Origin of the sequence: Cyclobacterium roseum (genome assembly GCF_010119225.1) — a bacterium.
GTDB lineage: Bacteria > Bacteroidota > Bacteroidia > Cytophagales > Cyclobacteriaceae > Cyclobacterium > Cyclobacterium roseum.
In genome coordinates, this window is sequence record NZ_WNKF01000012.1 from 115343 (window position 1) to 172231 (window position 56889).

The following is a 56889-nucleotide window of genomic DNA, read 5'->3' on the forward strand; positions in this document are numbered from 1 at the left end:
TTGTCATGTCTTTTGGTATGGGTTCTTTGATGAAGGGCGGAGGAAAGCTACTTAAAGGGGCTATGAACAAGGCCAAGGCAATGGGAAAGTGGATAAAAGAAAAAGGTATAGCATGGAACAAAAAATTAAGGGCAAAAAACACCAAATGGTCAAATAAAAAGGCCGATGTGTTGTGTAAATTTGGATTTGAACCGGTGGACCTCATTGCGGGAATCGTATTTTTCACGGCAGAAGATTTTGAAATTGCGGGGCCCTTTGCCCTGAAATGGGAGAGAAGCTATTACTCTGATTCCACTGTGGTGGGTGCTTGCGGACATGGGATGCATACCAGCTATGACATAGGCTTGGAAGCGCATCCGAATGAGGGTTACGTGATGGTGACCTTACCCGATGGAAGACCGGCCATTTTTGAATGGCTGGCTGAGGAAAAGCAGTCCTTTTATAATGTCATGGAAAAGATGACCCTGACCCGAACCATCGATGGATTCGAGCTGAAGGATCATGATAAGAACATTACTTTTATTTTTGAGCAATCCGGTAAAGCCAATTTCAGACCTCTCCGAATTACTAACCTGCAGGGCTTTTCCATTCAATACCGTTACGATAACCAAGGCAAATGGACAGGCCTGACAGATACTGTCGGTAGGGAAATTCACTTTGAGTTTTCGGATCAGGGATTTATTTCCCATATATATGCCACCTATAAAGGGTTGCGGAGGGAGTTGGTAGAGTATGCCTATAATGAGGCTGGGGATATGGTTCAGGTGAAGGATGCCTTGGGCAAGTCCACGGACATTCGGTACGAGAATCACCTGATGGTGGAAAAGAAGGACCGCAACGGGGATATTTTTTACTGGGAATACGAGGGGGAAGGCAGGGAAGCCAGGTGCGTGCATACCTGGGGAGATAAGGGCCTTATGGAAGGTTGGATCAACTATGGGGACGGCTGCAATGAAGTGACCAATTCCTTAGGCGAAACCAGCCTTTATTATTTCGATGAAAACAACCTGTGTACCAAAATGGTCGACCCCCTGGGCAATGTCAAGGAGTTTATCTATACGGAAGACATGAAACTGTACAGGGAGGTGGATGAGGAAGGCCTGATTACGGGGTTTACCTATGATGATCAGGGCAACCTTACTTCCCTCCGGAAACCAGATGGGGCCACTCAGCATTATCTATATGATAAAGAGCAAAAGCCTCAGGCCGTGATCAGCGAGAGCGGAAAACAAACCTTGTATACCTATACGGCGGATCAGTTGATCAAAACCATGTCCTATCCGGACGGAAGGTTGGCAGAACTGAGCTACAATGAAAACAAGCAGCTGTCTCTTTTGCAAACCAGTGATGGAGAAGTATTAAAGTTTTATTATGATGGCGACCACAACCTGATAAAAATGGTGCTACCGGGTGGTAGCGAACAGCAATGGCAATACGATCCCTGGGGAAGGTGTGTCGCCGAAATCAATCCCGAGGGACAAAGCAAAACCTATGAATTTGACCCCCTTGACCGGGTCATTCAGATCAAAGAACCGGATGGCAACAAGGTAGCCCTGTCTTACGATGCCTATGATGAATTGGTGCAGGTACGGGACAAGCAAAGAAAGGTAGATTTTGTCTACAATGCGCTGGGCAGCATGGTCAGAAGGGTGGAGGCCGGCAGTGCCATATCTTTTCATTACGATGGCCAGAATAGGTTGACCGGACTGAGAAACGAGCACAGTGAGTGGTACCGGTTTGTGCTGGATCCTATGGGAAGGGTGGCAGAGGAAATAGGCTTTGACGGACTCCAAAGATCCTACCTTAGGGACAGGGCCGGCAAGGTGCTCCGCATCAACAGTCCCGGAGACCGCTGGACAGATTACGAATACGACCTGAATGGACAGGTAATCCGCAGCGAGTATTCGGATGGAAGTTGGGAGGCCTATGGCTATGACCGGGAAGGCCTGTTGATAGAAGCCGTCAACGGAAACAGCCAGGTAGTCTTTGTTCGGGACAAGTCCGGGCGTGTGATTCAGGAGATCCAGGATGGACACCTCGTGGAAAGCGGGTACAACGAAAAGGGATATAGAACAACGGTTAGCAGCAGTTTGGGTGCCGATATCCGGACCGAATGGGATGCTGCAGGCAGCGTAAAGCAAATGAATGCCCGCCATGCTGAAAGCGGGGAGGATTGGGAAGCCCTACTGACCCATAACCACCTCGGCCAGGAGCGGACACGGAAGATAGGGGCGCTGGAAAATGAATTTACCTATGACAAGGCTGGCCGGGTGGCAGGACAACGAACCTCTGGCAGGGGCAGCACCCACTTTCACAAAAGGTACCATTGGGGGATCAATGACAAGCTTCGGCGCATCCATGATTTGATGGACCACAGCTGGCAGGCCTTTGAATACGATGCGGTGGGCAACCTTGTCCAAAGCCTGACAGGTCTTGGCACAGAGGACAATTATTTCCGGGATGAAATTGGAAATATCTTCCAAAAGGCGGACAGAAGCGATAGAAAATATGACAAGGGGGGTAAGCTGGTTGCCAAGGGAGCTACCCGGTACAATTACGATGAAGAAGGAAATTTAATTAAAAAATCCACCCCCGAAGGAGATTGGTCATTCCAGTGGAACGGAAACGGTTCGCTTAGGGAAGTACTCCGTCCGGATGGAAGAACTGTGGGTTTTGAATTCGATGCCCTGGGCAGAAGAACCGCAAAAATCTTTCAGGGCAAGCTTACCCGATGGGTTTGGGATGGGAATGTGCCCTTGCATGAATGGCAGTATTCGCTAAAGGAGCGGCCAAAATCCGTACTGGATGCTGATGGCCTGTTGACCAAAGACCGGGAAGAACCGATCGAAAACCTGATCACCTGGGTATTTGATGAGGGCAGTTTTAAGCCTGCTGCAAAATTGGCGGGAGGGGAAGCATTTTCCATCATAAATGATTATCTTGGTACACCCAAGCAGGCCTTTGACCGGGAAGGTCAAATGGTCTGGGACTGTAAGCACAAGGCTTACGGGGAGGTAGCTTCTTGTTATGGCGAGGTAGGTTTTATCCCATTCCGTTTTCAGGGCCAGTACCAGGATATGGAGACGGGCTTGTACTATAACCGCTTCAGGTATTATGCGCCTGAGGAGGGAATGTATGTGAGCCAGGATCCGATCGGGTTGGGAGGGGGGAATCCGACTATATATGGGTATGTTTTTGATCCAAATATCCAAATGGATATTTGGGGTCTGATGTGTGAAAGTGCCGCTAAGAAGGGATATACCACAATTTATAGAGCTGTTTCACAGGCAGAAATAGATGACATTGCGAAATTTGGTCTTAGAACGAAGGCAGGAGGGTATGAAACAGGGAAATTATTTGCTCCAACACTTAAGGAAGCAACTCAATTTGGTAAGTACAATTATGGGTTAGATAAAATACCTTTCACTATAATTAAAGTAGAAGTTCCTAACAGTGTTATGGATGATGCCACCAAATTTGTTGCTGATGGTATGAACGCTATTGCAATTCCTGCAAATCATCTAAATTTGTTAAAAGCTAAACCTTTAAACTATTGCCCGTGGTAAAGATAAAAGCACATATAAAATTGTATGAAAATGGTCGAAAGACACCGTTTACCAGTGGATATAGACCTTTATTTAATTTTGTTAAAGAAATGAAAACATCAGGTAGAATTGATTTGATAGATAGAGAACAGTTTTGCCCAGGGGAAGAAGGTGAAGTTGAAATATTATTTCTAAACAAAGTTTACTTAGGTAATGATTTTGATATTGGAAAAACATTTCTCTTTGGGGAAGGTACATTTACCCTTGGAGAAGGTACAGTAGAAGAAATATTGTAGGCAGAAGACATATATAGTTGGTTTTTTGTCATATTTTGTGCTATGTATGGCAATAACTAATGGGGCGAAAGCTTTTTTCTCCCAAAATGAATCCAAATATAAGCGTGACCAAAGTTAAGAGGAATTTGAAGGAAGTTTGCGGAAAATTATAATCCCCATCCTTTGTAAAGATTTGACTACACTTTTTTAATACTTACTTGAGAAGTACTCCAGGAATATTCAGGATGCCAATATTTTTTATCTAAATCCTAAGGCTTCAATCAATTAGGCTTACAAGTGTCGTAATGTCAAAAATGATCTGGAAAAGTCCTCATAAGATTTCTTCCTGCTGTAAGAGAAATGAAGTTTAATCACCTGGTATCTATAAATGTGGCTTAACGGCCATTACTGGCAATGCTATTAAGTTAAGAAAAAAATGGCCTCAGGAGCTAAAATAAACCGGTTTTTCTTATGAAAACCGGCCTACTTTAAGTAAATTATCTTGTCTTAAACATATAGCTATGAAGGTACAAAATACCAACCAAAACACGACGGATATATCTTGGGATTGTCCGAAAAAAAATCTTTGAAAAATTACAATCGACTGAAAATCAGACCGGTGACTGTTCGGATCCTGCTCATTTTTCCAGGTCTTCCCTGCTCTACTTCCAAACTGTAGTACTTTCGGTGCTCCAACTGTTCAAAGAATCCGCCGATTCTGATACCGAGGATGTCCTTTCCAAGTTGAGGAAACAAGAAGTTACCGGAAGTGCTTTCTATCAGGCAGGCTATAAAATTGAATTTCAATTTTTCTCTGATTTCTGTGCTATCAGCTCAGATGATAATGATAGGTTTTCCACTGCCAGATGGAAGGGGTACAGGGTCTTTGGCGGCGATGGAAGTACGCTAAACCTGCCAGCATCCAAGCAGATCAGAGGGTATTTTGGAGTTCAAACCAATAGTTTAAAGACCTCTCTGGCAAGGATACTTCTTGTCTATGACGTACTTACTGGCCTTACGCTACAGGCAAGACTCGGAAGAATGAGTACCGGCGAATCCGGCTTACTCGGTGACTGCCTGTTTGAAATTCCACCCAGGCCGTATGACCTGCTGGTGCTGGACAGGATCTATCAGGAGTTTCATGCCCATATCCTGGCCATGAACCTGGTGGCACTTGCCGGTTTAGCTGCTACTGAGCAGATCGAAAAGAAAAGTAGAAACAGCAAAAAGAAACGGAAATTGATGTGCAAATTCAACTGGAAAAAATCTTTTCTACAACTCAGAAAAAGGATTGTGGAGTTGTTCAGCAGAGAAAGTGTGGAAAAAATACTGGAAACCCTGGTCAACAAGATAGCCCAAAAGCTGGTAGCAGTAAAGAAGGGAAGGAAATTTTCTAGAAAGGGTCTGGGAAAATCGGCAAGGACTAACCAATACTATAAATAGCAAAAAGCGGAAGGAAAGAGAAGAAAATACAACATATCGCACCAAAAATTGACACCTGCTTCAGGAGTAAGGAATAGTATGCCCTAAACCTGATAAAATACTTGAAACCGGTATGGGAAAATCAAAATTATTTCATTTTGAAACTAAAATAACAAACCAAAAAGCATAACTTAATAGTATTGTGGGTTCCCGTCAGCCAGGCTGTAAACATCATAAATTACCCCGTGCATCCGCTTGAAGTTAACTTTCTGCTTTCCTGATTTGTTAGCTTTCAGATTTGGTAAATGGACTTTTAGGCTTTTAGATCCGCTCAAAAAGTGGCTTTAAATTTTGCTATCCCTGTTGAAGGTTGTTCTGACCAGCCACATACATTTCGTCCACGCTTGGTTTATTCACCATGCTTATTGTAGCAAACCTAAAGCCCTTGTTCCCCAGGGAATGTGTAGAATTGAGGAATAGCACAATATGTTGTTTCCATACTCGGGTGATAGGTAACATTCGCCAGCGGTACGGATATAGAGTTAAAGAAGTCAATGGAAATCCATCGTATACGTAGAGAAGTAAGCTTAGCTGAAATCCCCTACATCCGTGCTTGATAAATTAAAAGAACCTGACTAGAATTAATGATTTGATATTCAACAATTTGTCATCGAAAAAAGTTGATTTTTATGTACAATTTAGTATTTTTATACTGTTAATATATTAAAACATAAATTCCAGGCCATGATATGTTTTTTTATTAGATCGTTTACATTTTCCATTTTTACCTTGGGTGTGGTGTTGTCATTGGGTGCACAGACCCAGGAATTTAGCTATTTAAACAAGTTTAGGTATCCTATTTTGGATACGACAAAACACCATCCAAAATATTATCAACAATCTTTTGACAATCAAGACAGCCTGGTGGCAGGGATATATACCCTGGACCACACTATTGTTAGTAAAAAAATTGTTTTTTTTGACGAGGAAAAGAAAGAAACGCTGCGTAAAGTATTTTTTTATGATTCATTGGGTAACGTAGAAACCTATAGAGAAATAGATTCTGTTTTGGATTATGAATTTACAATTGGTTTTTATCCCAATGGTATTGTGAGATCAAGGAAGGTATCCCGGTCAGGGGAAGAAGTAAAAGCCGAATTTTTTGATGAGATGGGAAATCCTACAGATCCCCCCAAAGGAGTTATGCCTATCCCCTACGGCGGGAAAGTAGGTTGGAATAATTATTTGGATAAGAACCTGGAATTCCCTCTAAATGCCTTGTACAGGCGAAAGGGCGGAACGGTCTACATTTATTTTCATTTGGATAAAGAGGGGAACATCATAAATCCCGAAATTATGAATCCAGAACAGGTCTATCCCTCCCTTGCCGAAGAAGCCCTACGGGTAGTAAGGGATTACCCCCACAAATGGACACCCGCCCAGGAGGACGGTGAAAACATTCCAATTGCTATGCGCGTACCTATAAGATTTGGCAGGCCAAAATAGTAAAAATGGATTGCCTTAACTCACGATTAAAATTAACAATAAGAATTAATATTATGGGTAGTAATGAGAATTTCATTAATAAACATTTTTCAGCAATAATCACTGGTATTATATCAGTTGCTGCAGTTTTTATTTCCTACTTTGAATATCACCATTCTGTTAATAGAACAAAGAATGAAGAAGATATGCGGAAGCATGAAAATAAAATCAACAATGAATTTCAGAGTCAGGGGCTCTCTTTAAGACGTACAGCGCGAGAACAAGCTGAAAAACTTAATCTTCTTGATTTTATAATGTCTAAGCGAGATCAAATCGAAAAATTTAATTCCGATCAAAAACAGGGATTAATTGATTATATGCTTTTTGCTTTTGATAACGAACAAGTAGAACGAATGGTTATATTACTAAGTGTTGAAGAAGGATTTTTTAGCACCCAGCAGGCTGATGAGACGACAAAAACAGTAAAAAAATTGAACGAGCAAAGCTTGAAGGAATTGATTAAACCAATTAGTTCAAATATTAATTCCTCAGAAAAAATCTATCGATCATACAAAGATGGATACGAATATCAATATGCAACCGATCTATATAAATTGAATGCAAAAAATATTGAAATATTAAACAATAAAAAAGACTTAATACCACTTGATCTTAGGGAAGAATCCGAACTTCTTAAAACTCATTACAGTGCTTGGAATAAAGAATATTTGGAGAAAAAAAGGTCATATTCTCAGGAACCGAAACCTGATGAAAGGTTTCAAATTATTCATTCTGAATCTACATTTCCAATAGTTGCTGCTGAGCGGTTTAAATCAAAAAATAACGAAAACTAGAGTTAATCGGATAGACGGTCCTGCCAGATTCCTTTGCAGTGTTACTAAGGTAAGGGAACGGGTAGTCATTTTATCCAGGGAGGATATTAAATTGGCTAGCAGTTATTTTCTCCTGTTTTGTGCGGTATGCTTTTAGGTGATTTTTATTTAATTGATTATCAAAATGTTAATAGGTTTTGATTCGCAATTTTGGGTGACCCGGCTTATTTTAGGGTATGTTTGTGCGCAAGAAAAAAAATAAGAGTGGCTCGGTCAGTGTTCAGATTATTCAAAAAATCGGCCGAAATAACCAATTAGTCAAAACCATCGGCAGTGGTATAGACCCGGATCAAATCAGATTATTGGAAAGCCAGGCTCATTTAGAGATCTCCAAGATAAAAGGTCAAAAGGCTCTTTTTGAAAGCAAAAGAGACCGGGACATGCTCGAGGCATTATCCTCACTCGCCAACAGCGAGGTAGAACTTTACGGACCCGAAAAATACCTTGGTGGCATCTACTGTTCGATAGGTTATGATAAAGTAGGTGACAGTGAGTTTTTCAAGGAACTGGTCATCAGCAGACTGGTCTATCCCGGGAGTAAACTCAAGACCGTTGATTACTTACGCAGGTATAAGAGCCTTGACATCAGCGTTTATGCTGTTTATCGTTACATGGATAAGCTTCAAAATCATTACAAAGATCAGGTTGAACAGCTTACATTTAAGCATTTCAAGAAAGTACTCGGCGGAAAGATTGGAATGGTTTTTTACGACATGACCACGCTGTATTTTGAGACTCCCGACGAAGATGATTTACGGAAAATCGGTTACTCTAAGGATGGCAAGCATCAGCATCCGCAGATCAAATTAGGAGTACTTGTCGGTAAGAGTGGCTTTCCGATAGGCTATGACATTTTTGAAGGCAGCATCTATGAAGGGCACACCTTGATACCGATGCTGGAAAAAGTTGCTAAAAAATTCAATATCGAACGTCCTGTTGTGATAGCAGATGCCGGATTACTGTCCAATAAGAACATTGCCGCTCTCATTAAATCGGGATATGAATTCATATTGGGAGGCCGTATAAAAAATGAATCCGATGATATCAAAAAGCAAATAAGCGAACTGCAAGTCGATGAATCCTCCTCCTCCGAGATACGCAAGGATACCCACCGATTGATTGTGAGTTATTCGTCCAAAAGGGCAGCAAAAGACAGGTTCAATCGGGAAAGAGGACTGACGAGGCTGGAAGAAAAAGTAAAGCGTGGCAAGCTGGACAAAAAAGCCATAAATAACCGTGGCTATAACAAGTACCTTAAACTGGAAAAAGAGGTTAAGGTCAGCATTGATTATGACAAATATGCCCAGGATGCGAAATGGGATGGCCTTAAAGGTTACTTGTCAAATACCAAACTAAAACGCGTCCAAATTATTGACGCATACAATAACCTGTGGCATATCGAGAAGGCATTTCGGATATCGAAGACTGATCTAAAAATAAGACCCATATATCACAGGATACCAAAGCGAATAAAAGCACACCTATGCATCTGTTTTGTAGCTTATGCCATTTACAAAGAGTTGGAAAGAATATTGGAAAAGAAAAAGGCAGAAATATCGGCTACCAGAGCCGTAGACCTTACCAAAAACATGTATCAAATAAAAACAACACTTCCAGATTCCAAACAACCAATCAAAATACCCTTAAAAATGACAGAAGAACAGGTATACCTCACTAAACTATTAGAATAACGTTTTGGGTGACCCATCGCTCAAAACAGGTGATAATTTCCAGGATAACGGTGGCAAACAAGCTGTAGAGCAGGTATACGAATACCAATCCTATAAAAATATCGAGGGCTACATTTCCGGTCATATAAGTGTTTGTTTACCGGAGCAAGTTAAAAAATGGGTATTCCTTATACCATACTGATTTTTAGTTATTTATTCTACCATGGCCATTAGCTCTGCCGTATTTTTTGCGCCGGATTTCTCCATCATGTTCTGCCGGTGCTTGTTTACCGTATGAAAGCTGATGTGCAACCTGTCAGCAATGCATTTACTGCTATAACCTTTTTTCAGCAAGACAGAAATCTCCCGTTCCCTTTTGCTGAAGTGGGGTTGATGGGATTGGCAGGCTTTCGGACAGATATCCTGGGAATAGGAACCCAGCAATACGGTTGCGTGGATCGATTTTTTGACTTGTAGGGAAGAAATGTCACTATAAATGCTGAGCAAATAACTGCATTGATAGCGTTCGGGTAAGTAAAAGGTGTTTTGTTGCAGAATTTCTTTTTCCCGACCATTTGGCAGCTTTACAGGAAAGCAAAGGTTATAGTTACACAACTGATTTTCGCTTTTGTATCGATTTTTAATATGTTCCCAAATGGATTCGATGGTGGATGTTACTTCGTCCTGGTAAATGGACGGTATCATCGGCACAAACCAGGATGGCCCCGGGTATAGCAAGTGTCGCGGATGGATACCAAAAAGAGCTTCTGCATTTTCGCTGACCCATCCCCATTGGTTTTTTAATAGGTCCGTGACCATCCAGACACAGGGTGAAGCCTGAATGAATGAGGATAACTCAATAGAGATTTTATTCCAGTCGGGATCATTTTTGGCTTGCGTAAAGTGGAGATCGGAGAACAATCCCTTCGTAAAACTTTCTGAGTAGGTTTTACAACGTTTCATAGGCATGCATGTTGGTAAAAAGTGATCTAAAACTGACTCCCGATAAAGAATTTAAGCGTTTTTATAACAAAACAAATGAAATACAAATACGAAAATGTGTCATTAAGTTAAAAAGACTTTTTTAATAATCCATGGAAGGCGTGCAAATATTTGCGTTTTATAGTAGTTCACCATCCCATGGAAGTGATTGTGAACGTGAATGGTAATTTCAGCAAAGGTTTGCCAGTAATAGTTAATATAAGTTAGTTATCAGAATCCGAAGGAATCCTTACCCGGATCAAAAATGATTTTATTATACAGTTTATTTTAGGTGATTTTTTTAGCAAATCACTACCGGCAGATCAAAAAGCGAACCGCATCCATTTAGGAATCAGTCCATTTCTACTGTTAAATATCCAGGTAGTTGGGCCTGGCCCAAATCAGGCAACCGTTTTTTCCTCCTCCCCCTGTTAAAAGGCTATTTCGAGGCTGCTAATTAGATATAATAGCTGCCGTTTCTTTTACAGTTTTTTTCATTCAATCATTTTAGAGAATTAAGCCGTCCTTTTTTGATTCGGTAGGTCAATGCATTTTCCAGGTAACAATTATTCGGAGATTGGATATAACTGCAGAATAGAAACCATTTTATCAATTATCTTATCACTTAAATTTTATTCCCATGAAAATGAATGAAATCATCGATCAAAAATTACGGAATTTTATGACTTTTGCTCTTGTAATAAGCTTATGTTGGTCATGTGACCTGTTTGAAGGTCCTAAAGGCGAACCCGGAGAAGTAGGTCCGAGAGGTGCACAAGGTGAAATGGGGCCGGTTGGTCCCCGGGGGGAGAGAGGGGAGCCGGGACAGCGAGGCGAACCCGGAGAAATTGGTCCGGTTGGACCACGGGGAGCTCAAGGCCCCAGGGGTGAAAGAGGGGCTCCTGGAAATGCCAATGTAAGGGAATATACCTTTGATGGCCATGATTTCACTGAAAGTGAGAGTTACGAAATGCTTATTCCAATGTCTCAAAGTGATTTTAGGAATAGAATTTTCTATACTTATATGCGGAGGGGTGCTGACTGGTACGTTTTGCCGAATTATGGATTACTGGGAAGAACTTATTACAGAACCTTTCACCGGTATGTCGAAAACAGGAATTCGGCCAGGATAAGTATATCTCGGGTAGTAGAAACTGGTGTAGGAGAAACCTACAGTGAAATAAAGGTAATAGCAATCGAAACCACCCCAGCAGTTCGATTCCAACTCCCTGTATTACCTACCGTTGATATAAGGGACTATAATCAAGTCGTTCGAGGAGTAGGGTTAGCAGAATGATTGAAATTGACTCTTATAAATTTATGTAAAAAGCCGTTATGATTAACGGCTTTTTTGGTTAAAATTTCAACATTTGGACAAGGCTAAATTGCTGTCTACAGGAGCGAACTTTCCTTTCAACATGATGTATCTAGGCGGTTAATCATACGGTAGCGATAGCTAAACTTGGAACCCATTTGTTATAATCAAAATAACCTTTGAGCTAATGAAGATAAGATTGCTATCATCAACTGATCTTTCTCTTTGAACTTGCAATTACTAGCGGGTAACAACAGAACGCTTTTCCCGATCTACCAGTAGAAAATTATTTATCATCCAAACCCTAACGACATCCATCATGAAATCGACCTTGACGGAGGAGATACAAAGAAAGATGATTATATACCGTCCGAAATTCTTCGAAAACGTACTCGGGACAGGCCATGTGACCTTCAAAAATCAAATCAGTATTCATAAAAGAAGGCTGTTCAGCGATATTCAAATGATATTGACTTTTGTAGGTTCCATTGGTTTGTTAGCGGCTTGCCCAGGTCCTGAGCAGAAGGAAAAAGCGGCTGTTTCTTACGAGAACCTTCATTTACCAAACGAGGATTTCTCTTTTGATGAGCTTGACTGAAAAATCTCTATGAAGCCGATCCATAAACCTAACCCCATATTTTTTTAGCTGGGATCGGTAACAAACTAGGAGTAAACCGGATATGCAGTCAAAGAAAAGGAATTTTTAACATTAACCATCAAAACCATGAAAAATGCCGCCTCATACCTCCGTAATCAAATAGCAATGGCCCTTATTATCATCTTCAGTTCCCTGCAATGGGGCTGTATAGAAGAATTGGAACCAAGGGAGCCGAGAAGCACCCAACCCGCGAAACGACCATCAGTAACTTCACCAGAACCGGGAACCAGGAAACCGAATCCAAATCACCTTCCGAATCGCATACCTACCGAAAGACGGTTGGAGGAATAATGTGGGGCCCGGAAAATAGAAATGCAAAACGGCAAGATTTTTTGAACTTTTTTAAGCAGTCCTTGAAGGCTAGAACCTTCAAGGCTTTTTTAATAAAAAAACAACCATTGTGTGGACGTTTTCATACATACCTTATTCCCTTGTAGAGGAGTCACGAAAATTCAATTCATCTTTTTAGTCGTTTTTTTATCTAGATCCCATTCAAATAGCTAGTTGGTTTGAACCCGGGTCACGATAGCAATGCAACTCTTTTTGATGGCTTATTCATTTTTAGTCCTTTGAAGTTCATTTATAATTTTCCTAAAAACCGATAATTTCTTTCCAATTCGGGTAACAGTAAGGCCAGTAGGTGGATATAGGTTCAAAATTGCTGTAATGAAAAACCAATTCTACAAACTTCCCCTGTCTCTTGCCGGAATCATGCAGAAAAAAGATCACCGGACCTGTACCCTGGAGCAATCCATTGCCCAGCACCTGCACCTGATCATTACCACCGCGTTCGGTGAGCTGCCCGTGGATGAAAATTATGGCTGCTGCATCTGGGAATTTGATTTTGACAATATTACCAGCAGCCATAAAATCAAGGAATATATCAGGGAATCCCTTTCCGAGGCCATCGTCCGCTATGAAAGACGCCTGGATAATGTTCGGGTAGAGCTGGAAATCGGACAGGAGGAGCAGGCCAGTCCAAAAAGTGGATTTCGGGTGAAGAAAAAGATTACCATAACCATTACGGGATGGCTCCACGCCACGAATGAGAAATTCATTTACGAAGACAGCATTTTTACGGGGCCTTTGTCTTACCAATTGATTTGATCCGCCATGTTGGAATCCAGAGAACATATCAAAACCAGAATGCTGAAGCATGCCGCCAGAATGTGGGGATACACTGAAACCCAGGTAGAGAGTAATTTTGACCCCCTGGTGGGCCTCTTATTGGAGGCCTGTGCGACAGAATTGGAGAAGGTGTCTTCGGATATCCAGGCCTCCCGATCAAGGATCATGGAGCGCCTGGTAAGCCTACTGTCTCCTGAGACCCTTACCGGTGCACTTCCTGCTCATGCGGTGGCCAATGCCATACCTTTAGAAAACATTGCCCTTGCAGACCCGGACATGCAATTTTATACCCGGATCAAACTAAGCAGTCGGGGTGAAAACCAGGATTCCCAGGGGAAAGACATTTACTTTTCCCCTACAGCCCACTACCAACTCAACAAAGCTACGGTCCGGTTAATGGTCATTGGGAATCAATTGTACAAAACCGCCGGCAATCACAAAGAGGTAATGGCTACCGCAGCCCAGGTACAGTCCAGTGACACGGTTTGGTTAGGTATCGACCAACCCGAGGTAAGCCTTCACCGAACCGCTTTTTATTTTGACTTCCGGAATGAAGCCGATAAAAAGTTGTTTTACCATCAGTTGCCGAACGCCAAATGGTATTTTAACGACCTTCCTTTAGCACATTCCCCTGGAATGGAGCATGCAGAAAAGGCCGGAGAAAAGCGAGGATTGATAGAATCAGACCCGGCCGAAGGGGTGCTGTTAAAGCAAGTAATGGCGGAAACCAACCGATTTTACCAGCCCTATTTTATAACCCTTTTGGACTCGGAAGGCGAAACTGTTTGCAAGGAAAATTTTCCTTCCGAAGACGTTTTAGAAAACTTTCGGGGAAAGGAAGTGGATGAATGGAAAAGTGAGCCAATACGATGGGTAAAAATCCGCTTCCCTGAGATAGTGTCTGGTACTTTATTGAAAGACCTCGTTTGTACCATGAACTGTTTTCCGGTGATTAACCGGCAGCTGCATGAAATCAATTTCCGGATGCAAGACATTATGAACGTCGTCCCTCTTTATTCGGAGGACCTGTTTTTTGATCTGGAGAAAGTACATACGGATGATAATCAGCCCCTTTCTTCTCTTTCAGATGGAATTTCAGATGCCTCGTCTCCCGTGCTATTAATGCGGCAAGGAGGCATTGGCCGATTTGATGAGCGGGACGCAGCAGACATCATCGATTACCTTTTACAATTGCTCAGGGATGAGCGGGCCGCTTTTGCCATTATGGACAATGATTTTGTAAATAAGGAAATGAAAAACCTGAAACAGGTAATGAATAAACTGGAACAAAGATTAGAAGCCAGTAGTGTACAAAAAGGATCGAAGCCTTATTTGGTTATTCAGCGTGAACAGCACCAGACCAAACCAAATTTAACGATTCAATTTAGCAGTACTTACGGGAGGCTAGCCAACCATATTAAACCAGGCACCAGGTTACTTCCCTACAATGGAAGTTCATTTATCAGCAACAATGTCATGCTGGTCAGTCAAACGATAGGTGGGAGAGATAAATTGTCTGCTACAGAAAAAGTTATGGCTTATAAAAGTGCCCTTTTATCCAAAGACAGGTTGACAACAGCGGCGGATATTAAAGCCTATTGTGAAAGTAAAATGGGTCATCGGGTAGGGGATATTGAAATTCACAAAGGAATTTCCATACTCCCTAATACCAGGCAAGGGTATCAAAAAACGATAGATGTAGTCATTACACTGAGTGAAGAAATCTATGGCAGCATGGACCAATCCGGAGAACTGGATTACTGGAGGGCCTACCTTACTCAGGAATTGGAAGAAAAGATGATGATATGGATGCCAATAAAAGTGATTTTGAAAAGATGAAATTGAGCCCGCCTGGAGTCAGACCGGCATGACGAAAACGTCACACAGAGGGGTGATTATTAATCTTGCGAAGACTCCATCTGACCATTACAGGCAATCGTCAAAGATTCCCTGTCTGCCGACCTTTAGGCAGGCATCTGACCAATAAAAGAAAATAATAAACGGATGAACAAGGACCAATTATTACCGGCATTGCAGCGAGAAATTAATCATGGGCCCGCAGATCTCAAGGCAGAATCAATAGTGGTCCTGGCCATGGGGAAGGGATTGGTACAAGAAGACTTTGCTATCGCTTCGGAGAGCAGCAGGCGACGTCCCTACAGTAAGGATGTGCTTTCCCCTGGATTAGAAGAAGACCGTCACAGAAAGGCCTTTTTACAACTGGAACTGAGTAGGGACGGTTGGTACGATCATTTGCCGGAGGGCTTGTTTCATCAACCGGTCCAATCCGGAGTACCGGGACTTTCAGCTGGGGAAATGGCTGCAGAATATGTTCAAAACAAGCAAATAGAATTGGAAAACAGGCGGTTTTTCAGGCCATTTGAGCAGGCGTTTTATGAAGAAAGGGTATCCCTTGAGTCAGAGGAATTTCAGCTCTTAAAAGGGTTGAATACCGGAACCCTGAACGATTTCTTTATGGAATTTTGGGGAATTGATCCGGCCTTTCCGTCCAGATGCGTGACCCCCTTTATCGAAATGCTTCCACAGGTTCACAAAATCAATGGTGATCCGGATCTCCTTGCTCAATGCTTGGAAAAGATCATACAGGAGCCCGTAGAGGTTAAGGTAACCAATGAAGCAAGGCAGGAAACGTTATCAGATGGTTTTAATGAACTGGGTCATTCCCGGTTAGGTTCGGACCTGACCCTGGGTAATCTCTTTTGGGAGGAATCTCCCTGCTACCACTTTAGTATTGGGCCACTACAGCATTCAAGGGTGGAGGATTATCTGGAAAAGGGTATTCAGCATTCCTTTCTAAAAGTTTTCAATGATTTTTTTCTTCCGGTAGAAGCAGGTGAGCTGACGCAAATTAAGGTTTCGGAGAAGGAGATGACAAATATACTGGAGCCACATCAAGCCCCCATTTTGGGGTATTCTTTTGAGCTGGTAGCCTGAACCCAAAGTTGTTGACAGGGATAGAAATTCAAAAAATAAAAACATGGAAAAGATGCTCATAAACGAATTGACAAGAACCATCCTTATCCTGGGAATGGTGGCTGCAGGCTCATTGGGGGTGATGGTGAAGCTGATAGCAAGGGTACAGGGAAGTTTCAAACCGTATTTTAAAGCCACCATTCTTTATTTGCTGGTAGCCATACTATTGATGTCAAGTGTTGCCTCGCTCTCGTATTGGTCACACCTTAAAAACCAACAGCTTTTTCATTTGATTTTTCAGGCCTATTTTCTGATTCTTGGTACCATGCATGTGCATTGGCTGAAGGAATATGTTAAATGGGCAGGAAATGAACAGTCGTTATTAGCGGAATTTTTATTCACCATGGTGCTAGGTCTGTTAGGAGGTGTGGGATTTATGGCAGTATTCAGTTGGTTCAGTTGGTTCAGTGAAGATTTGTTGGCTTTTAATATATCCATTGGTTCGATTATGTCCACGAGTACGATCTTATTTATCGTTCCATGGATGGTTAACCAGATGTTTTCCAATGCGTTATCCGTTCCAGGAAAAATCCTCAAAAGGTGGTATTATCCCTGCGGAGAGGAATTGGAAGAACCGGATGAAGACAAACTAAAAAATCTTCTGGTTATTAGTTTTGTGATACAGAAACATCTGGGAGACGATCAGGAAACGCATTTTCGAGCCAAGGCACCCATAGATATGGAAATGGGCGAGCTTTTCTATTATTTCATTAACGATTACAACGAAAGGCATCCCAATGATAAAATAGACTATTTGGATCCTTCAGGAGAACCGTATGGCTGGCTTTTTTACAAGAAAAATCCATACCTACGTCTGGCAAGCCAATATGTAGATGCCGAAAAAACCATCTATAATAATCGAATCAGGGAAAACAATGTCATTCTCTGTAACCGGATACAGTAAACTTAAAATTCTTGGATCATGCTAAACAATCAATTTGAATATTTACCAGTGAATTGGGTCGATGGGATGAAAATCAGCAAGTCCCACTTTGTTGCTCAAAGCAATGCGCATCTCATGCAAATGGCAATGGGTTTTAGCACCTCAATAAATGAATTCAATTACGGGTTGTTGCCCGTTTCTGGAAATGGACCTAAGATAAGGGTCAGTGTGGACAATCAGCAGCAAGTGCAGGTGAGGCTTCATCACTGTCAGGCCATCACTCCTGGGGGGCATTTGATACAAATAGTTGAAGGTGAAGGGGCCAAAGCGGATGCGTTGGGGTCCTTGGTGCCTGAAATGAACCTGCCTTTACAGCGGCTTAAAGGGAAATCTACCGATTTCTATATCGTTTTGGTTATCCATCCTTATGAACGAACTCCCTGCGGGCAGGCAGACCTGACAGAACTGCCGCCAAGGCTTCCGTATTCCAGACCGACTTACACCCTGCACCTGTTACCGATTGAAGAATTGTCTTCTCATTCCATAGGCGAATTCCAGCTTCCTATAGGCAAATTAAGGGTTCTGGAAAACAATTTGGTTTTGGATGAGAATTACATTCCTCCTTGTGCCAGGACCAACTGTCATTTCGAGTTGATCAATGTCCATACGGGTTTGGAACAGTTTTTTGGAAAACTGGAGTTGAATTCCCTGCAGATCATTCAGAAAATCCTCCAAAAAAAGCAACAAAATGACATGGCCCAGATTGTCCAAAAATTATGCGAACAGGTCATTCAATTTACTTCTTTTCATTTGGGAGATTTTAAGCAATTGGGCTTGGACCAACCTCCTATTTATTTAATCAACAGGACCATCGCCTTCTCTAGGCTCTTAAAAAACAGCCTGGATTTTTACATCGGTTCCGGAAAAGAAGAGTTGATTAATTATTGCGTGGAATGGTGTGGAGTCGAGAAGGGAGAATTGGAAGGGAGCTTGACTACGTTGGCACACCAGCCTTACGACCATCTCAACATTGCTGAATCAATGGAAAAAGTAGAAAACCTGGCCAAATGTGTAGGAAACCTATGGATGAATCTGGCCAAACTGGAATATATCGGTAAGCGGAAAGACACGGGAATATTTGTAAAGGAACAAATGGTACAAAAAGAGGCGGGTAACCCCTCGAAAGACCATGTAAACCAACCCACCACCGAGGACCGGCCGGGTAAAAGAAAAAGTTTCTTCTTAGAATAAACGAATAAACCATTAAATAGCATAAAGTCATGAAACATGTATTAAATGCCCGGGAGAGGAACCACGCACTTATGGTCTTTGTCCTTTCCTTTATTGTTACGGTGGCCCTCATTGTGAGTGCGGTATTTTTCCTTACCCTGGTCCCTGAAAATGAAAATACAGCACTGAGGGAAGAAATAAAAAGCTTTGAACTGCAGGAGTTCGAGCAGAAGGAATTTATTGATGCCATGGAAAAGATCCAGGAGTTGACCGATTCCCTTCAGAAGATTGGGGAAATCAACCCATTGGTGAAAAGTTCCATTGAGCAACACCTGCGGGACATGAACCAGCCCGGACATAAAGAAGGGGATCTCTATGGAACGACCAATACGAATATTTTTAATTTTTTGTATGACTATACGGTCATGAACGAGCAAATTATTTCCTTAAAGGAAAAACAATCCCGGGTGGAATATTTGGAGGAAGAATTAAGAAAATTCAAAGACAAAGTCGATGAATTAAACAGGGACCTGGATTTTCATAGAAAGGGGGGCAATCTTTCTGCCCGATAACATCGGATTTACCGAAAAAGCTAATTAAAATATTTGGATATAAATTAACCATATAATATTTGTTATTGTAAAAGTTTATATCTATGTTTATTATGTTTTTTAATACTAGACCAACTTTATGGCCCTATCAGTAGCATATTTCAGCATTTGTTTTAATTAATTATTTAATAAACTCTATATTCTTTATGAAAGAATCAAATACTAACACCGACAACAGCTTTCAGAAATACGAAGAGAATAAAATGGTGGTGATTTTGAAAGATTCCCTTGATGACTACGACTGTGAATGTTTAAGGGAGAAAATCAATAATGAAGTAAAGGAGCAATTTAAAAAGGAGGAAAAACCAGAGGATGAATTTGCCGCATTTGAAAGGGATCCCAGTCTTAGCATAGAGAATATTGAGCTTTGGAAAAACATCAAACCAGATATCGTAGGAAGGGTGATACGGTCTCATACTGGTGCAAACAGGGTACGTGAAGGAGATTTCGTTTTTAATTATAAAAATGGCTTCCATGAAGAAACAGCACCGGAAAACAAAGAATATGAATCGTTATGGGTTCATGCCGGGCAAAACACGGACCCGGAGGAGGTACTTATTGCGGTGTTGGATACTGGTGTCAACAGAGAAGTTATTCCGGAAGATTACCTTTGGAAAATGAAAATTGAAAACCCCGAAACCAATGAATTTCAATATGTAAGGGGGGTTAATTTCCTGGTTGAAGAACAGAATAAAGACCAGAATCTGTACGGAAAGTACGAAATAAATGACGATCACAAAGGTAGCCATGGGACTTTGGTGAATGCAATGATAATTGAGCAGTTCAAAGCCGCCGGCAAATCGGTTAAGATCATGAATTTAAAAACCCACAATTATAATGGAGAGGGTAATTTATTTTCCATGGTTTGTGCCATTCGGTTTGCAGAAAAACACGGCGCCAAAATTATCAATGCTAGTTGGGGTTTTTACAGCAACGAATTAGATGTATTAGAGCCTTTGAAAGAGTTGATTACCGCATCTTTAGCGAAAAAGGGAGTTGTTTTTGTAGCTGCAGCAGGTAATGCCTCACCCCTGGATGACGATATATTTTTGCAAAATTTAAACCAAAAAGGAGGGGATGCCAGAAACCTATCGGATCATCATTTTTTTCCGGCATATTTCGGATTTGACCTGGATGAGAATAAAAAAAACATAATTGTAGTGACAACTCTTAGCCGGGAGGGGGAATCCCGATCGGTCAGTCTCAAACAGAACTATTCTTCAAAAGTGGTAGATTTGGGTATCGTGGCCGACCAGTCGGAAGGAGGGCTGGAAAAGCAGGTGTTCAAAGTCCCACTTAAAGCAAAGCAAAATTTGCTTGCCAAGGGAAATGGTCAAAGCAATCCACTGGTTTTTGGTTCCTCATTCGCTGCAGCCAAAGCCACCGGATTGATAGGGGCAAACTTTAAAGATATCTTCCTTGAAGAATCAAAAGTCAAGACAAAGCATTATTTATTTCAAAATGAGGTGGCAGCAACGCTATTGAGCGAAGATGAACAATTAATTGATAAAATAATTGACGGTAGGTATTGGGAGAATGGTGCCGAAATAGCATAAGATAGCTATCTCAAAATTTTAATTTCTTGATGAAATACAGGGCCTTATACGTATGCTTTTGGGTTTTTTATAGTCCTTTTTGTTTTTCTCAGACGAGTGAAGGTAATCGGGACTGGGAAAAGGAATACCAAGGCTTGGTTCGGAAACATGAAAAAATGCCAGACAGTATTATAGTTCATTTAGAGGAACTGCAGTCACTGGTTTCTCATTACGAAAAATCCCAGAGTCCGAGAGATAGTACCTATCTGAAATTAATCAACCGGCTGGGTGACTGGAACTGTAAAACTGGAAATTTTGATCAGGGTTTGGCTATTTTGGAATCAGGTTTAAAATACTGCAAAAATTCAGACGAAACCGATATTGACCCCTCTTTTTCAGCAATTTTATACTATAACTTAGGGTTCTATTATGAAAAATTGAATCAACATGATACGTTTCAAAAGTACATGGATAGTTGCATTTTCATTGCAAGAGAGTTCCCAAAAAGATTTGAAAATGGCATCTATGCCTTCGAGAAATTATTACTCCATTTTTTGAATAACGGAGAGCACCACCGGAGCCTGCAATTGGCTGATCAAGGGCTGTTATTTGCTGGCAACAGAGAAGGAAACGGGCAAGTTATTCTGCTTTACCTGCAGAAAACCCAAGCGTTGTTATTGGATAATTTGCTTGAAGAGGCAAGGGATAATATGGATGAGGTCTTCGGCATACTGTCTAGAAGTAGTGAAAGCGAGAAATATGTTGGCTTGGTAAATTTTAATATGGGCTATCTTTCGGAAATGGAAGGGAATTACCGGCAGGCAATAGAATATTACCAAAAATCGCTTGATTACAGTGTAAAAAATTTAAATTACACGGATAGCTATAAGGCATTAAACAATATCGGAAATATTTATAATACGATATTAGATCAGCCCCAAAAGGCACTGGAATCATACGAAAAAAGTATTGAGTTTCTTGAATTGCTGAAGGACAATATCGGGCTAGCTACGGTTTTTAACAATATTGGATATCTTCATCTTCAAAAGAAAAACTATAAGGAAGCCTTAAGGTATTTTCAAAAAGGATTTTTTGCTTTACCCATGGATTTTAAAGATACACTGCTTACTACAAATCCTTCAATAAGTGCTATAAAGAGAGCTGGAAATGAACATATTACTTTTAGTTTAAACTTCAACAAGGCGGAAACGTTTTTATATTATTTCAAAAGTGAAGGTAAAGAGGAGCACCTTAGAGCCGCTCTGGAAACCTTCAAACTGGCAGACTTATCCATCAATTTAATGCGTTGGAATCAGCGGAACGACCAATCTAAACTTTATTGGAGAGAAGAGTCCAAATCAATGTATGAACTGGCCATTGAAACCTGTTACCTATTAAAAGACACAGAAAGTGCCCTGTATTTTTTTGAAAAAAGCAGGGCAGTTTTGCTAAACGATAAACTCAGTGAACTCGGTGCGCATAAGTTTTTGGATCCGGAGGACGCTGCCAAAGAAGAAGAATTTAGATTAAAATTAGTTTCCTTAGAAAGGAAATTGTCCGGCACCCCGCAAACGAGTCCTTTTTATCAAAAGTTGGGTAACGAAAAATTTCAAGTTCAGGTAGATTATGAAAAATTTATAAAATCCCTGGAAAATAAATACCCCAGGTATTACCAGTACAAATACGACACCACGGTTGTTTCTTTGGAAGACATGACAGAAAAGGTGCTGGAGCCTGATCAGGCCTATCTTGGTTATTTTGTGGGAGAAAAAAATGTATATGCACTGACCATTGATTCCGATTCAGCAACTATCCACAAAATGCCAGTGGGGGATTTCCCGGACCAGGCCGAAGAATTATTGTTGCTAACATCCAGTCAAAGCAGCCTCAATCAAAATTACTCCCGATACCTGCAACTCGCCCATGAGTTGTATCTTTCCTATTTTCAGCCACTGGCATTGTCAAGTAAGCGAATTCTAATTTCCCCGGATGACTATTTTATTCCCTTTGAAATGTTGATTGAAGACCCGGAGGATTCATTCAGTTTCCTGATTGCTGACCATGCTTTCAGTTATACGTATTCGGCAGGTTTTCTGCTGAAAAACAAAAAATTGGACCGGAATGAGACCGCAGCCTTGCTAGGAATGGCCCCGGAAGAGTTTCAACCGCATTTGCAGCAGACTTCCCTGCTGGGCTCCGGCCAATCCCTAAACCGTTTGAAGGAGCATTTTTCCAGGTATCAGGTATTCACTGGCCAGGAGGCCACCAAAGAAAAGTTTCTGAGGCAGTTAGCTAAAAATGACATTGTTCATTTGTATTCTCATGCAGTAGCAGATGATGCAGGGAGCGAACCTAAGCTATACTTTTCAGATTCCACCATCTTGGTTTCTGAACTTCGAGTGTTAGGTAATTTGCCGACCCAACTCATTATACTTTCTGCCTGCAACACAGGGGTAGGGAAAAATGTGCCAGGAGAAGGTGTTTTTAGTTTGGCACGAGGCTTTGCAGCAGCCGGAATACCTTCAAGTATTACTTCACTTTGGCCCATAGACAATAAAGCTACATTTCAACTTTCGGAAATGTTTTATGAAAGCCTGGGTCAAGGAAATCCAACCGATCTCGCCCTGCAGGAAGCCAAATTACGGTTTATAAAGGATAATCCTGGAAATTATCAGCTGCCTTATTTTTGGGCAGCTGAAGTAGTGATAGGGAAGTCTTATGCATTCAACACCAAAACAAATAATAATTATTTGTGGTATTTTCTACTCGTTGTTTTAGTTGTCGGGCTGATTACTTTTAGAATTAGACGAGGAAATTTTCTGAACTCAAAATCCCGAACCTCTTAAGCCCGCACAAGTTTTCCCGAAAGTTTTGCTTATTTTAAGCGTTAATTTTACCTTTAATCCGTCCAACACATCTAAATAGCCTATGAAGCAGGTAGCTTTTACCATGAAATTGATTCCGGGAAATGAAGCGGAATACGAACGGAGACATAAGGAAATCTGGCCGGAATTGGCTTCTCTTCTGAGGGAAGCCGGGATAGCGGAATACCATATTTTTCTTGATCCAGGCAGTCATACCCTTTTCGCTTTTCAAAACCTAAACGAACAGGGTGCCAACACCGATAACCTTCCGGACAATACCATTATGCAAAAGTGGTGGGCCTATATGGCCGATTTGATGGAAACCAATGAAGACCAGTCTCCGAAAGTTCAGCCGCTCCAAAAGGTCTTCAGCCTATAAAATAAAAGCGAACCCTCCCACCGATGATGAAACGATATAAAACGTTACAATTAAGTCTATATTCCCTGTTTTTTTTGGCTTTTCTCTTTGGACATGCTGGCTGCCAGCAAGAAGAGCCGTTTACGCCAATCGTAAAGGCTGGCGAATGGCCGGAAGTGACCCGCAGCGCAAAACCCTGGACGCGGTGGTGGTGGATGGGCAATGCTGTGGACGAGAAAAACCTGACAAACCTGCTCCAATCCTATGAAGCCGCAGGTCTGGGCGGACTGGAAATCGCCCCGATTTATGGAGCAAAAGGATTTGAAGATCGTTTTTTGACCTACCTTTCTCCGGAGTGGATGGAAATGCTTCATCACACCGTGGCCAAAGCCGATAGCCTGAACATGGGCATTGACCTGACGCAAGGCACTGGCTGGCCCTTTGGCGGACCGATGGTCCAACCGGAAATGGCTGCCCAGCGAATGGTGATCCAGCAACATACTTATTCCGGCCAAGAGGGATTAGACCGGCCCATCCTGCTTGAAAGCACCCGCGCCACCCGCTTTGAATACGGGCTGCACACGGTAATGGCCTTTAAGGAAAACGAGACTCCGGTAAACCTTACCAGCCAAATTGACGATTCCGGAGAATTGTCCTGGGACGCTTCCGGAAAATGGGAGCTGGTGGCGGTATTTATGGCGCAAACCGGTCAGATGGTCAAAAGGGCGGCACCCGGTGGACAGGGCTTTACCCTGGACCATTATTCCAAAGAGTCCGTCAATGACTACCTCTCGCATTTTGAAGAGGCCTTTAAAGAGGATTTTCCCGGGATACGGGCATTTTATAACGATAGCTTTGAAGTGTATGGGGCGGATTTCACGGAGAATTTTTTTCAGTTCTTTCAGGAAAAGCGAGGATACGACCTGCGGAATCATTTACCGGAATTGCTGGCAGAAGAACCGGACGAACGCAGTGCCCGATTAAAGTCCGATTACCGGGAGACGATCAACGACATGCTTCTGGAGAACTTTACCGGACAATGGACTGACTGGGCCAACAGGCAGGGCAAACTAACTAAAAACCAAGCGCACGGTTCACCGGGAAACCTACTGGACCTGTATGCCCGGGTGGACATACCCGAGGGGGAAACCTTCGGTTCCAGTTATTTTCCCATACCCGGTATTCGAAGGGACAGTGCAGACATCCGAAACGTGGATCCCGATCCTATCATGCTAAAATTTGCCTCTTCTGCGGCACATTTGACCGGAAAAAACCTGGTTTCCACGGAGACCTTTACCTGGCTGGGAGAGCATTTTAAATCTGCTTTCTCACAAGCAAAACCGGAATTGGAGCAGGCTTTTCTGGCGGGAATCAACCATATGTTTTACCATGGAGTGACCTACTCTCCCGAAGAGGTGGATTTTCCGGGATGGTTATTTTATGCTTCTTTGAATCTGAATACACATAACAGCCTATGGCCCCATTTTAGAGGCTTTAATGAGTATATACAGCGTGTTCAGTCGGTGCTGCAGTCCGGAACGCCGGATAACGAACTGCTAATGTACTGGCCGGTGTATGATGTGTGGGCGGATCCGGAAGGCTTATCCAAGATGTTGACCGTACATGGGATTGATGAGTGGTTGCATCCCACTCCATTTTATAAGGGTTCCAAGATGCTGATGGAAAAGGGATTCGGATTGGATTTTGTCTCAGATGACTTGATTGGGGATTTACAGGTTTCGGATGGCCACCTTTCTTCAGCCAATGGAACATACAGCGCTCAGGTTTTGGTGGTGCCAAAGCTTACGTATATGCCGGTAGCCACGCTGGAGCGGATCCTTTCTCTGGCGGAAAAAGGGGCAAAAGTAGTTTTTCAGCAGGTGCCCACCGAAGTTCCCGGGTTTAACGATTTCACTTCCAGAAAGGAAGCATTGAATTCATTATGGGAGTCGTTGGCATTTGAAGCAACTGCCGGCTCACAACTGGCAAAAGTAGGAAGTGGACAGGTAATCTTATCGGAAGACCTGCTTCAGGCCATGGAATTGGCGGGCCTGGAACGGGAAACGCTGGTGGATGAAGGGCTTCAGTATATCCGTCGAAATCTTAAGGGGGAGCGGTACTATTACCTGGTGAACCATTCCGCTGAAGCAGTAAACAGCTATATCCCGCTGAAGTACGGGGCGAATGAGGCGGTGCTGATGGATCCCGAAATAGGAAAGGTAGGGTTGGCACAAAACCGTGGAGAAAAGGGGGAATTTGAAGTAAGGGTAAATCTGGACCCGGGGAAATCGCTGATCGTTCATTTGCTGCAGCAAGATTCCGAAGGCATTTCCGAGTGGAAGTACAGCCATTCTGAGCCGGACCTTATCCCGGTAGAAGGTCCCTGGACGCTAACCTTTACAGCAGGGGGTCCGACGCTTCCGGAAGCGCAACAATTGGAAGAAGTTCAGCCCTGGACCAAATTGGAAAATGAAGAAGTCCTGCATTTTTCCGGACAGGCTTTATACGAAACAAAATTAGACCTCAACCTGAGTCAAGGCGCAAAATACGTATTGAATTTGGGTAAGGTATTGGAAAGTGCACGGGTGTGGATCAATGGACAGGAAGTAGGTTTTGCCTTTGGCATACCCTTTAAGCTGGATGTAAGCGATTACCTTCAAAATGGGACGAATGAAATTAAAATAGAGGTGGCCAATCTTATGGCTAATCGCATCCGTTACCTGGACCAGCAGGGGGTTACCTGGAGAAATTACCATGAAATCAATTTTGTGAACATCGATTACGGGCCTTTTGATGCTTCTGGCTGGGACATCATGCCTTCCGGTCTCGCAGGTCCGGTCAACATCGAAATTCACCCTTGATAGAAATAGTAGTTGTACGGATTGCCAAATTCAATTAAATAAGGTGAAATGTTACTATTGAGGAATATTTAATTAATTTTAAATGTACTTCGTTTGAGAAGTGTAGGACTGTAGCTGCTTAAAATAACCTGAATCCCATGATTGAAGTAAAGACCCTCATCCGCTTGGATGAAAATTCGCGAATTCCTAAATACCAGCAAATTGTCAATTCCATTATTGAAGATATTGAAGGTTGCCAGTTGCAGGTAGGGGATAAGATTCCTTCCATCAACGAAATAAGTGAAGAACATTACCTTTCCAGGGATACGGTAGAGAAGGCCTACAATCAATTAAAAGAAAAAAAAATTATTCTTTCTGTAAAAGGGAAGGGCTATTATGTAGCTAAGAACATCTCCACTTCCAAAGTGAGCATATTGTTTTTGCTCAATAAGCTCAGCAACTACAAGCTAAAAACCTACAACTCTTTCATTAACAGCATGGGTGCGGACGCGCAGGTAGATTTAAATATTTACCATTGCGACCCTAAATTGCTAATGAATATTCTCAATGAAAACCGGGGAGGCTACGATTATTACGTACTGATGCCCCATTTCAAAGACGAAAACCAGGGTCATTACAATTTGGATACCGAGGTAATGAAGTGTCTGAGAAAGATTCCTGCGGATAAATTGATTGTGATGGACAATCAAATACCACAACTGGGAGACGAGGTTTCGGCTATCTACCAGGATTTTAAAAATGATATTTACAATGCCCTCTGTGAGGGAATATTTCAGTTGCAGCATTACGAAAAGTTGATGTTGGTATATCCAAACGATACCGTTTACCCCTACCCCAAAGAAATCATGGAGGGTTTTAAAAAGTTTTGCCGTGATTTTGATTTTGATTTTGAGATCCTGGAAACCGTATATGCCGAAATGGAATTGAGGCATAAGGATGCTTTCATCGTGATTGAGGAAAACGATTTGGTAAACCTGGTAAAACAGGTACGCGAACAGGACTTTAAATTGGGAGTTGATATTGGGATTATTTCCTACAATGATACTCCTTTGAAGGAGCTTTTGGGTATTACCGTCATATCAACCGATTTTAGGCTAATGGGCGAGACGGCTGCCTATATGATCAAAAAGAATAAAAAAGAATCGGTTAAAAATGTATTCAAATTTATAAACCGGGGGTCAGTTTAATAATCAACGAACAATCCCAATTTAGTTTATGGGTTTATTTATAGATACATATGTCTTACATCGGTTCACATATCCCTGGCCGAATTTCATTTTTAATCAACATCCAAACAAGGTAAGTAAAACAAGCTTTTGACTCTCTCAGTAACCAAATTCTATGGAAAAAAATAAAAGTCTGGTAGCGCGCTTGAATTCCGTAAATGAATACGAGCAGGAAGCCATACCCGCCAATAAATTAAAAGGTTGGAGGAGCTTTCTAGGAACCTATGCCGGAGAGCATACCGCAGGTACCGAATTTGTAATCGGTCCTTTATTCGTGGCACATGGTGCCAGTGCCATTGATTTGGTTACGGGGTTGATTCTGGGAAATATCCTGGCCGTCTTAAGCTGGGCGTTTTTGACAGCAAAAATAGCCGTAAAAACCCGGGTCACCCTTTATTATTTATTGGAAAAAGTTGCAGGGAATAGGTTTACCCTCATTTACAATTTGGTAAATGCGGGATTGTTTTGCTTTTTAGCCGGATCCATGATAGCGGTAGCGGCGACAGCCGTGGGAATTCCCTTCGATATGGCCATGCCACAGTTGACCGATGTCTATCCCAACAATTTGGGATGGGTGCTTACGGTTTTTGCTGTGGGAACCATCACCACCATTATTGCCATGTTTGGCTTTGATCAGGTATCCAAATTTGCCATGGTAGCAGCTCCCTGGATGATCATGATATTCATTGCTGCCGCCCTGGCTGTATTGCCCCGGTTGGGAGTTACTGATGCGGGTTCGTTCTGGTCAGTCGCCGAGAGCACCATTTGGACCGGGGTTCCGCTGGAAGGCCAAAGTAAGTTTGGATTCTGGCATATTTTGTTTTTTGCCTGGTTTTGTAACATGGCCATGCACATAGGCATGGCAGACCTTTCCTTGCTACGCTACGCCAAAAAATGGCAGTATGGCTTCTCGTCTGCTACCGGAGTATTTCTGGGCCATTTTATCGCCTGGATAGCCTCCGGGATATTGTATTCCTTGTTTTTGATTGAATCCGAGGGGAGTCTTACCTTTGCTCCCGGACCCATTGCCTACAGTGCGGTGGGAGTTGCGGGAGCCATCTGTGTAGTGGTAGCGGGTTGGACCACTGCCAATCCTACGCTATACCGAGCCGGACTCGCCATTCAATCCATCAATCCCCGTTGGAAAACCTGGAAAGTCACCTTATTTGTAGGCTTATTTACCACTATTGCGGCCTGTTTTCCGGCCTTGGTGATGATGCTTCTGGAATTTGTAGCCCTTTACGGATTGATCCTAATGCCTGTAGGGGCCGTTATATTTATTGACGTGTACCTGCTTGAAAAAATTGGCCTTACATCCAATTATGCCCAGGTTAGTGGTAAACGTCTGAACAGTGCGGTAGCCATCACCTGGTTGGTCACCCTGGCTTTTTGTTTGCTACTCAACCTGATGGTAGGGGTGGAAATCTTCTTCCTTGGACTGCCTGGATGGTTTGTGGCTGTTTTGGTATATGTCATTGCCAGTAAAATCACCCAACGAAAATGAAAAAACTTCTAATAAAACTACTATCCTTTATAGGCCTGGGGCTGAATATTGTCCCGGCAATGTTGGTGTTTTCCGCTGAGATGACACCCGATACCTGTAAACAGCTCATGTTGGCGGGCACGATCCTTTGGTTTGTGACTGCTCCTTCCTGGATGAATAAAGGACAGGAGGATGCTAGTCAGGAATAAATGCAACGTAAAAGACAACCTTTTTGACATTTTTTGTAGCTAGGCCTGATAAACTAAGATCAGACCTTCCTGCTTTTATTTCGAATTCGAAATAAAAATTTTTATTGTACGTCGATTTCCTTAACTTGTTTTCGTAGCTAAAACAGGGTTTTACGACCATGAAATTCAAGGATTTACGTATCTGGATTTTAATATTTGGCGGGATGTTGTTGATTGGTGCCTACCTTTACCAACATTCGAAAACCAACCAAAAGCAACTGGAATCCCAGGGTATCAAGGCTATTTTTTTGGCCAAGCAAAATTTTGTGGACGCTTTTTACAATTACCACATTCAGTTGGAAGGCTATTTTAAACGAAATTTCTACACATGGGCCGGTGGAGAGGTCGAAAATGCAGCTGCCCGAATGGTGGAAATGATCGACCGCACTCCGAAATTCGGCATTAAATCCATTAAAGCCTTTGAAGCCGGTCCCTCCTTTGATCAATCCGTCCTGGATCAACAAGGGATCTCTTTGAGAAAAAAGGATTCCCTTTATTTGATCGAGGTCAATGGGTTCCGTTTTTCTTTGGATGATACGACCAAGTCAGGAAAGCTACCGGATTTAAATCAAAGCGAATTGGTTCGGAAGGTTCGTGAAAACCTGGGGATTACCGTTAAATCGGCACCCGGGACTGGACGGGCATTTGAAGTAAATCACGTGGTACCTATCCATACCTTAATGGAAAACAACATCCAAAGTATGTTTTTTGATCGCCTCTTTGTTTTGGATAGCTCGGGTACGGCCATTTACCCCAGAGACATGGCGGGGTTGCCGGTTATTCCTGCTGATACACTGGGTGGGCTGCATTCGGTGGGGGAACGAAAGCTAAACCTGCAGCTATCAGGAACGGATTTCCAGGGATTTTTGTCTCCGGCATTGATAGGGAATAAGGGGTTTTATTTATTGGGAATTAAGGAAAAAGCACAATTTGAACGGGTTGCCCTTCGGATAGACTTCCGACTCCTCAGTACCTTCCTCACCTTATTGATTTTAATTTTCGTGTCCATTCCCATCATCAGCATCTTTAATCTGGGAAATGGCGATATACTCACCAAAAAGCGAGTGATAGGCTTAGGTCTTTCTTTAATTCTGGTAATGCTGATTTTGGGTTTTTTTTCCTTTTCCCTGGTTCAGAATTACCGAAGTACTTCTCCGGGAGATCAATACGTGCATGACTTGAAAGCGGCTTTTTCCAGGCAGATTGATCGGCTGACATATGGTCTGGATCGTTTTAGCGATGATTTAAAGCAAGGGAAACTAAAATCCAGCACCGAAAGGAATTCCCTCAACCCGGAAAATAACGTCAACGAATTTTTAGAATTCGACCCTGACGGAAATATTCTGACCATGCTTATTCCAGGGACCAATTCTATGGATGGTCCGATTGATTTTGGGGATTTTCCCTTCGTGTCCATTGCCAACCGGGACTATGTAAAGAAGTTGCCAGTGGATTCCAGCAAGCATTTTATCAGTGCTCATTTTTCCAAATCTACCGGAAATCTGGAAGGAGTGATCAGTAAGAGGGCAGCAGGATCCGGTTTCGCATTGACGTTTCGATTGGATTCCCTGGCACCTAAAATCAGTAAGAACCAACGCTATTTCGTTTTCAAACCCGATGGAAAAGTTCTACTGAAAAGCCAAAAGGTAAATATTCCCATCAATTACCTGCAAGAGGGGATAGGGGAAGAAAAATGGGATGAGATCAAAACCCTTATCGCAAACAATCAGCATGCGGATGAAAAGCAGGTCTGGAAAACCCCGATTTATGTAAATGGCCATGAATATGAGGCACTCTTGAGCAGGATATCCTCTGAGGAATTTGTTTCAGAAAACTGGGTGCTGTACCTCGAGAATCAGAACCTGCAACATGCCCTGCACTCCCTGTCTTCTTTAGAGGCATCCACGGTTTTTGTTCCCTATTTATTGGTCTTGGTGCTGCTGGCGTTATTAACGCTGCTGACAAGCAAATCCAGTATCTACCTGGCTTACAAACCTTTTTCCTTTGAATGGTACAGTCCTTCTTCGGCTAAGCGAAACCGGTTCCTCTGGTTAAATGGCGTTTTGTTTTTGGACCTGATACTATTTGTCGCTGTCTACCTGTTTTTACCTTTAGGCATTTTTAAAATCTACCTTTGGTCAGCCCTTTTTGCCATTCAATCAGGCACCTGTAATTTCCTACTGCTCTCTACCACTGAAAAGGACCGGCAATTAAAAAAAAGTACGGCTTTCCTCGTTATTTCGGTTTCACTATGGCTTTTAGCCGCTTATGGGCTAATTCATTTGTCAGGGATGCAAGCCGATACCATTTACACCTTTCTGACCCTTTTTTTTCTGGTGGTGTTGGCATTGCTTCAGGTACTGTGCTGGTATTTGTCCAAGGTCAATCATTTGCCCTCTCTTTCACCGGATAGCTGGACCCAACATGCCGGGCTACAGCGTATTCACAAGAGGCTAAGTGATTTCTGGAACAAACTTACCGGTGTGCAAGTAGACAAGAGGGTTTTTGCCCTGAATTTTTTACTATGGCTGATGATCATTGGCTTTTTGCCGGGTTATTTCATTCATCGGCAGATTTTTAATCAGGAGAAATTCATTTGGGATAATTTGGAACGAAAAGAACTGGTTGAAAGAGAAAATGCCGAAGATTTAAGTGAGTTCTTTTTAAGCCTGATAGAAATCCATGAGGAATTTAGAAGGACTTACTTTGGCAGGTTTTCAAACCATGAGGATGAATTGATTCGGAATTTTGTAGCACCACCTTACGAAGTAATGATTGCCGCTTTTAATTTGCCTCCCAATTTCGACCTGGCCAATTTTTTTTCCGGGAAAAACGGTGGAGAAATAATCAAAAGAAATTTCCCCATTTTACTGGCTCTCGCCGTGGTGCTTATCTGGCTTTTTCATATGATCATGCGTTTGGGAAATAAAATATACCTGATTGATTACCATTTTACCCATGGCATGCCCTCCCTTCCCACAAAAGCGAAAAAGCAACGGAAGACATTTGTGATCGGAGTAGATGCGGCCCAATGCCGGCACTGGATCAGCAGCCAGTTTGGCATTACAGCCCCGGAAATGTTGCTGGTAAATGCGGAAACAGATTTGGCAAATATGCCGCAATTGGCAAACTCCCATCGGGCGGTTGTGTTTGAAAATATCCACTGCCTGGAGGGTGTGGAGGGATTGCTCAAGGCCATGCTGGCCTTTGGAAAATACGATTACGATAAGCCGGTTTACTTATTTGTTACCTCCGGTAAGCCGCTTCAGGAGATCATCCTTCAGGACACTCCCAAACAGAAGCGCTTGTTGATTACTGAGATTTTCTCAGAATACCTATTTCAATACGTTCCTCTGGATTTTAAAAACCGATCCATCACCCTTCCTTACTCAGGAGTGGATTGGGAGTTATTGGAAACGGAAGAACGGGAGGCATTCAAACGAAAAATGGGAAGCAAGTTATTTAACGACGAAAAAACGCAGGAGCTGGCGGCTGAAATTGCCAGCAGTCCCCATTCGGAGGTGATTGCCAATCTGATTACCGAGGAATTGTCCGCAGATGATTGGGACGAATGCCTCTCAAAAGAACGGTACGAAAAATGCATTCTTTCCATTCAACGGTACAACAAAGCCTATTTCATGAATATTTGGGCGGAATTAAGCCTGAAGGAACGGAAGATGGTGTACAACTACGCTACCGAAGGTTTTATTAATTTTTTTAATAAGGAAACGATGACGGCTTTGATTCAGAAGGGAATCATCCGGATGAATGCTGACAGAGACCGCCTGGTCCTGTTTTCCAATAGTTTTCGAAATTTCGTATGCATTTTTGCCAGTGAGCAAGACGTAGCACGGTTTAAGCAAGACGAAAGAAAATCAGGTAACGCCAAAATGATACAGGCAGCTGTTTTCAGCTTTGTGTTAATCAGTGTCGCATTGATTAGCTTTTACGACCCGACCATCCTGAATGAAACATCTGCGTATATTAGTGGCGTATTGGGCCTGGTGGGTACCCTTTACAGTCTGTTAGCAAAAGGGTTTGCCAAGGCACCCGTAGCCGAAAATCAGTAAGTGCCATGTTCGGTTTTGGTATTGTTATTGATCTAATCCGGAAAAAGAGTCATAATCCCCATATTGTATTTGGCTAAAAATTTAACAAAAAGTATATTGTTCTGAACAATCAGTTTAACGATACTATTTATCATAAAAAAATACAAAATTGATTGCGTTGTTTTATCCTATTCTATACATTTGATGACGCGATACTTATTTATTGACCTTAAACACCACAATATGGGATAAAACTCTACGTTATCTAAATATCAGTTTTATGAGTAAAAGGGTAGGACCTAAAGACAGTGAGTTAATCTCACAATATAGGAATGGAAGCGAAGTGGCATTCGAACGGTTAGTAGACAAATACAAAACCAAAGTGTACACCGCCATTCTGATGATAGTGAAGGAGCAGGGAGTAGCTGAGGATCTGTTACAGGACGTGTTTGTTAAAGTTGTACAGACACTCAACTCTGATCGGTATAACGAAGAGGGTAAATTCCAACCCTGGTTGATGCGGATTGCCCACAACCTGGCAATCGATCATTTCAGGAAAATGAAGCGGCATCCTACGGTGGTGATGGAGGATGGTTCGAACGTGTTTAACACCCTGCATTTTGCGGAAGAAAATGTTGAGGAATTAAAAGTTAAAGATGAGACCTATGCCTTGGTCAGACAATTGATCGACGAGCTTCCAGAAAGTCAGAAGCAGGTATTGATCATGCGACACTATATGGACCTGAGTTTTCAGGAGATTGCCGAACAGACGGGTGTAAGCATTAACACGGCCTTAGGTAGAATGCGTTATGCTCTTATTAATTTAAGGAAAAAACTAAAACAAATAAATATCGCCTATGACCAAATCTTTTACCCAAAGTGACCTGATAAGATATGTCTATCAGGAAATGATGGAGGAGGAGCGTGAAGAAATGGTGCAAGCCCTGCGACACCAACCCTTTTTAATGCAGGAGTACATGGACTTGCTGGAAACCATTCAAAATTTAGATCAGCTCCAAACGGAACCCTCCGAAAGAATTGTTAATGCCATTAAGAAAAAGGCCCGGTTCAGAGGACTGGAAAAAGTGTAACACCAACAAAAAAAATGATTTTCCTACCGCTATAGCTTAGCGGTAGGATTTTTTTTGTATTATCGTTTTCTTCGGACAGGTTGTATCACTACCTGTCGACAGAAAAAGAAATTGAAAAATAGCGAACATGTTAAAAAAGGACAGGTACCGGGCTTTTGTCGATCATTTTACCGAGAACATGCCTGTGGCAGAAACAGAACTCCAGTACGAGACCCCTTACCAGTTGTTGCTGGCAGTGGTTCTGAGTGCTCAATGTACCGATAAGCGGATCAACATGGTCACTCCGGCCCTTTTCAGGGATTTTCCCACACCGGATCACTTGGCCGCGAGTGATTTTGATCAACTGTTTCCCTATATTCGATCTGTTTCCTACCCGAATAATAAAACCCGGCACTTGCTGGGGCTGGGGAAAATGTTGATGGAGGAATTCGATGGAGAGGTACCGGAAACGGTTGCCGATCTGGTTAAGCTTCCGGGGGTGGGAAGAAAAACGGCCAATGTGATTACCAGTGTCATTTGGAACCAACCCAACATGGCGGTTGATACCCATGTATTCCGAGTTTCCAAAAGGTTGGGATTGGTCCCACAAAGTGCTAAAACCCCACTCGAAGTAGAGAAACACCTCATTCGACACCTGCCAAAAGAAGTGGTTCATAAAGCCCATCATTGGCTGATACTCCATGGACGGTACATTTGTCTGGCAAGAAAACCCAAATGTGCGGAATGTTCTATTACCCACCTTTGCCGGTATTTTGAAAAATTTGGGGATTCGCTGGATCTACAGCCAGGGGCGGTTTCCAAACCCTTAAAAAAATAGCATGTGTGGCGTACACCTATTGGTGAATTCCACCGGGAAGGGCGAGGAATCGATACAGGCCATGATGGAGGCTTGTAGGCACCGCGGCCCGGATCATTCTTCCTGGAGGGAAGTTGCCGAAGGTGTATACCTTGCTTCCAACCGCTTGAAGACGCTAGATCTCCGGGATCAGGCTAATCAGCCCTTGGTTAATGAAGAGGAAGAAGCCTATCTGTCCTGGAACGGCTTTTTGTACAATTACCAGGAGCTCAAAAACGAGCTGCTGATGGATGGGGTGCTGTTCGAAAGCACTTCGGATGGGGAAGTGCTCCTGAGATGGTTAATTCAAAAAGGCAGAGAAGGCGTGAAGCGGCTACAAGGCATGTACGCTTTTGCTTTCGTTCACAAAAAGAAAAATCAGATAATCCTGGGAAGAGATCCACTGGGCGTTAAATCCTTGTATTTTACGGAGCAAAAGGGGATTTTGGCCTGCTCCTCAGAAATTAGATGCCTGCTCCGGGCCGACCTCGTTCCAAAAGAGCTACATCAAGAGCAATTTTCCCCCTATTTTTACCTCCGCCATGTCTTGCCCGGAGAGACCTTTATTAGAAGGATTCAGGAACTCCTTCCCGGAGAATTGAAAACCTGGAACCTCAGGGGGGAGTGCTTGGATGTCAGGAAAATCCCCTTAGAAAATCCGTCTCCCAAGCCCGCATTGACCGAAGATGGCTTTGAGGAAATCATGATGGATGCCGTCCTGAAACATATTCATGCGGATGTGCCCATTGGCCTGATATTGAGTGGTGGCGCAGATAGTAGCCTATTATATCAGTTGTGGTACCGGCAGACAGGTCGGGTTTTGCCAACATTTACAATCGGTTTTCAGGACGCTTATCGAAAAAAATTTAAAGATGCAGACTTTGCTTCAAAACTAGTAGCCTCTCAGAAGTCCTTCCATCAGGAGGTAATCATATCTCCGGATTGGTTTTTAGAGACCTGGCCTGCCTACATCCGGGACCTGGACCATCCGGTGGGCGATAGCGCCAGTTACCTTACCTGGGCGTTGGCTAAAAAAGCGAAGGATTCCGTGAAAATCCTGGTAAGCGGGGCTGGTGCTGACGAGTTGTTTGGCGGGTATAACCGTCATCTGGCCTATAAAAAATACGTGCATCATCCGCTATTTTGGAATGGGGTCGCTGCTAAATTCAACAGAATTCCTTTATTGGGAAAAAGCTTCCAACGGTTTCTGTCAGGCATTCATCCGTCCCCTCAAAGAACCTTTATGAACTTTGCATCTCTTTCCGTACTGCCCGATTCATTGGCCAATGCGCTCGATAGCGGGTACTCCCATGGTGAGCAGCTCTTTAAAAATGCACTGGAATGGGATCGAACGGTTTATTTGGTCTACGATTTGTTTAAAATTCATGACAATGCCTGTATGGCACATGGAATCGAGGGGAGGGTGCCTTTTCTGGATTGGCAGGTGGTGGATTGGAGCCTCCGCTTGGGGGAATTGGAAACCAGGAATGCCGCACCAAAATTTTGGATAAAGTCGCTGCTGAAACGTGAAGGATTGACCGGCTTTGCCAATCGAAAGAAATTTGGTTTCGGCCTACCGATAAAGGAGTGGCTTATAGATCATGCGGGAGTTAGAAACAAGGTTTTATCATCTGTCATTGATTTGGGTACTCAGTATGCGGAAATAGTACCGGAGGAATGGAGCCCTCTGGTTCAGCGACCGGAGCGGTATATTGCGAGTCATTTTTTATTGTTGTTTAATCTTTGTGTATTATCAGACTGGATTAAGGAAAACCAACTATGAGAATTCTTTATATCCATCAGTATTATTGTACTCCCGAGCAGGGCGGTGCCATTCGATCGTATCATTTGGCTCAGGGAATGGCTGCTGCCGGAGTGGAGGTGGAGGTGGTTTCTGCTCACAATGAGACAAGATACCAAACCCGGTGGGATGGAAAGGTAAAAGTGCACCTTTTGCCGGTGTATTATGACAATACCTTTAACAGTTGGCAACGTATTCGGTCTTTTTACCTGTTTGTAAAAGAAGCAAAGAAGCTGGTTTCCAAGCTGAGCTTACCGGATTTGTTCTACATCAGCTCTACTCCTCTTTCTACCGGACTAATCGGTAGGTGGGCGAAGAAAAAATGGGGGATACCCTATGTATTCGAGGTTCGCGATCTCTGGCCAAAAGCTCCTCTGGAAATAAAAAAGATCCGGAATCCGCTGTTGAAAAAGGCATTGTACCGCATGGAGTATTTGATCTACCAAAATGCCTGGAAAATCGTGGCACTTTCTCCCGGGATGCAACGGTATATACAGCAGCGGGTTTCAGGCAAACCAGTCCTGCAAATCCCCAACTTTGCAGATGTGGATTTTTTTCAACGGGCTCCGGGCAAATACCGGAATAGGCGTTTTGAAAAGCAGCCGCTGACCCTATTGTATGCAGGGGCAGTCGGAGAAGTCAACGGACTGTATAAATACCTGGACCTCGCGGAAGCAGCCGAAAAAAGTGGGAAAAATTGGCAGTTCAAACTCATGGGCAAAGGAAAGTACCTGCCAGTCCTGAAAAAGGAGGTCGCAAATCGCAAGCTTTCCCAAGTCGAATTTATTCCCTTTGGAAATAAAAATGAAGTGAAAGCTCAAATGAGAAAAGCTGACTTGGCCTACATTTCCTTTTTGCCACTTCCCGTTTTGGAAGTCAGTAGTCCCAATAAATTTTTTGATGCCCTGGCTGTGGGGATGCCTGTTATTGTTAACTTTAAAGGGTGGATTAGAGATTTGATACAGCAGCATGAAATGGGCCTTTATCACGAGGACAGTACCCTTTTACTTCAAGCCCTGGAAAAGCTCGAATACCAACCAGCCTTATTAGAGCAGATGGGGAAAAATGCACGTCTCCTAGCCGAAACTCAATTTAATAAGGAGGCAGCAGTAGGCCATATTCTGGAAATGCTGGAAATTCAGATTAGCAAGTAGGCTCCCAATCTATCTCGGTTTGTATCCCGATAAGTTGAAAATTTCCCGGGCATCGTCTTGCTGCATGACTTCCTGTAGACTTAAGTCGTTATTGATCCGGTAGTCGTCCACGATGTTCCAGCCCAGCCATCTTCCGATCCTACCGGGAGCATCAGGGCTGATTTCATCCGTAAATGGAGCCTCTCCTGTATACCGCCTGACTTCAAAAGGGTTGGTGTCAAAAAGCAGCTCGTTTTCGATAAAATGGCCCCAAATCATTTCTTCATTGGCGTAACTACCAAGTATTTCTTTGGATTCGTAGCCTATAATGTATTCATCAGGCGTGCAGGGGAGGACTGATTTTGTAAAATGATAGGATTTGCCGTAGAAAATCATTTCAGCCAAAAGCGTACGGTCACTCAAATCCGTGTGGTTAAACTGAGCGGAAATAGCCGTGACGATGGTTGGAACCAAATGGTCTACATTATACCTTTTCGCGATGTACTGGGGCAAATCGACGGGTTGAAACCGGTGGTCTTCCGGCAGAAAATAGTCCAATCCGATCACAATGATTTCCTCCTCCACAATCAGGTCGATACCAAAGCCGGTTACAAAAGTATATACCTCAGGAATCTTGAATTCGGGATAGTGGTGTTTAATGCCCCGAAATGCGTTTTCCAACTCTTTTCTGATCGTGTCAAGGTTTTCAAAGTGAGCTTTTACTTCCTGGTACAGTTCCTGCATGCCCGTATCCTGATGGATGAGCAGTAATTCTTCCCTCATTCGCTCCTGGTTTTCAAATCCCATGTTGTCAAACATGACTGAAGCAAATTCCGGATATTTTTCCAGAAGGTAGATAAGCTTCTCCTCCGTCAGTCCTTCAAAAAACGGCTCCTCCATCCTGTTTATCTCCACCTCCATTTCGATTTCCGAAAAGGCGGCCGGAAGGGTGCAAGGTTCGTTCGATTCCGAGCAACTACCAATAACCAATGAAATGAGCCCGGCATAGATCGCAAATGTGAATCGGTTCATATATGCAAAGATAGTCTTTTGATGCGAAACAGGTGGTTTCACCCCATAAAAAGTAACTTTTTAGAGAAAAGGAACAAGACTTTTAAACATTAGCTTTAATCTCCAAACATCGGTTCCAAAAAGAAAGGAATACTTATCTTTACGGTTGCTTTACGGATTTTTTGAAATCCAAACCTAAAAACCCGACCTTAAACAGGCCGTGGGTGACCTGGCGAAGCTGTGTACAAACATTAAAATCAGTCGCATGATTTCTTTAAGGCATTTGAATCTGAAACGGTTATTTTTTATTGGAATGACGCTTCTTTTCTCGTTTATGGTGGAGGCCCAATCATTACAAGACATTTCCTCTCTGGATGTAGACGATTTATCGGATCAACAATTGCAGGAATTGATGAGCAGGGCCTCGGAAGCAGGCTTGTCGGAGGCTGAATTGCTTCAAATGGCCCAGATAAGGGGAGTTCCTGCGGCTGAAATTGATAAGTTGAAAGATAGGCTGGAGGGAATGGTTTTTGGCTTGCAGGGCGGAGCACGTTCAGACTCAGGAATTGGAAAAAGGGAGGGCAGAAGACAGATGGGGTTCAACGAGATTACGCGTGGCATCATACCACCTAAAGGAGAGGAGGGTGAAAATGAGGTGGAAGAGCAGCCCTATTTTGGCATGGACCTCTTTTATAATAAAAATAGGAGGCTAACCTTTGAACCCAATTTGAATATGGCCACGCCCCGAACGTATATTTTAGGACCCGGGGATGAAGTGTATATTGATATTTACGGGCAGTCGGAGAAGTATTACGAGGCATCCGTGAGTCCCGAAGGTCAGATCATACTGGAAAATATAGGTCCTATAAATGTATCAGGACTTTCTTTGGAGGAAGCCACTCAGGTAATTAAAAGCAGGCTCTCGACTTACTATACGGGTTTGAGGGGAAGCAATCCCAATACCTTTTTACAATTAAACCTGGGAAATGTCCGAACCGTAAAAGTGAATTTGGTAGGTGAGGTTAGGTTGCCGGGGACCTTCACGCTTAGTGCATTTAGCACCGTTTTCAACGCACTATATGCAGCCGGAGGCCCCAATCAAAACGGTAGCATGAGGAGGGTTCGGTTAATCCGCAACAACGAAGAAATTGCAGAAATTGATATTTATGACTTTTTGACGAAGGGCGATCCCAATATAAACCACCTGCTGCAAGATCAGGATATTATTTTGGTTCCGCCCTATTTGGGGAGAGTGACAGTAGAAGGAGCGGTGAAAAGGCCCAAAATTTTCGAGGTGAAGGAAGGGGAAACTTTTGCAGATGTTCTTTCCTTTGCAGGAGGTTTTACTGACCATGCGTTTAAAGAAAAAGTGAATGTAACCCGCATCACGGATACGCAAAAAGCAGTATCGGACATCTACCAGGATCAGTTTCGTATGTTTTTGGTAAAGGGCGGGGATCGTTATCAGGTGGGGGAAGTGCTGGACCGCTATACCAATCGGATCCAAATAAGAGGTGCTGTCTACCGGCCGGGAAATTATGCCTACCAGGAAGGCCTTACCCTGACCGAATTGGTACAAAAGGCCGAAGGGCTCCGGGGGGAAGCTTACCAGAGCAGAATAAGTATCTTGAGAACCAACGAGGACATGAGTACCCGGATGTTGCAGGTAAACCTGGAAGAAATTTTTAATGGCAACATGCCGGATATCCCCCTAAAAAGAGAAGATTTGATCCGGATTCCCTCTATATACGAATTAGCTGAAGAGGTATATGTCAAAGTTTCGGGCGAAGTACTGTATCCGGGTACCTATCCCTATTCTGGTGAAATGACACCCGAAGACCTTATTTTAATGGCAGGGGGACTGAAAGAAGCGGCATCGGTAGAGAATGTGGAACTTGCGAGAAGAGCAACCGACCAGCGGGGAAGGGAGTTTTCGCAAATCATTCCTGTTTCGGTTCAGGAGAACCTTGGTTTATCGGCAAACCCAATCGAATTGGAGCCTTTTGATCACCTTACCGTGAGAAGGAAAACCAATTTTGGTCTGGACAGAATGGCCAATATAGAAGGCCAGGTCAATTCACCTGGCACCTTTGCCATTAAGCATGCAGAAGAACGAATTTCAGACTTGATCAACAGAGCGGGAGGCTTAACAGCTTTCGCCTATGCCGAAGGAGCCAGGCTTATCCGGAGAACAGAATTTTATAAAACAGAGTCCGAGACGCTCCGAAAAGAGCGAAGCCTGCTAAACCTATTGGAGCGGATGAATCGGGAAGAATTAGTACCCACGGAATCACAGCAACAGTTAATCGACCGGATCAGTAACTACCTATTTGAAAATAAGGATTCCTCACAAATGGAAACAGAAGCCCGTGTCATGCAGGCAAGGGAAAACCTGCTGAGTGAAATTTCCGATTCCAGAGAGGGAGTAGCGCCTATAAAAATCAAAGAAACGGAGGCGATAGCCATAGATCTGGAAGCCATTTTGGCCAATCCGGGATCCAAATACGATTTGATCCTGGAGGAAGGAGATATTTTAAGTGTGCCCAGGCAACTGCAGACGGTTCGGTTGAGGGGAGATGTGATTTATCCTACTACCGTGAGGCACGAAAATTTCAGAGGATTGTCCTATTATATTGACAGGGCCGGAGGGTTTGATTCCCGTGCAAAAAAGAGGAGTACTTATGTAGTTTATGCCAATGGGGAGGTAGCCAGGACCAAGAATTTTATTTTATTTAATGTGTATCCAAACGTAGCGCCTGGATCAGAAATCATCGTACCCACCAAAGGCCCCAGAATTCCTATCCGACCGGGAGACCTGGTGGGGATCACCACCGGATTGGCTACGCTTGCCCTGGTAATCACCCAACTACTAAATCGATGAATCAGCAAAACAAACACATACTTGACGATAAAATTACCTTCAAAGAGCTTATTGAAAGGCTTTTCGGTTGGATAAATGTCTTTTTACGTAAGTGGAGGGTTCTGGGTACTTTTGTGATCGTTGGGATTCTGTTGGGAATTGCTGCCTCCCTACTCAAAAAGCCGGTGTACCATGCGGATACCACGTTTGTGCTGGAACAATCGGATATGGGAGGGCTCGGAAATATTTCGGGCATCGCTTCCATGTTGGGACTGAACCTGGGATCCATCGGATCGGAGAGCGGGTTATTTAAGGGAGATAATATACTGGAACTGTATCGCTCGGATGCCATGCTTTCCCAGGCCTTGCTGGATCCCTTTGACCCGGAGGAGGAACAGCTGCTCATAAACCGGTACGTACGTTTTCATGATCTTGATGAGAAGTGGGAAAGTGAAGTTGATTTTGGGGCGTTGGATTTTTCCCTGCCAAGGGAAGATTTTTCGATTCAACAGGATAGCGTGCTGCGGGAAGTGGTAAAAGAAATCCGAAAGGAAAGCCTGGTGGTGGACAAGCCGGACCGTAAGCTGAATATTATCAAAGTAACGGTTGCTTCAAAGGACCAGGAATTTGCGAAAAGTTTTAATGAGCAATTGGTGGAAACCGTAAATGATTTTTACCTCAAAACCAAAACGAAAAAGACGGCCGAAAACCAGGCCGTTCTACAGCAACAAGCCGATAGTGTCCGCAGCGTCCTGGATGAGAAAATAAAGCAATTAGCCCGATTCCAGGACAATGTTCCCAACCCGAACCCGCTTTTACAGGAGGGACTCGTTGCCTCCAAAAGTTTGCAGGTAGATATTCAAGCGGCGGCGGCGGTTTATGAAGAAATCGTTACCAATCTGGAAATTGCCAAAATTAATCACCGAAACAACACCCCACTAATCCAGATCATCGATCGACCACGATTCCCACTGGAGCGTTCCGAAATAAAACTAGCCACTGGAATCGTGTTGGGTGCTTTTCTCTTTTTTCTTTTGGGCCTGGTGTGGGTGTACCTACAGACCCTGTATTTTCGGCATCTGAAGCAATAAGTTGCCCGGGTTTCTATGTTAGAAAGAATTTCCAGGCTGCCTTTTTTTTATTTATTGCAAAATAAATCGATCAGGAACTTTGTTTTCCTTTTCCTGATCCAATCCTCCAATATCCTGATTTCCTTATTGGCCATGCCGGTGCTTGTTCGCGCCGTTGGTGTCTCGGAATTTGGGTTGGTAAACCTCTCGTTTTCAGTAATTCTGTTGTTCAATGTGCTGGTTAGTTATGGCTACAACCTGAGTGGCCCCAGGAATATCGCATTGGCAGCGGACAATTCGGAAGTATTAAGCCAGACCTTTTCGGAAATCATTTGGAGCAAAAGCCTCTTAGCCGCTATTGCCCTGGTTTTCATTTTTATACTTGGAACAGGCTTTGGCTTTTTTGAGGAATACCTGTTCATTTTGAGTTGGTCTACCATTCTATTGTTTAGCGAGGCCACTGCGACTATTTGGTTTTTTCAGGGAAAGGAAAGTTTGCACTGGGCCTCCCTGGCCAATGTTTTTGGGAAATTATTGTATTTGGGACTTATCATAGGGCTGATCAATGACCCTTCCGGTAGTTACCTGGCTAACTTTTTTCTAGGGGCAACCGCCATTCTCACCAACCTCATCCTATTGGCTTACATTCATTTTGGTTTGAATATTCGCCTGCGTTGGCCGGATGTCCGAAGCATCTGGCAATCCTGGAAAAACAACCTGCTCTTATTTTTTTCCGGTATGACGGCCCACCTGGCTGTTAACGGGGGAGTGATCATTTTGAGTTTTTTTGCATCTGCCCAGGTATTGGGGCTTTACGGGATGGCAGAGCGGGTGGCCATGGTCTTGCGAATTGCCCCTACCCTGATTACCCAAGCCGCTTACCCCAGAGCCAGTGTCCTTTTTTACCAGGATTCTGGAAAATGCTACCAGTTCCTGCGCAAGGTCCAATGGGCTTCCCTGGCAGTGGGACTTGCGATCGGTGTATTGGTGAATCTGTTCGCACCCGGTATCATTCAGTTGGTATCCGGGAAAGATCTGGGAGATGCCGTTGCTATTTTAAAAATTCTGGCTTTTTTACCGTTGCTGGCAGGGCTTAACATTGTCAATATGTTGATTATTCTAGTCACGGATGAGAAGAAAACGCTTTTTCATTCCACCTGGGGATTTTGTGTGTACATGCTTGCTGCTTCCGTTTTGTTAACCCATTATTATGGTGGAACGGGGCTGGCCGTGGCACTACTCACAACCGAACTGGCAGCCTTCTTATTTACTTCGGTTTTATTATGGAAATCGAAGGCGCACATTTTAACTGAATACTATCGTGGATTCTTCTCTCGCCATTATCATTCTTAATTGGAATGGTTGGGACTATACTTGTGCCTGCCTGAAATCGCTGGAACGATCTGGGTTTCCTGCTGAAGCGATTATAGTAGTGGACAACGGATCGGATGACGGTTCTGATCGGGAAATCAAAAAACAATTTCCCCGGGTACAGTTGATTCTACATCTGGTAAATGCTGGTTTTACGGGGGGGAATAACCTGGGCATCAAGGCCGCTTTAGATCAGGGATATGCCTATGTCATGCTGCTGAACAATGATACCGAAGTGGCTGCGGATTTTTGGAAACCACTATTGGAAGAAATGCAAAACCACCCGGTGACCGCAGCCGTGCAGCCATTAATCTACTTGTTACATCCCAAATCCAAAATATGGAATGCGGGAGGTAAGTACCAGTCCTGGCTTGGTATCTCTCAGACGATTCGCCACCCCAACGCAAACCAACCCTATCCAACCGATTGGATTACCGGCTGTGCCATTTTAGTCAGGGCATCAGTAATGGAGAAAGTTGGGCTCCTGGATGAGCACTATTTTGCTTATTTTGAAGACGTAGATTGGTCTTTACGAATGAGAAATGAAGGGTATACGCTGAAAGTTGTTCCTGAATCAATTATTTTCCATGAAGCAGGAGCAGCCTCTAAAAGTAAGCAGGAGGGAGAAGAGGGATTTCTGAATCCGAAGGTACATTTCCTGAATGTTCGGAACCAACTCTTTCAACTGAGAAAGTATAGCAGGTTCCCCGGAAATTGGCTGGCATGGCCTTTCCATTTGCTTAAATTCGGGTTTTACCTTGGTTACTTTACCCTGAAAGGTAGAAAATCAAAACGAAAAGCAGTGATAGACGGGATAATTGCAGGGTTCAAAACACCAATAATGATAGGAAAATGATTAGCATGCTCTTGTTTTTTCTGGTGGTGGTGTATGTGTTGACGTTGCTGGTGGTCAGCGTAAAAAAAATTGTCTTTCAGGGGAAGTGGGAGTTTATCATTGTTTTTATGGTGCTGTACCTCCCCTTTTACATATCCATTTTGAGCATTGTATATCAGGCTACCGGATCGGAAGTCGCCGTTGCTTTTTTTCAATACATCAAAGAACTGTTATTGCTGCTTGCGATCGGGGGATTTTTTTTGTTCCAAAAAGATATTTGGACGTACCCATTTCGGTTAAATTTGGTAGACTACATACTCCTGTCATTTTTTGGATTGGCTACCCTGTTTTTATTTTTGCCCATGGGCGAGGCCTCATTCGTTAATAAACTGCTGTACTTAAAAAATACCTTGTTGATTGGAGCTTTTTACTTTCTTGGTAGGAATACCCGATTGGCAAGCGACCAATTAGACCGGATTTTTTCCTGGGTGATGGTCATCGCTATAGCCGCTTTTTGTTTAAATATCCTGGAAAAAGGACTGGGGGTTCATTTTCAGCAATTGACTGGATATGCCTTGTTTAATTTTGCCATTAATGGCATAGAGCCATCAGGAAACTACGGGCTTTCCTGGACCTTTGAAACTCAGACTACCGGCATGCGACTGGCATCTTTTTTCTCTGACCCCCTGGAAATGGCCAGCTCCAGCTTATTGGCCTTTGCCACGGGGTTAATCTGGTATTTGACTCGTAAAAGAGAAGAAAGCTGGTTTTACCTGCTCGTGATGTTGGCGGCGGTAGGGAGTTTGTTTTTTTCGGCATCCAGGGCTGCTTTTGGAGCTTTTTTTGTGATGCTTTTTTTTATTGCCTTCGTTTTCAGATTGTACCGACTGCTTCAGCTCGGAGCCCTGATGCTTCTGGGCTTTGCACTCTATGTGCTTTATTTTGCCTCCGAAGAGTTCTACTATTTCGTCTACGACACGCTGACCTTTCAGAATGCCTCCAGCCTCGGCCATTTGGTAGAGTGGTTTCTGGCCTTGGATGCGATGGTGGCAAACCCGGAAGGGTTGGGCCTGGCGATGAGTGGCAATACCGGCAGCGTGGAGGATGATGTTCGGGTAGGTGGAGAGAATCAATTTCTCATTTACGGGGTGCAGTTGGGCGTGTTGGGCATGCTGTTATACATCGCAGCGCTGGGGTTCGGCATTCACCGATCTTTACAGGTTTTTCGTCATACATCCGACAGCTCTGATGCCCGGGTGGCTTTTATAGCCGCCAGCACCAAATTCGGCTTACTGTTACCCTTGTTTACAGCAAATGCCGAATTGTATGCCTACGTATCCCTGGTTTCCTGGTGGGCCATGGGTTATTCCCTCTCGATCTATAACCAGCTTTTGCGCTTTAAAAATAATTCCTTAATTAGCACGCCTTCATGAAGGAAAAGCCTATCGTAGTATTGGTGGATGTTTTTTTTCTTCACCTGGCCCAGACCGGGATCAAAACGTACATTGATAGTCTGGTCCGTCAAATAGAAAATTATCAGGGAACAAAATATCGATTCATTGTTTACCCTTCACCCAGAAAAATCAGCAGTGGGAATTTTTTTAAGGGGAAGACCGCGCGCTGGAAAAATTGGTTGTTTCAGTTTCGTTATTTCTTTCACAAACTTATAGTACTACCCGGGCTGAGCTACCGCTATCAGGCAGATTTGGTCTTTTGTCCCGATATACTTGCCCCGCTGTGGTCACGGGGAAAACGGATTGCGGTGATTCACGATGCGTTTTTTTGGGAAAGCCCTGAACATTACCATCCGCTATGGAGAAAAATTTACCTATCTTTTGTGAAGGGCAGTATTCAAAGGGGAACGAGGGTGCTTACCGTTAGCAACTATGCTAAAAGCAAGATCCAACCATTTTTGAAAACACCTTTTCCCATAAAGGCCATACCTACCGGGTTGGATGTGGGGATTCAGAAAAAACCGGATTTCCAGAATTCTCCGCTGGATTGTCCCTACTTTTTGCATGTAGGGGTGATGGAAAAAAGAAAAAACCTGGCGGTCCTGGTACAGGCGTTTGCTTTGTTTAGTGAGCAGTCCGATGAAGAATACAAACTGGTGTTGGTGGGGCAGCGCGGTCCCAGACTTACATTGGATGCCTACGAGGAAGTGGTGGGCGAGATCCGGCGATTGGGATTACAGAAGCAGGTAATTTTGCCTGGATACCTAAGCAATGAAGAACTGAAAAGGTATTACCATTTTGCTACGGCATACGTATTTCCTTCCAAAAATGAGGGCTTTGGCCTTCCGGTTTTGGAGGCTTTTTCCTATGGTTTACCGGTGATTATCGGACCGCAGGGGGCCTTGATGGAAGTGGGAGGCGCTGCCGTGTTAGGGAGCGATTCCTTCGGCCCGGTTGATTTCGCCAAAAGGATGAAACAGCTGGCAGGAGACCCGGATCTGCGTACCAAGCTAGCCGCTCTGGGCTATAAACGGCTGCAGGCATTTAGAGGAGAGAAGTTTTTTCTATCTTTGCAGGCATATTTTAAAGAAATCATGCATGGCAACTAATTTGGGGGGGCTCCTTTCCAAGATCACCAAAATGGACTTTTCGGACCGTTTTGGTCCGGGATGGGATCGAGCTTCGGTTTTTTGGGTTTTGGTAAGAATGGTTGCGTGCTGGTGTCGCGGGTACTGGCTGAAGTGGCAGATGAAAAGTGTAAAGGGAATGGTTTTGATTGGAACAGGGGTCACCATTCGCCAGGCAGGCTATTTGAGTGCAGGAAGGAATTTTGTTGCTCAGGATCGTTGCGAGATTAATTGCCTTTCCACCAAAGGAATTGTGTTTGGGGATAAGGTCACGGTGGGAAGTTATGCGATCATTCGTCCTACCAACCTATATGGGGGAGAGCCCGGGTTGGGGCTTAAAGTTGGAGACAATTCCAGTATTGGCCCTTATGCCTATATCGGCTGTTCCGGATACATAGAAATCGGAAACAATGTGATGATGTCGCCCAGGGTAAGTATTTATTCCGAAAACCATGTTTTTGAGGATGTAACCCAGCCTATGATTAAGCAAGGAGTCCGTCGATCTTTTGTCAAGATTGAAGACGATTGCTGGATTGCATCGAATGCCGTTATTTTGGCAGGCGTTACCATAGGGAAAGGATCCGTAGTGGCAGCAGGTAGTATTGTGACCAAAGATGTTCCTCCCTACAGTGTGGTTGGGGGTAATCCAGCAAAAATAATCAAAACCCGGAAAGAACCATGAAATCGAGTATGACGAGAAAGTCAAACGGGGGGATGATTATCCAACATGCGAGATTCTCCCGATTTAAGATCGGGACAGGCTATGTGACCATTAAGAAACAATTATAAACACATGAAATCTGAATCGATCAGAAATTGGAAAGAATGGGGAAAAAAGGATCCCTACTACGGGGTGTTGTCGGAAGAAAAATTTCGCCTACAGCACCTTTCAGACCAGGCCATCGGTGAATTTTTTGAAACAGGAGAATCGTATGTTTCCGAAAGCAGGAAAAAAGTCCTCCGGTGCTTTGGCGTGGATATTTCGGAGGAAAGCATATTGGATTTTGGCTGTGGTGTGGGGCGGTTGGCGATCCCTTTTGCAAAAATGACTGAAAAGGAAGTTTGGGGGATAGATATTTCAGAGGATATTATCGACCGGGCCACTGGCCATAAGCAAGTGTTTGGGCTGGATCACCTAAAATTTACCACTTACAACGGAAGGGAATTGAAACACCTTCCCTCCTTTGGTTTCGTCCATTCGTATATAGTATTTCAACACATAGAGCCGAAACTGGGAATGAGACTAATGCGCCAATTGCTGGAGCACACCCGGGTTGGGGGGATTTTTCAGGTGCAGGTAACGTTTGGTCACCGTTTGCCCTGGAGCGTCCACGCAAATTTCTTTTTGCGAACAAAGTTTCAGCCATACAACTTTTTGTACTCCTCTTTAAAACACCGTAAATTCTGCCAGGAGCCGGTGATGCAGATGAATCACTATTCACCTGATAAGTTATTCAGGCTGTTTTCGGATTATTCAAAAGAGGTGCAGGTGGAGTTTACGGATCATGGAGGTCACTTGGGTGCTTTTTACCTGCTTCAAAAAACCACTTCCGTATAAAGCTGCGTATATGTCAATGGAAAAAAGTAAAGTATTGATGTTACATGGCTCCTCGGATTTATATGGAGCAAGTAAAATCTTCTTATTGACGGCTTCCCTCTTGCAGGAGGAGGGTGCTACTGTAGTGGTGGTGCTATCTGGAGAGGGGATTTTGGCAAAGGAGTTGCGGAAACGGGGGATTCGTGTGGAGTTGATTAAGTTGGGAATTGTACGGAGAAAATACTTTAGCGTTGGAGGTTTGTTAAACCGATTGAGGGTAATGATGGCTGCTTACCGGAAACTCGCCTCCCTGGCAGAAAAAATGGGTGCCACGCACGTGTATTCCAATACCGCTGCGGTATGGGTTGGAGCAGCATTAGCGAAACGGAAGGGCTATGTGCATATCTGGCATTTGCATGAAATCATTCTGCGCCCTGTGTGGTTTTCCAAAATGATCGGTAAAATGGTACAGCATGCCTCGGATAAAGTGATCGTGGTTTCCGGAGCTGTGAAATTACACTGGGAAAGGTACATTGAAAGTAATAAACTCCATTTAGTATATAATGGGATAGATTATAATCCCTATCTTTGGAACACAACAGATTTAAGGGAAGAATTAGGTATTCCCGAGGATGCTTGTGTAATCGGAATGGTGGGCAGGGTAAACAGTTGGAAGGGACAAACATACTTTTTAGAAATTTCAGAAGAATTAAATAAAAAGTTTTTAAATTTACATTTTGTTTTGGTCGGAGACGCATTTCCGGGTGAAGAACGCTTATTCGAAGGGTTAGAACAAAAGATATTGGAAAAGAAGTTTAGACATAGCATACATAACCTGGGTTTTAGGAAGAGTATTTCGCCGGTACTGGCCACCATGGATATTTTTGTGCTTCCTTCTATTTTGCCAGACCCTTTCCCAACGGTGATTTTGGAGGCAATGGCTTCGGCGAAGCCAGTGGTGGCGACGGCACAGGGAGGAGCCTTGGAAATGATCTCCAATGGGAAAACCGGGTTTCATATTCCCTGGGACAATGCGTCTGAAGCAGCGGAAATAGTTGGAAATCTTGTCAAAAACAAAAACCAAAGAGAAGTTATTGGGTTAAATGCAAGGAATAGTGTTTTAGAAAATTTTTCATTACCGGCTTACGGTAGGAATATGGTAGAAATTTTTTCTTGATAAGTAAATAGGAACAGTATGTCAAAAAACAGCAAGCCGTTGCACGTGGCGATTGTAGGAACTAGGGGCTATCCTTATGTATATGGAGGATACGAAACTTTTGTAAAAGAAATGGGCGAGCGATTGGTTCAAAGGGGTATTGAAGTGACTGTTTATTGTCATGCCCCATTGTTTGAGCAAAAGCCAAAAAATGTAAATGGGATCAATTTGGTTTACATTCCCTGTGTGGAGACCAAATCCCTGAGCCAATTGACGAATTCACTGCTCTCGATGATTCACGTATGTTTTTCAAAGGTGGATGTGGTCTTTGTCGTTAATAGTGCCAACGGTCCTTTTGGAATCCTTACGAAAATGTTCGGAAAGCCTTCGGCGATTAACGTGGATGGGCTGGAATGGTTACGGCCAAAATGGAAAGGATTGGGAGCCAGGTATTACCTTTTTGCCTCCAGGTTGGCTACCAAGCTCTACGATCAGTTGATTACCGACTCCGATGAAATGGAGAAAATCTACCTGGAACAGTTTAATGCGCCATCTAAAATGATTGCCTATGGTGCTAATCCGAACCTGTCTTCCGACAGCACTTTAATAGAGGAGTGGGGCTTGCAAAAAGAATCCTATTATTTGATTGTGGGCCGGCTGATCCCAGATAATAATGCAGATCTGATAGTGGAGGGCTTCGTAAACTCCGACTCCAAACGGAAGTTGGTAATTGTAGGAGACGTGCCGTATCATGACCGTTTTGCACAAAAGATGAAGAGCATCCCGGACAAACGCCTCGTCTTTACGGGCTATGTAAGGGATCAGGAGCAGCTAGCGGCCTTGTATCATAACTGCTATGCCTATTTTCACGGTCATGAATATGGAGGAACCAATCCCGCCATGCTGAAAGCACTGGGCTTTGGCTGTGCAATTTTGGCTATGGATACCCGATTCAATCAGGAGATGCTTCAAAAGGGCAAGTTTGGCTGGTATTTTGATAAAAATTCAGGATCGGTAGTGGAAATCATCCATAAGGCCGAGGGCTCGCCTGACAAAATGGACTATTTGAGAAAGCACTCGAGAGAGGGGCTGACACAGAAATACAATTGGGATGCCGTGACCGATGAATATGAAACCTTATTTAAGGAGCTCTGTAAACGGAAAATAAAAGAAAATTTGGTTGAAATAAACTATTGAAAAAATAACGCCCGGTTTTCCCGGGCGTTATTTTTTTCCCAACGTATGAAATACAAAAGACTTATTCAATCCCAATACTTTTTCATAATAGATCTCAGACTTCGGAAAGAGCTGCTTCATTTCACTTAGGGAGAGCAGCCGAATTTCGTTCAAGTAGCCTTTAGCAAATTCCGGGTCCCACTTTTGCATCCTGCTGAACTTGGTTCGTGTCAAGATAAAGAAAGCAAGAGAGGAGGGAAAGAATTGGAAAAATGGAAGCGCGTAATGAGGCTCAAGAAAGAAATACTTATTGGGCGTTTGAACGAAATATTTTTTCCCCACCCTCCGAATTTCTCCGGCCATTTTCACCTGATTGGTAAACGTGAACAAATGCTCAATGACCGAGTTGGAAAAAACCAGGTCAAAAGATTGGTCTTCAAATTGGGATAAATCGGTGGCCGTACCCGCCAAACTGTTCACATGAGGAAGTTGCGTACGTTCTTTTTCGAGGTTTAGCAAGGTTATGCTGATCCGGCCAGGCTGGATAAAGGCATGGTTGGCCCAGAAACTTTCGGTTCCCCCAACATCCAAAATCTTGATCGTTTTCTGGTTGCCAAAAGTTTCCGTGAAGCACTGTTCAAAAAATCGAAAACGACGCTGCCTGAATCTGCCTCCAATGGAGCGTGGCTCGTCGGAAGGAGCAAAAAGTGTTTTTATTTTTTGTTTCATTTTTAGTATTTTCAGCCAACTTAGCAAAAATAGCTACCGGGTTTGTGGGGGTATTTTCCCAGGTATTTATGGCTGAATGGTAATAAATTTCTAATTTTACGACAAAGTTGTACACTTTGAGGTGAATATCAAAAAATTGACTGGACATAATTCGAAAAAAGCAAGTTTACCTGTGAGGAGAGCCTGGGTGGGAGAGTCAATCCAGAAAGTGGTTTTGAAGTCAGTGCTTTCAGTTAGGATTTGAGGTTGGCCCATGGAAAAACGTTTTAATAAGTATTTCCCGTTACTGTTTGTTGCAGTTGGCTTAACTGAAATTCCTTTAGACAAAGAAGTTAACAAGGTGTTAAAACGGGGTTTTGATACTTTTTTTTCCCTTTTTGCAATCGTATTTATACTGAGCTGGTTGATTCCCCTATTGGCGTTGCTGATCAAATGGGAAAGCAAAGGACCGGTTTTTTTTCTCCAAAAGCGTACCGGTGCTTACAACCGGGAGTTTTGTTGTATAAAATTTCGAACCATGGTTGCTAACCCCTGGTCAGATACCCTGCAGGCCACCAAAAATGACCCGAGGGTGACCCGGGTGGGGGCATTTTTACGCCGGTTTTCCCTGGACGAAATGCCGCAGTTCATTAATGTTCTAAAGGGCGACATGTCGGTAGTAGGGCCCCGGCCACATGCGGTACCCATGAATCTGGTATTTAAGAAGCAAATCGACTCCTACGATAATCGGCATCGGATAAAACCTGGAATAACCGGCTTGGCACAGGTGCTGGGTTATCGAGGCGAAATTTCCAATCACTGGCAAATTCGTTCGCGCGTGCGATTGGATCATTTTTACATTCGCAACTGGTCCTTTTTTTTGGATCTAACTATTGTATACAAAACCATGGGAAAATTGATCACCGGCAAAAGTGACGTCTATTGATGGAGGGCTATTCTTGTCTTATCTGCCATAATGATATAATGGGCCCCACATACCAGGTAAAGGAGATGATGTTTGGTTCAGGAGAACACTTTGTCTATACCCAATGCCCTCAATGCGGTACTATTCAGCAGCTGAATCCACCTCAGAACATAAGTGCTTTTTACCCCAAAGCCTATTACTCCTTTGCCGGTTTGTCCTTATCCAATGTGCAGGTAAGATGGATGAAACGGCTTCGATTTTTTCTGTTTCGAAAATTTGGGTTTACGTTATTTCAGCCGGTGTATGGAAAATGGTTGCGCATACTGGATATTGAAAAGGACCAGGAGATTGCCGATATTGGTTGTGGAAATGGACAATTGTTATATGAACTCTACTCCTCCGGTTATCGGAATTTATCAGGATTTGATCCTTTTATGGAATCTACCCGTTCCATCGCATCGGGTCTAAGGTTGTATAAAATGGGTCTGGATGAAATTCAAGGCACTTTCCATGCGGTGATGTTGCATCATGCCTTCGAGCACCTGCCCCAGCCGGATACCTCCTTTGCCCAACTGGCCAGAATCTTGAAGCCAGGAGGCAAACTCCTGATCAGGGTACCGGTATCCGATGGAGAGGCCTGGACCGAATACAGGGAAAATTGGGTGCAATTGGATGCCCCTCGCCATTACTTCATACCCAGTGTGGCAGGCATGAAAATGTTAGCCGAAAGACATGGGCTCGAACTTTATCAAACCGAATTCGATAGTACTTCCTTTCAGTTTTGGGCAAGCCAGAAGTACCAGAAGGGGCATTCCTTACACCAATCCGGTCAGGACCTTAGCCCTTCAGCAGCGGTTCTCAGGGAATTTGAAAAAAGGGCGATATCCCTAAACAGCCTTCAAAAAGGTGATCAGGCGGCTTTTTATTTCCGTAAGCCCGGATAATCGAGGCTTAGAGACAAATCGGGATTATAATTTGAACAAGGCCTCGAAGAAACTCATGTTTTCACCCTGCTCTTTCATTACCAGCATGGGGATTTCGTGATTGGTGTTGACCAGTTTTTCTGCCACACTCCCCAATAATACGGCGGCCGATTTGGTTCTTCCACGGCTTCCTATGATCAGTAGATCTGTCCCGGAGCTTTTGGCATGTTTCATGATATTATCGGCCTCGTCTTTTTTATGTTTGAGGATAAATTCACACGGCAGATCCGGTAACTTGTTCTCAGAAAGAAACCTGGCAAAATCTTTTTTAGCGTTTTCCAGCATAATATCCGAAAATTCGTCAAATGACTTCCCGGTTTTGGTGTAGCCTCTGGGAACTTCATAGAAGTGGCAACAAAGGATTTCTCCGCCCGTCTTAGCAGCAATTTCGGATGCCAGTAAAATACTTACCTTTGAATGTCTTGAAAAATCTATCGGAAGTAGTAGCCTTTGGAAGGTTTCCTGAGTACGGTTTTCCGGCAATAACAAGACGGGGTGAGGGTATTTTTGAGAAAGGTTATTTACGAGAGAATCTGAGTGGGATTTGCTTTTTTTTCTACCCATCACCAGTAAATCTATGTTTTTGATTTTACTCCATCGCAATATGGTTTCCTGAGGATTGCCTTCTTTTACGATGATTTCATAGGGAATATCAAGGGATGGCTTTACATGTTCTATTTCATGTTCTATTTGGGATTCAATGGTTTCGTCCACGGGTGCGATTAGGTCTGGATAGGCCTGCGTGACTTCTTCAGGCAAGATCAGATTTTTTGCCACGTGGACAAAATAAACCATTTCTATGCCTAAAATTGGAGCGAAGGCTTTGATTTGGGTGATCATAATTTCATCTATAGCGGACAAGTCTAGTCCCACCATGGCTTTTTTGAAATAATTCATTGGTATTTCTATTTTTTTGGTAGCTTGAGATAATGTAAAACTTGGATTAAAATTATGAATTTAACGTTTGAAGTACTTTAATTAAAGGTTTTTTTATTCAATTTCTGTTTATCCGGAAATAAACGGTAATAATGGAAACCAAGAGCAGCCTAAAAAGAACGGAGGAATGGCAAAATCATTAAGAAAATATTTTCTAGCTATCGTACCCGATGAACCGTTGCGCCAGGAAATTACTGCATTAAAGCTAGCCATCCAGGAGCGGTTTGGTTGCAAGTATGCCCTCAAATCCCCTCCACATATCACGCTGAAAATGCCGTTTTTATATAATGAGCAAAAAGAGAAGCAACTGGAAAATCGATTGAGAGGGTTTTTTGGGGAGGAAGCTGGTTTTTCCTTGGAACTTGACGGTGTGGGTAGTTTTAGGGAAAGGGTGGTCTTTTTGCGTGTGAAATACCCTCCTGAATTACCGGCATTGCAACAACGGTTGGTTACCTATGGAAAAAGACAACTGGGACAGCAAATTGAGCTGAGTGATATGAATTACCATCCCCACCTTACCGTCGCTTTTCGAGATATTAAAAAGGGGCACCTGGCTGATATTATGGCCTTTATTCGCCCACGGTTTATGAGGCAATCCATGACAGTACATCGGGTGTCTTTATTGAAAAAATCACCTCTCTCCTGGCAGATTCAGAATAATTTCGATTTAATTTAATGAAATTTTAAAGGGAAAAATATTCTAATGAATTCAATGTGAGCCGAGTCCGGCATTATTATCTAATTTTTAAAAAATCGTTAATTTTTTTAATTCTGTAAAATCAAAAATCACTTACAAAAAATTCGGTTTTTGTTTTTACTATTTCAGAGTTGCAAATCGATGAGTTGGTAAAATGCTTACCGGAGTGCCATATAGCAAAATAAAATACTGATAATAAGCAATATAAGGAATAAAATAAATAGCCTATTTTTGGATAGTTTGGAAAAAATATTAAATTAAATCAATTAAATAGTAAATTAATTTAATAATATATTTTTTTAGACTTTAAAACAATAAATATTAAAAATAATTCTATTCAAATCAAGCCCTGATTATTTCATAATTCTTATTTTAAGGTAAAACACAAAATTTTTTCATTTAGCTATTGGACTATCTAGTGTTATGTTAACCGTAAATTGACGGATAAAGCCGTCTTAGTTTTATTCTT

General features: G+C 43.1%; 45 protein-coding genes (1 of these 45 running past the window's edge). 40 read left to right on the forward strand and 5 right to left on the reverse strand.

The features are described 5' to 3' along the window. The 6 genes from GJQ68_RS16710 to GJQ68_RS16735 all read left to right on the forward strand — a co-directional run. Positions 1-3566 carry the 3' portion of a DUF6531 domain-containing protein gene (locus GJQ68_RS16710; RefSeq protein WP_162418444.1) on the forward strand. It extends 517 nt beyond the left edge of the window, so only the last 3566 of its 4083 coding nucleotides appear in the window; its start codon lies beyond the left edge, outside the window; it ends in the stop codon at positions 3564-3566. Continuing rightward, positions 3560-3841 carry a hypothetical protein gene (locus tag GJQ68_RS16715; RefSeq protein WP_162418445.1) on the forward strand — a complete coding sequence of 94 codons (282 nt, stop codon included), beginning with the start codon at positions 3560-3562 and terminating at the stop codon, positions 3839-3841. The genes GJQ68_RS16710 and GJQ68_RS16715 overlap by 7 nt, the downstream gene beginning before the upstream one ends. Positions 3842-4507: 666 nt before the next feature. Beyond that, entirely contained in the window at positions 4508-5263 is a 756-nt protein-coding gene (locus GJQ68_RS16720) for a hypothetical protein (protein ID WP_162418446.1), read from the forward strand. 723 nt (positions 5264-5986) lie between these two features. Continuing rightward, a complete protein-coding gene (locus GJQ68_RS16725) occupies positions 5987-6748 on the forward strand; it encodes an energy transducer TonB (protein WP_162418447.1) in 762 nt (253 codons plus the stop codon). A gap of 5 nt (positions 6749-6753) precedes the next feature. Continuing rightward, a complete protein-coding gene (locus tag GJQ68_RS16730; RefSeq protein WP_162418448.1) occupies positions 6754-7581 on the forward strand; it encodes a hypothetical protein in 828 nt (275 codons plus the stop codon). Between the two features lie 215 nt (positions 7582-7796). After that, complete coding sequence (locus tag GJQ68_RS16735; protein WP_162418449.1) at positions 7797-9311, forward strand: IS1634 family transposase; 1515 nt, start codon at positions 7797-7799, stop codon at positions 9309-9311. Here GJQ68_RS16735 and GJQ68_RS16740 read toward each other — a convergent pair. Both GJQ68_RS16740 and GJQ68_RS16745 read right to left on the reverse strand, forming a co-directional pair. Further along, on the reverse strand, positions 9295-9435 hold the full coding sequence (locus GJQ68_RS16740; protein WP_162418450.1) for a hypothetical protein: 141 nt from the start codon (positions 9433-9435) through the stop codon (positions 9295-9297). The two genes, GJQ68_RS16735 and GJQ68_RS16740, sit on opposite strands and share 17 nt — an antisense overlap. Before the next feature lie 68 nt (positions 9436-9503). Beyond that, positions 9504-10253 carry a helix-turn-helix transcriptional regulator gene (locus GJQ68_RS16745; protein ID WP_162418451.1) on the reverse strand — a complete coding sequence of 250 codons (750 nt, stop codon included), beginning with the start codon at positions 10251-10253 and terminating at the stop codon, positions 9504-9506. A 658-nt stretch (positions 10254-10911) separates the two neighbouring features. On the opposite strand from GJQ68_RS16745, the gene GJQ68_RS16750 reads away from it, so the two are divergent. The 21 genes from GJQ68_RS16750 (at position 10912) to GJQ68_RS16850 (ending at position 38595) form a co-directional block, all read left to right on the forward strand. Beyond that, entirely contained in the window at positions 10912-11568 is a 657-nt protein-coding gene (locus GJQ68_RS16750) for a collagen-like protein (protein ID WP_162418452.1), read from the forward strand. Between the two features lie 337 nt (positions 11569-11905). Further along, a complete protein-coding gene (locus GJQ68_RS16755; RefSeq protein ID WP_162418453.1) occupies positions 11906-12184 on the forward strand; it encodes a hypothetical protein in 279 nt (92 codons plus the stop codon). A gap of 726 nt (positions 12185-12910) precedes the next feature. Next, positions 12911-13351: a GPW/gp25 family protein gene (locus GJQ68_RS16760; protein WP_162418454.1), complete on the forward strand. Its 441-nt coding sequence runs from the start codon at positions 12911-12913 to the stop codon at positions 13349-13351. A 6-nt stretch (positions 13352-13357) separates the two neighbouring features. Beyond that, the gene (locus GJQ68_RS16765) at positions 13358-15211 is read left to right on the forward strand and encodes a type VI secretion system baseplate subunit TssF (RefSeq protein WP_162418455.1); all 1854 of its coding nucleotides are present in this window, start codon (positions 13358-13360) and stop codon (positions 15209-15211) included. A 165-nt stretch (positions 15212-15376) separates the two neighbouring features. After that, the gene (locus GJQ68_RS16770) at positions 15377-16327 is read left to right on the forward strand and encodes a type VI secretion system baseplate subunit TssG (protein WP_162418456.1); all 951 of its coding nucleotides are present in this window, start codon (positions 15377-15379) and stop codon (positions 16325-16327) included. Between the two features lie 43 nt (positions 16328-16370). After that, positions 16371-17270 carry a TssN family type VI secretion system protein gene (locus tag GJQ68_RS16775; protein WP_162418457.1) on the forward strand — a complete coding sequence of 300 codons (900 nt, stop codon included), beginning with the start codon at positions 16371-16373 and terminating at the stop codon, positions 17268-17270. A gap of 18 nt (positions 17271-17288) precedes the next feature. After that, positions 17289-18500 (forward strand): hypothetical protein, encoded by a 1212-nt coding sequence (locus tag GJQ68_RS16780; protein WP_162418458.1) that lies wholly within the window; start codon positions 17289-17291, stop codon positions 18498-18500. Positions 18501-18529: 29 nt separating this feature from the next. Next, positions 18530-19051, forward strand: coding sequence for a type VI secretion system TssO (gene tssO / locus GJQ68_RS16785; protein WP_162418459.1), 522 nt, complete (start codon positions 18530-18532; stop codon positions 19049-19051). Positions 19052-19236: 185 nt separating this feature from the next. Continuing rightward, complete coding sequence (locus GJQ68_RS16790; protein WP_162418460.1) at positions 19237-20646, forward strand: S8 family serine peptidase; 1410 nt, start codon at positions 19237-19239, stop codon at positions 20644-20646. 155 nt (positions 20647-20801) lie between these two features. Continuing rightward, positions 20802-23471 (forward strand): CHAT domain-containing protein, encoded by a 2670-nt coding sequence (locus tag GJQ68_RS16795; protein WP_162418461.1) that lies wholly within the window; start codon positions 20802-20804, stop codon positions 23469-23471. Positions 23472-23553: 82 nt separating this feature from the next. Next, positions 23554-23868, forward strand: a complete 315-nt coding sequence (gene rhaM / locus GJQ68_RS16800) for an L-rhamnose mutarotase (RefSeq protein ID WP_162418462.1) — start codon at positions 23554-23556, stop codon at positions 23866-23868. A 23-nt stretch (positions 23869-23891) separates the two neighbouring features. Continuing rightward, the gene (locus GJQ68_RS16805) at positions 23892-26708 is read left to right on the forward strand and encodes a glycosyl hydrolase (protein WP_235941652.1); all 2817 of its coding nucleotides are present in this window, start codon (positions 23892-23894) and stop codon (positions 26706-26708) included. Between the two features lie 137 nt (positions 26709-26845). Then, positions 26846-27895, forward strand: coding sequence for a GntR family transcriptional regulator (locus GJQ68_RS16810; protein WP_162418463.1), 1050 nt, complete (start codon positions 26846-26848; stop codon positions 27893-27895). Between the two features lie 154 nt (positions 27896-28049). Beyond that, positions 28050-29438 carry a purine-cytosine permease family protein gene (locus tag GJQ68_RS16815; RefSeq protein ID WP_162418464.1) on the forward strand — a complete coding sequence of 463 codons (1389 nt, stop codon included), beginning with the start codon at positions 28050-28052 and terminating at the stop codon, positions 29436-29438. Further along, entirely contained in the window at positions 29435-29626 is a 192-nt protein-coding gene (locus GJQ68_RS16820) for a hypothetical protein (RefSeq protein ID WP_162341323.1), read from the forward strand. The genes GJQ68_RS16815 and GJQ68_RS16820 overlap by 4 nt, the downstream gene beginning before the upstream one ends. Positions 29627-29784: 158 nt before the next feature. Then, the gene (locus GJQ68_RS16825; RefSeq protein ID WP_162418465.1) at positions 29785-33735 is read left to right on the forward strand and encodes a hypothetical protein; all 3951 of its coding nucleotides are present in this window, start codon (positions 29785-29787) and stop codon (positions 33733-33735) included. Positions 33736-33994: 259 nt separating this feature from the next. After that, positions 33995-34597, forward strand: coding sequence for an RNA polymerase sigma factor (locus tag GJQ68_RS16830; protein ID WP_162418466.1), 603 nt, complete (start codon positions 33995-33997; stop codon positions 34595-34597). Beyond that, on the forward strand, positions 34572-34805 hold the full coding sequence (locus tag GJQ68_RS16835) for a hypothetical protein (protein ID WP_162418467.1): 234 nt from the start codon (positions 34572-34574) through the stop codon (positions 34803-34805). Before GJQ68_RS16830 ends, GJQ68_RS16835 begins: the two co-directional genes overlap by 26 nt. A 127-nt stretch (positions 34806-34932) precedes the next feature. Beyond that, a complete protein-coding gene (gene nth / locus GJQ68_RS16840) occupies positions 34933-35622 on the forward strand; it encodes an endonuclease III (protein WP_162418468.1) in 690 nt (229 codons plus the stop codon). 1 nt (position 35623) lies between these two features. Then, positions 35624-37423: an asparagine synthase (glutamine-hydrolyzing) gene (gene asnB / locus GJQ68_RS16845; protein WP_162418469.1), complete on the forward strand. Its 1800-nt coding sequence runs from the start codon at positions 35624-35626 to the stop codon at positions 37421-37423. Beyond that, positions 37420-38595, forward strand: coding sequence for a glycosyltransferase family 4 protein (locus GJQ68_RS16850; RefSeq protein ID WP_162418470.1), 1176 nt, complete (start codon positions 37420-37422; stop codon positions 38593-38595). The genes asnB and GJQ68_RS16850 overlap by 4 nt, the downstream gene beginning before the upstream one ends. A gap of 9 nt (positions 38596-38604) precedes the next feature. Here GJQ68_RS16850 and gldB read toward each other — a convergent pair whose 3' ends face one another. Beyond that, positions 38605-39606: a gliding motility lipoprotein GldB gene (gene gldB, locus GJQ68_RS16855; RefSeq protein ID WP_162418471.1), complete on the reverse strand. Its 1002-nt coding sequence runs from the start codon at positions 39604-39606 to the stop codon at positions 38605-38607. A gap of 244 nt (positions 39607-39850) precedes the next feature. Here gldB and GJQ68_RS16860 point away from each other — a divergent pair, with 244 nt between their 5' ends. The 10 genes from GJQ68_RS16860 to GJQ68_RS16905 all read left to right on the forward strand — a co-directional run bounded on the left by GJQ68_RS16860 (position 39851) and on the right by GJQ68_RS16905 (position 52192). Continuing rightward, positions 39851-42466, forward strand: coding sequence for an SLBB domain-containing protein (locus GJQ68_RS16860; protein ID WP_162418472.1), 2616 nt, complete (start codon positions 39851-39853; stop codon positions 42464-42466). After that, positions 42463-43536, forward strand: coding sequence for a GumC domain-containing protein (locus tag GJQ68_RS16865; protein WP_162418473.1), 1074 nt, complete (start codon positions 42463-42465; stop codon positions 43534-43536). Before GJQ68_RS16860 ends, GJQ68_RS16865 begins: the two co-directional genes overlap by 4 nt. Positions 43537-43551: 15 nt before the next feature. Beyond that, on the forward strand, positions 43552-44868 hold the full coding sequence (locus GJQ68_RS16870; RefSeq protein WP_162418474.1) for an oligosaccharide flippase family protein: 1317 nt from the start codon (positions 43552-43554) through the stop codon (positions 44866-44868). Then, positions 44837-45742, forward strand: a complete 906-nt coding sequence (locus GJQ68_RS16875) for a glycosyltransferase family 2 protein (RefSeq protein ID WP_162418475.1) — start codon at positions 44837-44839, stop codon at positions 45740-45742. Before GJQ68_RS16870 ends, GJQ68_RS16875 begins: the two co-directional genes overlap by 32 nt. Next, positions 45739-47154 (forward strand): O-antigen ligase domain-containing protein, encoded by a 1416-nt coding sequence (locus GJQ68_RS16880; RefSeq protein ID WP_162418476.1) that lies wholly within the window; start codon positions 45739-45741, stop codon positions 47152-47154. The genes GJQ68_RS16875 and GJQ68_RS16880 overlap by 4 nt, the downstream gene beginning before the upstream one ends. Further along, positions 47151-48284 (forward strand): glycosyltransferase family 4 protein, encoded by a 1134-nt coding sequence (locus tag GJQ68_RS16885; protein WP_162418477.1) that lies wholly within the window; start codon positions 47151-47153, stop codon positions 48282-48284. The genes GJQ68_RS16880 and GJQ68_RS16885 overlap by 4 nt, the downstream gene beginning before the upstream one ends. Next, a complete protein-coding gene (locus GJQ68_RS16890; RefSeq protein WP_162418478.1) occupies positions 48274-48984 on the forward strand; it encodes an acyltransferase in 711 nt (236 codons plus the stop codon). Before GJQ68_RS16885 ends, GJQ68_RS16890 begins: the two co-directional genes overlap by 11 nt. A gap of 111 nt (positions 48985-49095) precedes the next feature. Further along, complete coding sequence (locus tag GJQ68_RS16895; RefSeq protein WP_162418479.1) at positions 49096-49860, forward strand: class I SAM-dependent methyltransferase; 765 nt, start codon at positions 49096-49098, stop codon at positions 49858-49860. A gap of 16 nt (positions 49861-49876) precedes the next feature. Continuing rightward, positions 49877-51016 (forward strand): glycosyltransferase family 4 protein, encoded by a 1140-nt coding sequence (locus GJQ68_RS16900; RefSeq protein ID WP_235941661.1) that lies wholly within the window; start codon positions 49877-49879, stop codon positions 51014-51016. Positions 51017-51034: 18 nt separating this feature from the next. Next, positions 51035-52192: a DUF1972 domain-containing protein gene (locus GJQ68_RS16905; RefSeq protein WP_162418481.1), complete on the forward strand. Its 1158-nt coding sequence runs from the start codon at positions 51035-51037 to the stop codon at positions 52190-52192. 27 nt (positions 52193-52219) lie between these two features. Here GJQ68_RS16905 and GJQ68_RS16910 read toward each other — a convergent pair whose 3' ends face one another. After that, the gene (locus tag GJQ68_RS16910) at positions 52220-52900 is read right to left on the reverse strand and encodes a methyltransferase domain-containing protein (protein WP_162418482.1); all 681 of its coding nucleotides are present in this window, start codon (positions 52898-52900) and stop codon (positions 52220-52222) included. A 253-nt stretch (positions 52901-53153) separates the two neighbouring features. On the opposite strand from GJQ68_RS16910, the gene GJQ68_RS16915 reads away from it, so the two are divergent. Together GJQ68_RS16915 and GJQ68_RS16920 are read left to right on the forward strand one after the other, a co-directional pair. Then, positions 53154-53825 carry a sugar transferase gene (locus GJQ68_RS16915; RefSeq protein ID WP_162418483.1) on the forward strand — a complete coding sequence of 224 codons (672 nt, stop codon included), beginning with the start codon at positions 53154-53156 and terminating at the stop codon, positions 53823-53825. A gap of 38 nt (positions 53826-53863) precedes the next feature. Further along, complete coding sequence (locus GJQ68_RS16920; protein WP_162418484.1) at positions 53864-54748, forward strand: class I SAM-dependent methyltransferase; 885 nt, start codon at positions 53864-53866, stop codon at positions 54746-54748. Between the two features lie 24 nt (positions 54749-54772). Here GJQ68_RS16920 and GJQ68_RS16925 read toward each other — a convergent pair whose 3' ends face one another. After that, positions 54773-55684 carry a universal stress protein gene (locus tag GJQ68_RS16925; RefSeq protein ID WP_162418485.1) on the reverse strand — a complete coding sequence of 304 codons (912 nt, stop codon included), beginning with the start codon at positions 55682-55684 and terminating at the stop codon, positions 54773-54775. 166 nt (positions 55685-55850) lie between these two features. Between GJQ68_RS16925 and GJQ68_RS16930 the strand changes: the two genes are divergently transcribed. Continuing rightward, a complete protein-coding gene (locus tag GJQ68_RS16930) occupies positions 55851-56399 on the forward strand; it encodes a 2'-5' RNA ligase family protein (protein ID WP_162418486.1) in 549 nt (182 codons plus the stop codon). Positions 56400-56889: the final 490 nt, after the last annotated feature.

Coding starts and splice junctions, on each gene's coding strand:
- GJQ68_RS16725 (WP_162418447.1), top strand. CDS start 5,987: ATGATATGTTTTTTTATTAGATCGTTTACATTTTCCATTTTTACCTTG.
- GJQ68_RS16730 (WP_162418448.1), top strand. CDS start 6,754: ATGGATTGCCTTAACTCACGATTAAAATTAACAATAAGAATTAATATT.
- GJQ68_RS16735 (WP_162418449.1), top strand. CDS start 7,797: ATGTTTGTGCGCAAGAAAAAAAATAAGAGTGGCTCGGTCAGTGTTCAG.
- GJQ68_RS16740 (WP_162418450.1), bottom strand. CDS start 9,435: ATGACCGGAAATGTAGCCCTCGATATTTTTATAGGATTGGTATTCGTA.
- GJQ68_RS16745 (WP_162418451.1), bottom strand. CDS start 10,253: ATGAAACGTTGTAAAACCTACTCAGAAAGTTTTACGAAGGGATTGTTC.
- GJQ68_RS16750 (WP_162418452.1), top strand. CDS start 10,912: ATGAAAATGAATGAAATCATCGATCAAAAATTACGGAATTTTATGACT.
- GJQ68_RS16755 (WP_162418453.1), top strand. CDS start 11,906: ATGAAATCGACCTTGACGGAGGAGATACAAAGAAAGATGATTATATAC.
- GJQ68_RS16760 (WP_162418454.1), top strand. CDS start 12,911: ATGAAAAACCAATTCTACAAACTTCCCCTGTCTCTTGCCGGAATCATG.
- GJQ68_RS16765 (WP_162418455.1), top strand. CDS start 13,358: ATGTTGGAATCCAGAGAACATATCAAAACCAGAATGCTGAAGCATGCC.
- GJQ68_RS16770 (WP_162418456.1), top strand. CDS start 15,377: ATGAACAAGGACCAATTATTACCGGCATTGCAGCGAGAAATTAATCAT.
- GJQ68_RS16775 (WP_162418457.1), top strand. CDS start 16,371: ATGGAAAAGATGCTCATAAACGAATTGACAAGAACCATCCTTATCCTG.
- GJQ68_RS16780 (WP_162418458.1), top strand. CDS start 17,289: ATGCTAAACAATCAATTTGAATATTTACCAGTGAATTGGGTCGATGGG.
- tssO (WP_162418459.1), top strand. CDS start 18,530: ATGAAACATGTATTAAATGCCCGGGAGAGGAACCACGCACTTATGGTC.
- GJQ68_RS16790 (WP_162418460.1), top strand. CDS start 19,237: ATGAAAGAATCAAATACTAACACCGACAACAGCTTTCAGAAATACGAA.
- GJQ68_RS16795 (WP_162418461.1), top strand. CDS start 20,802: ATGCCAGACAGTATTATAGTTCATTTAGAGGAACTGCAGTCACTGGTT.
- rhaM (WP_162418462.1), top strand. CDS start 23,554: ATGAAGCAGGTAGCTTTTACCATGAAATTGATTCCGGGAAATGAAGCG.
- GJQ68_RS16805 (WP_235941652.1), top strand. CDS start 23,892: ATGATGAAACGATATAAAACGTTACAATTAAGTCTATATTCCCTGTTT.
- GJQ68_RS16810 (WP_162418463.1), top strand. CDS start 26,846: ATGATTGAAGTAAAGACCCTCATCCGCTTGGATGAAAATTCGCGAATT.
- GJQ68_RS16815 (WP_162418464.1), top strand. CDS start 28,050: ATGGAAAAAAATAAAAGTCTGGTAGCGCGCTTGAATTCCGTAAATGAA.
- GJQ68_RS16820 (WP_162341323.1), top strand. CDS start 29,435: ATGAAAAAACTTCTAATAAAACTACTATCCTTTATAGGCCTGGGGCTG.
- GJQ68_RS16825 (WP_162418465.1), top strand. CDS start 29,785: ATGAAATTCAAGGATTTACGTATCTGGATTTTAATATTTGGCGGGATG.
- GJQ68_RS16830 (WP_162418466.1), top strand. CDS start 33,995: ATGAGTAAAAGGGTAGGACCTAAAGACAGTGAGTTAATCTCACAATAT.
- GJQ68_RS16835 (WP_162418467.1), top strand. CDS start 34,572: ATGACCAAATCTTTTACCCAAAGTGACCTGATAAGATATGTCTATCAG.
- nth (WP_162418468.1), top strand. CDS start 34,933: ATGTTAAAAAAGGACAGGTACCGGGCTTTTGTCGATCATTTTACCGAG.
- asnB (WP_162418469.1), top strand. CDS start 35,624: ATGTGTGGCGTACACCTATTGGTGAATTCCACCGGGAAGGGCGAGGAA.
- GJQ68_RS16850 (WP_162418470.1), top strand. CDS start 37,420: ATGAGAATTCTTTATATCCATCAGTATTATTGTACTCCCGAGCAGGGC.
- gldB (WP_162418471.1), bottom strand. CDS start 39,606: ATGAACCGATTCACATTTGCGATCTATGCCGGGCTCATTTCATTGGTT.
- GJQ68_RS16860 (WP_162418472.1), top strand. CDS start 39,851: ATGATTTCTTTAAGGCATTTGAATCTGAAACGGTTATTTTTTATTGGA.
- GJQ68_RS16865 (WP_162418473.1), top strand. CDS start 42,463: ATGAATCAGCAAAACAAACACATACTTGACGATAAAATTACCTTCAAA.
- GJQ68_RS16870 (WP_162418474.1), top strand. CDS start 43,552: ATGTTAGAAAGAATTTCCAGGCTGCCTTTTTTTTATTTATTGCAAAAT.
- GJQ68_RS16880 (WP_162418476.1), top strand. CDS start 45,739: ATGATTAGCATGCTCTTGTTTTTTCTGGTGGTGGTGTATGTGTTGACG.
- GJQ68_RS16885 (WP_162418477.1), top strand. CDS start 47,151: ATGAAGGAAAAGCCTATCGTAGTATTGGTGGATGTTTTTTTTCTTCAC.
- GJQ68_RS16890 (WP_162418478.1), top strand. CDS start 48,274: ATGGCAACTAATTTGGGGGGGCTCCTTTCCAAGATCACCAAAATGGAC.
- GJQ68_RS16895 (WP_162418479.1), top strand. CDS start 49,096: ATGAAATCTGAATCGATCAGAAATTGGAAAGAATGGGGAAAAAAGGAT.
- GJQ68_RS16900 (WP_235941661.1), top strand. CDS start 49,877: ATGGAAAAAAGTAAAGTATTGATGTTACATGGCTCCTCGGATTTATAT.
- GJQ68_RS16905 (WP_162418481.1), top strand. CDS start 51,035: ATGTCAAAAAACAGCAAGCCGTTGCACGTGGCGATTGTAGGAACTAGG.
- GJQ68_RS16910 (WP_162418482.1), bottom strand. CDS start 52,900: ATGAAACAAAAAATAAAAACACTTTTTGCTCCTTCCGACGAGCCACGC.
- GJQ68_RS16915 (WP_162418483.1), top strand. CDS start 53,154: ATGGAAAAACGTTTTAATAAGTATTTCCCGTTACTGTTTGTTGCAGTT.
- GJQ68_RS16920 (WP_162418484.1), top strand. CDS start 53,864: ATGGGCCCCACATACCAGGTAAAGGAGATGATGTTTGGTTCAGGAGAA.
- GJQ68_RS16925 (WP_162418485.1), bottom strand. CDS start 55,684: ATGAATTATTTCAAAAAAGCCATGGTGGGACTAGACTTGTCCGCTATA.
- GJQ68_RS16930 (WP_162418486.1), top strand. CDS start 55,851: ATGGCAAAATCATTAAGAAAATATTTTCTAGCTATCGTACCCGATGAA.